The organism is Flavobacterium branchiarum (assembly GCF_030409845.1).
GTDB lineage: Bacteria > Bacteroidota > Bacteroidia > Flavobacteriales > Flavobacteriaceae > Flavobacterium > Flavobacterium branchiarum.
Genome location: NZ_JAUFQQ010000003.1, coordinates 2,304,750 through 2,362,420 on the forward strand (window position 1 = coordinate 2,304,750; position 57,671 = coordinate 2,362,420).

Consider the following 57,671-nt stretch of genomic DNA (forward strand, 5'->3'; position numbering starts at 1 on the left):
AGGTTGCCCCATAAAACGCTGTTCTAACCTAAAACGATGCTGTAAAGAAAGAGGACGATTAACTGCTGTAAATTGTTGGTTAAAGATAAACTGTTCCCATATTCTATGCTCTGGAACCCATCCATCAATATCCATAACAGTTCTATTATTCCCAATATAGGCATAACCAATCGTGGCGATCATATTGCTTTTGATATTATAATTCAATCCTGCTCTGGCGATAAAAGATTGAGTATCTTCTAATTTGTCGGTGCTTCTCACCTGTCCATCAAAATGGATACTAAATTTATTATCCAACTTATAAGTAAAGAAAACGGCATTCCAACCACTAAAAGTATTTTGCGTTTGTGCGCTTAAAGTTGTACTAAACAAAAGAACTATAACACTGAATAAAGTAAAAAAAGGTAATCGTAAAAGCATATTTTATTAAATTAATTAATGGAATCGCTAATTTATAGAATTTATAATTTAATTGTACTTTCCATATTGTTAATTCTTATTTTAATTAAAAAACAGAACAATCCTTGTTAATTTATTACAAAAAACTTAAAAATTACAATACTATTTTTCTACAATTATAAAAACTAAAACTTTTTATATGCCTTAATAATTTACCAAGAAAACAACAGGCGCAATTGTTAAGTCAATTTTTCTTATCTTTAAGAAATTGACTCTGTTTTATAAAATAGTATGATTGAAATTCTTAACCTTGACAAGAAACATTATCCAACCGGATTTAGTGCTCACCAAATTAAATCTCAAGATAACACGCTTTTAAATAAGTCATTCAGAAGTTCCTTTTACCAAATGTTTTGGGTAAGATCGGGGGAGCTTACGCTTAATTTGGATAATAATTTAATCCATCTGAATAAATTCGAATGCAGTTTCGTTGGTATCAACCAAGTGTTTAGCGTAGAAACCTCATCCAGTTTTGAAGTACTACTCGTTTGCTTTGAAGAAGATTTCTTTTGTCGCACTGATATTGACAGACAGTTTTTAGAATCATGCATATTTTTTAATTCCGATCAAGCCGTAAAATATAAATTACACAACTCTTTAAAAAAAGCCATTGTTCAGTATCATCAGTCCCTACTCCACTTATGTAGACAGCCTTACAATGAATTAATGTATCACTTTTCACACAACACTGTAGAGCGACTTCTCCTTTTTACTCAAAAAGGATTATTAGATAAGTCTTATAGTCCTATTGAAACATTTAAAAAATCTGAAGTAAATCTTGCTAGGAATTTCCGAAAATTGGTAAAAGAAAATCTCAAGGAAATGAGGTTTGTAAAGGATTATGCCGATAAACTGAATATATCAATTAAAACTTTAAATGAAGTATGTAATAGTATTTATGGTAAGTCACCTAAAAAAATAATTATCGAAGAAATTGTCATCGAAAGCAAGCGTTTACTTCGATACACTGACTTAAGCATTAAAGAAGTTGCATTTGAACTTCTCTTTATAGATCCTAGCAATTTTATTCGTTTTTTTACAAATGCCACAGGAATGTCTCCCAAACAATACAGAACAGAATTTGAAGAAAAAAGAGTGTACATTCCAAAACCAAAATCAACAACAAACACAACAACAAACACAACAACTAAAGAGTAAAAATAGATCTCCCAAAGAACCACTACAGGAATTATTCAACACTAGATAACCACATCCTATTAGAAACACAACTCATTAATAAAAAGCGACTTAAACTTTAAATCGTTGTGTTTTTCTGTCATAAAATGACACTAAAAACTCCGTTTTTGACTTTGACATCCGTTGTTCACTGAAGTACTTTTGTACTCTCTAAATGATTTAGGTTTCCTGAATGTTTGGAGCGTAAACTTTAAAACAATTATTAAATGAAAAAATTTCTAATAGCTGCATCATTTGCAATTATTGCAATGTCAGCAAATTCTATTTTTGCACAAACTACAAACCTTAATGTAAATGTTGCAAACGTTTATTCACTTGAGGTAACTAATCCAACGGTTACTATCGGAATGAATACTGCTGCAAACTTTACAGGAGGTAATACAACCGGTTCTTTACCGAACCACGTTAAAGTTAGTGCTACAAATGGTTATAAAGTAACAGTTCAGGCTGCTACCGAGCTAACATCACCTGGAAACGATGTTATTCCAGTATCAACCGTAGTTGTATCAACTACTCCTGGAACTTACTCTGGTGCATCTGGTAGTATTGATGCAGGATCAAACGCAACTTTTCCTGGAAATGCTCAAGCACTTAGCGTAACGACTCCAGTTGAGATTATTTCCTCAACTACAGGTGATATTCGTGGATTTAACATGCAGTATACAATTCCTCCAGTGAGTGCTCCTGTATATTTAAATAAGCCTGAAGGTATGTATAGCACTTTGCTTACTTATACTATTGTAGCAAACTAAAATAGTAAAAACTTTTATAAATGGCACTAATCTGATATTTTGGGTTAGTGCTGTTTTATATATTCTATTTTCTTAATTAAAATTTCTTCTGGAGAAGCATGTTGTTTAACCATTAGAAGCATAATTACAATTGAAAACTTTAAAATACATATTATTTTATATTCTGTTATTGCTTAGTCCTATAGCATCTATAGCTCAAAGTATAGGTTCTGCACAAACGCAAGTAAACATTACTATTGCGCAAGTACAAAGCATACAGATAAGCCAGCCAACTGTTAGTATCAGTATGGCTAAGCCTTCGCATTTTCTTTTTGGAAATGACTCAGGACAACAACCCAACCATATTAAGGTAAGTTCTAGTACTCCTTATGAAATAACTGTAAAAACAAATTCTGAATATTTTTCTCATAACGGAAACAATAGTTCATTACCTGTAAATACAATTGCTGTAAAAACCAGCATAGGTAGTCTTGCTAATTCTAATGCTACTCCTCCAGCAGGACTTCAGGTAGCGCCAGAAGTTATGCTTTCTACATCACCTACAACAATTATAAAATCTCCAGCAGGCGAATGGGGTCGCGGCTTTCATGTAAACTATTCAATACCTGAGACAAAATCACCAAGTTACCTCAACCGTAAAGCAGGTACATATAGTACTACAATTATGTATTCGTTAATTCCTCAATAATTGGTATATTTACTATTACTAAACATAAAAAAAATGAGAAATTTCATATTGATTCTAATTGGATTACTCATCGTAAACCAAGCACAAGCTCAGGCTGGTATTTCTGTATCGCCAGGGCGTTTGTATTATAAATTAAATGCAGGAGCATCAGGTTCACAATATATCAACTTAACCAACCCAACTGATAAAGAACTTGAAGTAGGTGTTTCATTTAATGATTGGGAATATGAAGCCTCTGGCAATAATAAAATTGCTGAAGCAAATACACTTCCAACTTCATGTACCGACTGGATTCAAATATTACCTAGCTCCTATTTTGTTGTTAAACCTGGTGAAACCAAACAAGTAGAAGTACTTTTTAAAGTTCCTAACAATGCAGATACAACTATACCCGTTCATACAGGAATGATTTTCTTTACCCAACTAAACCCAGGCACGGCCATTGACCAAAATGGAGCTGCCATACAGGTAACTGTAAGAATGGGAGTTAAAGTATATCATAGTTTTATCAAAGAAAATAAAGTTCTTGTTGATTTTGTAGATTTTACAACCTATGCAGACGATAATAAAAATAAAATTATTGAACTAAAAATAGAAAACCAAGGTGATCTATGGGCAGATGGAAAAGTAAAATGGGAACTTTTTAATACTAGTACTGGTAAAAAAAGCACTTTAAAAGATTCCGAATTCTACACGCTACCTAAAGATATTAGAGTATTAAAGCAACAATTACCAACCGATCTTGCCAAGGGAAATTATACCGTTTCTGCAATTTTAACTTTTGGAGAAAAAGATATTATAAAAATTGCAGAATTAGAATTTAGCCTATGAAACAAATAATAACAATCATCTGTTTTTTCTTTTTTACACATTATACTACCCACGCGCAATATATACTAGGTGGCTATAATGGCGGGCAACCTGTATTTTCTACCTATGCAGAAATGGTATCAGGAAAAACACTAAACAATCAAATTTCTATTCCTTTGCAATATTATGGCCCCCATATAAATGTAAACGAATGGAAACTTACTGCAAGGCTAACACAAGATTTTACTAGTGATGCTAATAATGCCTATACTGTAGGAGCACAATACAGTTCTCTGAAATTTAATAGTCAAGAAAATAGCGGCTCAGAAAATGGAATGCTTGTAAATGTTCCTACTCAAGTATTTCAGTTAAGTAAATACAATGAAGTTACACTTATTCATAGCAATGTAAATTTAAATGGTGCCGTAAATAGAATCTTTCGTTATAATTTAAGTGTTCAGGGAGGTAATCATTTATTGGTAACTCCAAACGGAATGTATAACTCATCCTATGAATTCAAACTTTATAAGATCTCAAATGGAATAGAACAATTGATTGGTATTTATACTTCCCCGATCGGAAGTGCCAGATTTCAGTTGTCTTTTGGTGGAAATTTCGGAAGTCAATCTGTTATGCTCCAAAACGGTGCACAACAATTTAATATAAATTATAGCACTGCAACAGATTATGCAACAGAAAAATCGGTTACAATAGCAAATGCTTTACGTGTTAACACCTATAACTCGCAACTCGCTGTAGAGGCATCAGGAGATTTTATATCACCAGCATCATCCCAAACAATACCACTTTCTATTTTAAAATTGCAGTTAAGCACTAATCAATCCTACAATGGGTTACAGATTATCTCTCCCATAACTCTAGCACCAACAACACAGCCAATAGCTATTAAATCCAGTAATACACCTCAGGATATAACCTATAATGTAAAGTTTTTTATACCCGCAAATAGTCCTGGTCTTAATGTGAGTCCTGGAACCTATAGCACCCGTGTCTACTTTGTAATAATGCCAAATTAATACTCTTTGTTCATGTTTTGTAAATATTATAAAATACTTTTTTTTCTTACTGTCTTGGGATCAAGCATAAACACTTGGGCTCAAAACAATAGCTTTAGTATAGAATTTACAAACCAAAAAATTGAAACAAATAGCAAAGGAGTTATTGATGCTTACGTAAAAATTGTAAACACTAGCTCCCATTCTATAGAAGGATTATTTGATACGCATAGTAGTCATGAGGATCTTTATCTTTCGTTGCGAAAACCAAAAAACATTACTCTCCCTGCCCATGATAGCATCTTTATTCCGATAAAAGCTATTGTGAGTGCAACTGCTAAAGCAGGTAATCGAAGCACTATTGAAGCAGTTTTTACAATTGTTGGAACACAGGAAACCAAAAGCGTGTTTTTACCTGTTTTTATAAGTGAAAGAAAATTAGTTAAAGTGATGCTACTCGAAACAAATTTGATTTATGAAAGAGTTGGCGATAGTCTTTCTATACCAATACGAGTTTCAAACGAAGGAAATACTGCTCAAAAAATTACTATTCTAGCTCGTTATCCAGATTTTATAACGCGAAATGCAATAGAAAATACAGATATCAATGTTCCAGCTTTTACAGATACTATATTGGTACTAAAAAAGTTAGTTAACAAAACAGTATTAAATCAAGAAGACATTACTATTAACATTACCGCTCTATATAACAACGGAGATATTATTAATAATGGGACTGTGCGAGCCAGCTCTATTAGGCAAGACCGAAGATATGCTTCTCCATACAACCCCGATTACAACCTTTCGTTTAACCAAACCAATCAGGTTACAGCGAGCGTACAACACAACAGCGACAATACAAACGCTTATTATATATATGCTAATGCACAAGCAGAAATTAACCAAGGAGTCCTGCAAGCCAATGTAGATGTTAACTGGTGGGAAAACTCAGATCAGGTTTTTTTGAGAAATACTTGGCTTAGCTATAAAGAAAAAAGCTATGGGGCAACAATTGGAAATATATCTAAGTTTTTTGACCTCAATCTAATTGGTAGAGGTGCTGAAGGATTTTACAAACCCAATGAAAAAAACACCATCGAAGCGGGTGCAATTGATAAAACGTATAATTTAATTGATGATTCTAGCTTGTCGTTTGGCAAAGCTGCATGGGCAATGTTTACACACAATAACGGGTGGATGCAAAAAAATGGATATGAAAACACCATTATCTATGATGATGACACTTACTCTGGAACAAAAAACTACTTGGCATCATCGCGCTTTTCATTGTATACATCCGAAAACTTTAATCTTAGAGCTGGTGGCGCAATTAGCAATCTTGCATCTCAATTTGAAACTGACAATAAAATTGGTGGTGCTGGAGAAATTCAGTTTAATGGGAAGTTGAAAAATTTGTTCTATAGCAGTTCCAACTACCTCAGTACGGGTTACTTTTCAGGAATGAGAAAAGGAGTTATTAACCTTAATGAAAGAGTAAATCTTCCGATGGGTAAATTCAATTTATGGGGCGTGTACAATTACCTGTCTGCTAAACCAGAATCATATGCTAATCAGTTTACATCAACACATTTTTCGACAGCACGTTATGATATAGGCGCATCAAGACGATTTTCATCACTAATTGTTTCACTATCTCCTTATTATTACACAGAAAACCGTAAAGAGCAACTCTTTAGCTCCACAAATCCAAAGGAATATTCTATGAAAGCTGCGCGAATGACTTTGGGATTAACCTATTACAATACGCCTACCAATCAAAATGTGTCTTTGTCTATAGAAGGAGGACAATTTACTGCCAATACAATGGCAAAAAATGAATTTCATTATAAAGCGAACTTTATTTACAGTTGGAAAATACTTAATCTTTTAGCTTTTTATCAATACAATAATTTTTACCTAGGAGAAATCATTGCCAACTCACAATTGGGCATAGAAAAAACATATACCAACTTAACCATCTCTCCTACTTTACAACAAAAATTTCTTAATGATAAACTAACTGTTAATCTCGGAATGGTATATTCTAAAAACAGCATAATTAGTGAATCTTTTCAGATTAACGGACGTCTTGACTATGACATAACAAAGGATTTTAGCATTTTTGCTTACAATTATTACAGTGATTTTTCGACTAGTATAAATACATTGAACACAATACAAATAGGATTGACCAAACGTTTTAATCCAATAAAAATTGATAAAACGAAAAGCGAACTAGAAGTTTATGTTTACTATGAAACAGGAGACAAAGACAAAACAACTTCTAAAAATTCACCAGCAACAAATCAGCTTGTAATCATTGATGGAAAGGCTTTTAGAACAGACAGCAAAGGTATTCTGAAGTACAGATCGTTACCCGCAGGCACCTATACTATAAAACCTGTCAATACCAATGAATGGTATGCTAATGCTGTGAAAACAACTATAAATACAGATACAAAAATTGCGATTGGCTTGAATAAAACTGCTTCAATAAAAGGATCTCTGTCTTATATTGCTACTGATAAAAGTTTTGATATAACCAAGAAAAAGGGAGGGCTACCAATAATTGCAATTGATGACAATGGTAGTGTTTTTACAACCAAAACGGATGAAAATGGAAACTTTGTATTGTATGTACCAAAAGGATTATATACTGTGAGCCTTGAAAAAGGAAGTATATCTGATTATGTAGAAGTAGAAAACAACAATATGTTGATAAATGCAACCCCAGAAACTATAAAGGAAGTTAATTTTACTTTAACCATAAAAGAAAAGCGTGTGGAAACAAGAAAATTCAGTTCAAATGGTTTCAAAAAACAATAACCTTTGTTCCTTTTTATTAGCACAAATAATTTTCTCAATTAGATAGTGAATAGCATACAATTTTGGTTTATTCTTTTTCAATCACCAATGGCAAAGTAAACTTAAATGTACTGCCTTTTCCTGGTTCGCTTTCGATCCAAATTTCGCCTTGATGCATTTTTATAAACTGACTACAAAGTAATAAACCAAGTCCGCTACCTCTTTCATTTTCTGTACCTCTTTGAGTTACTTTTTCGTTAATTTTAAATAAATTTTCTTTTATATCATCAGGAATTCCAATACCGTTATCTGTAATGGATATAGCTACTTTTTGATGCTTTTTTTCAAACCTAACAGTAATCTCACCATGCTTATCAGTAAATTTAATTGCATTAGTTAATAAGTTACGTACAATAGTGTCAATCATATTCTTGTCTACTTCGACTTCAATAAGTTCCGATGATTCAAAAGAAAGACTAATGTTTTTATTTAAAGCTGCATTCTTATTGAGTTCGATATTTTCCATAATCAGCGTATTTAGCATGATTTTTTTAGGACTAAACTCGATCATTCCTGTTTGTACCTTCGACCAGTCTAAAAGATTCTCTAATAGCTTGTAAGTATTCTTATTTGACTCATGAAGCATTTCTATGATTTCTTTAATTTCTTCGCGACTGTAGTCTTCTATGTTTTGTGTCAATATTTCCGAAAGTCCTGCAGAAGATCCCAATGGCCCTCTCAAATCATGCGCTATGATAGAAAAGAATTGATTTCTATCATCCAAAAGTTTCTTGATTTTAAGATCTTGCTTTTCTTTTACCAATAGCAAAAAACCAACTGTACCAATTAGCGCCAGTAGAAACAAACTTATACTGTACAAACTGTCAAAAATACTGTAAACAAAAAAGTCTTTTTGCGGATTAAGATAATTGTGTATCATCCTTAAAATAATCAAAACTTCAAAAGCAACGTAACATAGTATGTAAAAAGTACGGAAAAAATTATATCCTTTTTCAGTGAAATAACAAACCGTTACAGGCAAATAAATAGCAAATACTCCAAGTGATACAATTAAAATACGACTGTTAATCGTACTCCCTATTAATACAATTATATTAAAAACTAAAACTACAATAATCGTAATGCTAAGTTGCAACTTATAACACCTATTCGATTTTGTCTTGAGCATAGATAGCATGGCTATAGTTTCATAATAACATGCAAAAAAAATGAGCGTGTTAGCAATATTGATAGAGACAAAATCTGAAATTAAACCTCTTAACAGAATTAAAGTCCAGCCAATAGTAAGCAACAACTTGCCACGACCGAATATTTTTAATGTTTTCTTATTATCAGTTGTCGCATAAGAGAATGAATAACTAAAAATAAGAATACAGATAAACAAGTTTGCCCAAAAATAAAGCAGAAAAACCGTTTTAGGATCTAATAGAAAAAGTTTGTGCATTATTGATTTTAGGGGGATTAAAAAAAGCAATCGCCAAATATACAAATTAAGGTAATAACCGAATGTAATATTATACTGAACTTGTTTTCCCTAATTTATCAATTAGTCCCTTATAAATACAATAAATAACATTATTAAATGTTTATGAAATAGGCATTACTGTATTTAACTTTCAGATTAGTCCCCATTTATGCATTAATAGTTAAGAGAGATGAAAAAGATATTATTTTTAATTTTCATGATTGGTGTTTCCGTTCAAGGATATACACAGGATGAACTCAAATCTAAATTTAAACCGATTCCTCCCAAAGAATCAAAAATAAAAAAAACTATTCCGCCAAAAGAAGTTCCACCAAAAGTTGATCCACCTCCTATTGTAGAAAAACCAGATCCACTAAAAATAAACCCCGAGGAACTTTTTAAAGACACAAATTTGTATAAAAAAGAAGCTAATGTTGAAGGAATATTTTATAGACGTAACCAATATTTAGGAAGTTTTAAAACAAAATCATTAACATCAACAATTCGGTATCGCGATGCGGCTTTTGTAGACGGGGATAAGATAAAAGTGTATTTAAATGATCAGATAATTGTTCCTGAAGTTAGCTTGAATGGCGATTTTCAAGAATTCAAAATAAATTTGGTAGACGGAATTAACAAAATTGATTTTGAAGCACTAAACGAAGGCTTCGCTTCACCAAATACAGCCGAATTTCAGGTTTATGATGACAAAGGCACTGTTATAGAATCTAGCCAATGGAATGTGGGAACTGGCTACAAAGCCACTATTAGATTAATCAAAGAGTAAAAACATAGCCTTCAACATAAAATTAAATAGGAACAGAATTACTACTGTTCCTATTTAACTAATTTTGGATTATAAATCCGATCAACCTTTTTTGAGCTAACGCTCCTGTGCAAAACTAATACAATAATTAGTTTTTATTTTATTCGTTTTATTTCATTAAGTCCGTAAAGTGCACTAATGGCTTCTAAAACTTCATCTTGATTTTGTGGTACATCCCAACCTTTTTTAGATAATTCATTTCTAACTTCAACTTCTGTTTTCTTTTTTAAAAAATGATAAAAAGTAAAATCAATAACATCTACAGGAACTCTTTGCAATTGATACGAAGCAATATTAGAAATTAACTTTGATAAGGCTATATAATAAGTAATCACAAATTGCAAAATCCAACTTATTACCAATCCAATCCAACCTGTATTGATTTTTTTGATAGTTAATCCTTCCTCCAAACGTAGTTTCATAAACTCCAAAAAGCCTATTCGATCTAAATTATATTCTATTAAAATTATTTCATATTGAAAGTATTGATTCAATAAATACGTTAAAACAACCATTCCAATAAGTAGCTTTTTAAGCTTATTAAATTCCGTAAAATTAGAAACTTCTATAAGCCATTTTAATGAAAAACCAATTGCTAAGCCAACTAAAGATTCAAATAAAAAGATAACATAAAAGCCAAATACAGATAATTGAGCTAGAATAAGAGCCAATACAATAGAAACCAAAAAACCACCGATTAATACAATTGTAAAATTTGCATTTTTAATTTTATTTGGTTTCGAAAGGTTTTCAGGAATGACATAATCATCCCAATTATCTTTTCTATCAATTTCAACTTCAAGCTTTTCAATTGATTCTCTATCTAAACTTTTTTCGATCTCTTTAAAAGCATGAATAAATAGTTTTACTCTTTTTGAGTTCTTACCGTTATCCCAAAATTCATTTCCTAAAGATTCACTTTTTACAGTAATTTTTCCATGATTAAAACTAATCGAAATAGCCTCTGTCCATTTGTCAACACCAAAACTGCTTTCTTTTCTTTTAGCTTCTACTAGTTTATCTCCTTTATGCACTAAATCCCAGTGCAGCTTTTCAATAGTTTTTTCAGCAATTGCTGTAAATACTTTCTCGTTTAAGTTGGTTCTAAATTCTTCTTCAAATTTTGGTGACCAACCAAAACCATGTTTTTTATCTATCGTTTTCTCATATGTTTTTAAACTTTCTTCCATCAATTTTTATCGTTTTATTATTTAGATACTATTTTGCAAAGGATTATATTTTTCAAAGATGCGAATTTTAACTAAGTATTTTCTGCTAAATAAAAGTAATATCTTTTTTATATCATTCCTTTAAATAATTTCAAAAACAGTTTTCTAAATCCTATCTCCAGAAAAAACTAAAGAGGAGAAATAAAATAAATCCCAAATAAAGATTGCTTTTTTTGTACTGGCAATCTTTTGTCATAAATTTGCACTTTGTCAAAATCGGCAAATATTTAAGTTTTAAATTTCTCAAGTTAAATTAAATCTGAAGTAGCAAAACGTTACTATCAAACACAGTATCAATTGTATCGACTATTTTTTTTCATATAGAGAGGATTTAAGATCAAGTGAAATATAGAAAAAAGTGAAAAAGGAAGAAACAAGCTGGACTATTTGCCAAGAATGCCAAGGACGAGGTAAAAAAAACCGTGGAATTAGCAAGAAAGCAAAACTGAATTACCAAACAGCATTAGAGCTATTTGAAAAAACAAATGAGGGAGAAGCTCCAGTTCCTCCTAAAGGGCATCTTCATACCTGCATAAACTGTTCCGGATCAGGTTTAATTCCTTCTACTATACATCCTATTGCTGATACAGAAAACTATCCTCACGTTGCTATCATTGGTGGTGGTATTGGTGGTGTAGCGTTAGCTGTGGCATGTTTACACCGCAGAATCCCGTTTACTCTTTATGAACGTGATAACAACTTCGAGGCACGTTCTCAAGGCTACGGACTTACATTGCAACAAGCTAGTAAAGCAATTAGAGGATTAGGAATTCAATCTCTAGAGAATGGAGTAATCTCAACAAAACATGTTGTTCATACTACAGATGGAAAAATTATTGGAGAATGGGGACTCCGAAAATGGATGCAACCAGAAGCAACAACATCTTCCAAACGTTCAAATATACATATTGCAAGGCAAGCTCTACGCCTGGCATTACTCAACCAGCTTGACGGACACGATACGGTACAATGGGGACATCAATTAATCGATTTTAAGCAAAGCGAAAATGAAAGCGCTGAACTAAATTTTCAAGTCAATGGAGAAATAAAAAACTCCAAAGCAAATCTTGTAGTTGGAGCCGATGGTATTCGTAGTTCTGTGAGAAAATTGCTCATTGGCGATGACCATACTCCCTTGCGTTATCTCGATTGTATTGTCATATTAGGAATTTGCCCTTTAAAAGCGCTCGAAGAACATACAAGTACTTTATTAGATTCTGCTACTGTGTTTCAAACTGCCAATGGAAATGAACGAATTTACATAATGCCTTATACAGCAGACTCAGTAATGTGGCAACTTAGTTTTCCAATGTCTGAGGAAGAAGCTAAAAATTTAAGCGCCCGAGGTCCAAAAGCGCTCAAAGAAGAAGCATGTCGCAGAACACAGTGGCATGATCCGATTCCGCAGATAGTAACAGCAACACTAGAAACTCAAATTTCGGGTTATCCTGTTTATGACCGAGAATTACTCAAACCTGAATTATTTAACGAAGCTGGACAAGCAACTCTAATTGGAGACGCTGCGCATCCGATGAGTCCGTTTAAAGGACAAGGTGCAAATCAAGCGCTATTAGATGCACTGATGTTAGCTCGAATAATTTCAAAAAATTGTGGCCCTTTATCAGAATGGAAAAAAAATGGATTAAGAAAAACTGTATTAACTGAATTTGAATCGGAAATGCTAGAACGTAGCGCTACCAAAGTAAAAGATTCAGCTGAAGCAGCACAGTTTCTTCATTCCGAAATTGTACTTCATGAAGGCAATACGCCTAGAGGAACTTTTGCGAAAAAAAAGACGCCTGAATTTTATTGATGCTCTTACTATTCTGTATTTACTTTTAACTGAACTTATTCGTTGCTATGCTATTCAAAATATAACATGTATAAATTACCAAACATGCTACATCTTTAATTTTTAAAGACGAATAATTTAAAACTATTAATTGGCTGATTACCCTATTTTATTAATCTAATTTATGATTGATACGCCATGATTTTATAAATGAAATTTATCTTCTTTCCATTTTAAAGGATTGGCTTCTATATAATTCTGAATAGTATCAAATGCCCTTGAGTTTCTAATAACATGATCGTGAAAACGTGTTTGCCAATTAAAATCTGGATTGATTTTACGCATTTCAAAACTGCACCTTCCCTTGTACCATCGAATAATACGCGAAATATTCTCTTGCAACATTGGGTTTTTATCTCCACAAATTCCCCCAATATTTTCATTTTCACTATTCGTTACCTTCGATTGTGATTGAGGTGTCAAAAATGGTGCTTCTATACTATTATCAGGCATCGTCTGTAATTTATTAATTATCAGAATTCCATGCGTGTGATTGGGCATTATGACAAAATTACCCAATTCGACATACGGAAATTGATCCGGGATTTGTGCCCAAATATTATGCGCAATTTCACCTAATTGATTTAATTCCATTTTAGACATGACAATTTCACCAAAAAAATGTTGCCTTTTATCAGTGCATATCGTTATAAAATATGCCCCATCCGTTCCGTAATCCCAATTTTGTAATCGTGCCGATGCGATACGGTATTTATTTTTAAATTTTTTCATATTTATTAATGTGATTTTATATTATGCCCCATGACGCAACGCAACGCAACGCAACGCAACGCAACGCAACGCAACGCAACGCAACGCAACGCAACGCAACGCAACGCAACGCAACGCAACGCAACGCAACGCAACGCAACGCAACGCAACGCAACGCAACGCAACGCAACGCAACGCAACGCAACGCAACGCAACGCAACGCAACGCAACGCAACGCAACGCAACGCAACGCAACGCAACGCAACGCAACGCAACGCAACGCAACGCAACGCAACGCAACGCAACGCAACGCAACGCAACGCAACGCAGAGACGCGATTAATCGCGTCTCTATCGGTATCGGTATCGGTATAATCATCGATATCATTACCATAATCAAACCGCGTACATAACGCAAACATGCCGCGTACATACCGATATAACCATAATACAAACAAAAAAGACCTTAAAAAGGTCTCTCTTAAAATAATGTATCTTTTATAAAAGGTTATTTCCCTTTTAACAATGTCTCTAAATATTCAACTTTATCTTTTTCGGCTTGAACCAAACGCTCATAAAGTTCAACCACTTTATCTAATGGATTGAAGGTTGGTTGATATTGAAAAGTTGAATTCAATGATGCATTATCATGATTGTTTACTGTATTACCAATAATATTAAATACAGCTTCTTCTGAAAAATTCTTAATTGCTTCTACGCTTACTCCTAAGGCTTTTGCTACTTCGATTAGTTTGTCTTCATCAATAGTTGCACTATTTTCCATAATCGAAACCGCTTGCTGATTTATTCCCATAGCCTGCGCTAATGCTTCTTGTTTCATGTCTTTTAATTCACGAATACGGCTAATTTTTCGCCCTATGTGATTTGGTTTTGTTAGTGTACTCATAGTTCAAAGATAATAATTACAAATAAAAAATAAGTTAAGTATGATACATAATTAGTTATGTATCCTATATGTACGGTATATGTACTGTACAGATTGTGCTCATATTACATAAAATAAGTAATTACTTACTTTGCATACAATGAGCAAAAATACAATTTTTCTGACAAATAACAATTAAAAAGTAAAACTATGAGAACAGAAGAAAAAGAATTATTAGACAACCTTTTTGAACATATCGGTAAAATCAGCTATTTCGAGAAACTCAAAAAAGTTAAAGGAAAACAAGATCATTTTACTGTTTCTATAAACACATTTAATTTTAATGAATTAAACTTAATGGTTTGCGATATATTAAAAGCTTGTGTATTAGCACTAGATAGCGAAAGTCCAAATCTCTCTCGGTTAATTCCTAATCGCGAAATAAATGTTTCAGGACTTCTTGAACTGGCGCTTCAGTTAATGCCAAACGAACTCGAATTACTTGATGAACTTCATGAAACACATCTAAAATTAAAACAGATAAGAAGTGAGGCTGAATTGTCATGACAGTTTTTACTCTTAAAATGGTTAAAAAACAAAAACTCCAAAATCAAATGACTTTGGAGTTTTTAAATTCTGTGATTCTTAGGAAACTATTTTATAGGATTTAAAAGAAGGCTTCAATTAAAAGGCATGAACAATCATCTCAATTCAGCTTAAAAAAGAAGAATAAATTGTAGTAAAAATATTTCCTATATTCGCTCAAAAAAAGCTAATTATTATATAAATTCAGCTAGAAAAAATGTTTTTGTGCTATTTTTGATTGGTATAAAAGAGTTATCCGCAACCCTAGAAATAAGTATAAAATGAAAAACCGAATTAAAATATCTATTCTAAATTTTCTGGTTATTATTTTTTGTAATCAAATGTTTGCTCAAACAACTACAACAAAGGAAATCCTTTGGACAACAGATTGGAGTCCAAATGGCAAATACATTGCAATTGGCGGAAATGTAGACATTTTGAAAATTTATGATTCAAGCAATCTAAAAGTATTCAAATCTCTTCCTATTCAAAACACAATAACTCGTGTAAAATGGCACCCATCGAAAAATATAATTGCTGTAGCTACTCAAATGTCAGGTGATAAATCAAGCATTATAGATTTAGACACGAATAAAAAAATTGAATTAAACGGAATTTCACCTGACGGAGCAAGAGGAATCGATTGGAATTATACCGGTGAATATTTGGCAGTTACAGACAATGACGGAAAGATATTTATTTTCAATAGTAAAGGAGATTTAATTAGACAAATCAATAACGAAAACACAAAAACTTTAACCGCTGTTAATTGGCATCCCAAAAAAAACATTTTTATAACCGTTTCGGACAAAATACGTTTATTTGACATTAGCGGTAATCTGTTGAATTCTATACAAAACAGAGAAGAAGAAGTAATGATATTGAGTGTTGCTTGGCACAATTCGGGTTCTTTCTTTGTAACGGGCGACTATGGAGACGAAAAAACCAAATCTTTACTTCAATATTGGGATGAAAACGGAAAATTATTAAAGTCTATTGATATCAGTAAAGGTGAATACAGGAATTTGGCTTGGAACTCAAAAGGAACCCAGTTAGCATCAGCGAGTGATGCATTGAGAATTTGGGACACTAAAGGCAACCTTGCTTCAGAAGGCAATTCTGAAGATTATTTATGGGGCGTTTCTTGGAATAAACAAGGAGACAAAATTATTACTTCGAGCATGGAACAAAGAATTATACTTTGGAATAATAAAGCCAAAAGAATAATCACAATAGAATAAAAGAAGAAAACTCCAAAATCAAATGACTTTGGAGTTTTTAATTATAATTAAAACTTTCATTTAGCTTAGAGAAATAAATTTTCTTATTCTAATTCAAATAGTACTTCTACATCTCCAGCACCAAGCGCATCATTTAAACCAGTTGTGTCATCAATACGTCCAAGATTGGTGTAACTGTAAGATGTTGTGAAAGATTTATAAAAAAGAACCAATGTATTATTGCCATACAACATCAGGTCTCCATTTTGAATATTTAATAAATTAGAAGTATTAACAGGTAAATTATCCGAGAGATTAAAATATTTCTCATTACCATTTAGCTCTTTCATAATGATTTTCATAGGTAACATTGCTTTAAAAGCAACTCCTGTAGCATTGTCTGAAAGTGTAACACTGAATGTTTTTAAACCAATCTTAATTCTTATTTTACTATTCATTACTTCGTTATTTATTGAATTTGTAGTATGCTTCTCTTCTTCTTTACTGCAAGATGCGAAAACTTTCAAAAAAGAAAACACTATAATAATTATTAAAAAAAAATGTTTCATTATCTTAACATTTTGAATATTAGAAACTTAAAAACAATACTATCCTTTTAAATATTTTGTAAAAAAGTCTTGTAGTTTATCAAACGGAATTAAATCTGTTTTATCATAAAGATCTACGTGACCTGTATTCGGAACATAATATAATTCTTTTGGTTCAGCAGCCCGTTTATAAGCATCTTCACTAAATTCTTTAGAATGCGCTTTATCTCCAGTGATAAAAAGCAACGGACGAGGCGAAATAATCTCTATATCGTTAAATGGATAAAAGTTCATAAACTTAACATTACTACTCAATGTTGGATGAGTTGTTGTTTCTGACGATCCGTTTTTAGGGGTATATTCCCCTCTTGCTGTACGATAGAAATCATAAAACTCACGCTGAATTGGATGTGTGTTTTCATCTAACTTATGTACAGTTCCGCTTGTATATTTTGTTTCCCCTCCAGCAAACTCAACATAACGTTGCTCGGCCGCATCGGCAATAATTTTTTTTCTCTCTGCAAGTGTTTGCGAATGATTCAATGCATTACGATTAGCCGATCCCATATCATACATACTCACAGTCGCAACAGCTTTTAATCTAGGATCGATCTTAGCTGCACTTATTACAAAACTACCGCTACCACAAACTCCAATTACACCAATATTATTTCTATCAACATACTGACGTGTTCCTAAGAAATCTACTGCGGCGCTAAAATCTTCGGCATACATATCAGGAAGAACCGCATTACGATGCTGTCCTTCACTCTCTCCCCAAAAAGATAAATCGATAGCTAAAGCTACAAATCCTCGTTGTGCCATATTTGAAGCATATACATCTGCACTTTGTTCTTTTACAGCTCCCATTGGATGTCCAACAATAATTGCAGGACTTTTTTCATTTTGCTTTATATTTTTTGGAATAAAAAGGTGCCCCGTAATCGCTAATTTATATTGGTTTTTAAAAGTAACCTTGTAAATTGTGACATTATCACTTACTTTAAAAGTTGTGAATTTTGTTGCTGTAATCTCTTCCATTTTTGTTTTATCTTTTTTGCTCTTTTGCGCGTAAGTTTCTCCGAACATTATAAGAGACATAATTATTAAAATTGAAATTCTTCTCATTTTACTTATTAATATTGTTAATAATTTTCAGAAATAGATTTAATAATCTTCGCAGGAATACCTCCTACAATAGTATTATCAGGAACATCTTTAGAAACAACTGAACCTGCAGCAACTATCGAATTTATACCTATTGTTACACCAGGGAGCACCGTAGCACCTACTCCAATCCAAGCTCCCTTTTTAATTACTATAGGTTGAGAAATTGTTGCCCTCCTTTCGGCTGGGTTAATAGGATGATTGGTTGTTATAAGATTTACCTTTGGACCAATAAGAACATCATCTTCAATAGTAATACCGCCCCTATCCATAAAAGTACAGGCGTGATTTACAAATACATTCTTTCCTATGTTAATATTTTCTCCAAAATCAGAATAGAAAGGTGGAATTACAAAAAAAGTTTTGTCTACTTCCTTACCAATTAATTCACTAAAAATAGCATTGATTTCTTGTATATCATCTGTTACAACAGTATTTAACTTTGCAGTAGTACGAATAGCTTTTTGAATGATCTTAAATAATTTAGGATATTCGGGATCATTTGGGTTAATTATTTCGCCAGATTTATCTCTTGTAAAAATTGAATTCGTTTCCATATTTGTTTGCATATATTAAGAATACAAAATTATGAGGAAACTAGATTTATCTAATAATAGGAATCAAACCTATAATTAAGAATTTCAAACCAAAGACAAACGGTAATTTTTAGGATTTGTTCCGGTATTCTTCTTAAAAAAATTATTGAAATAAGATGGATATTCAAATCCCAAAGCATAACCTATTTCGGCAATATTCCAGTCGGTATGCTGTAAAAGTGCTTTAGCTTCACTAATAATACGCTCAGAGATATGTGTTGTAGTTGATTTTCCCGTAACAGCCTTTACTACACGATTTAGATAATTAACATGTAACGATAATACATTTGAATAATCTTGAGCAGTTTTTAATTCAAGTGGTCTTTCGCTGGTTTCAATGGGAAATTGTCTTTCCAATAATTCGAAAAATACTGATGCAATTCGGGATTGCGCATTATTTGTATCAAGATAATTATCTGAAGGTTGCATTTTTAATGCCTCGTGAATTATTAAATTAATATAGTTACGAATCAAATCATCTTTAAAAGTATAATCTGTTTGTTGCTCTGCTATCATTTTCTGAAAGAGTGTATTCAAAAAATCCCTTTGCTCTTCGGTTATTTTTAGTATCGGCGTACCTCCAATCTTAAATAAAGATGAATGTTGCAAACTTTCAGAACGTTCAGATTTTAAAAATTCCTCAGAAAACAAGCATGTATAACCAATGTAGGTAGCCGAAATTGTTTCCCATGAATATGGAATATGCGGGTTGCCAAAAAATAAAACAGTCCCTTCTGCAGTAAAACTTTTATCCGCATAATGAATAATGCTTTGTCCTGTAGTCAAACAAATTTTATAAAAATCTTTACGACTATAATTACGAGTTGCATTACCATCACTTTCTATTTGAAACACATTAAAGCCTTTTAATTTTAGTTCAGTATTGAATTCTGAAATTGGGCGTGTGATTTTGTTTTGCATTTTACAAAGTTATAAAAAACAAACTTCAGTTCTATAATCTTCCTCTAATGAGATTAATTTGATTATAATTCATTCGATTATTACAAACCAAAAAAACTCCAAAATCAAATGACTTTGGAGTTTTAAACTTAACTAAATTTCTACAATCTAATTATAACTTTTAACTAAACAATATCTACTACAATCTTAGTATTTCCAGATCCATCGCTTACTGCAATATGTGCTTCTAATGCATTATCTAAAGTAAATTTTCGAGGATCAACAATAGGCTTAAGCTTACCATCTTCGATATACTGAGTTACTTTTTTAAGAATTTCTCCATGATGTTTTCTTCCTTCCCCAGTCAACATTGGCAGAAGAACAAATATTCCATGTAAGCTATTAGAACGTAGCGAACCAGTGGCCAAATTATGAGTCCCAAATGCGGCGCAACTACTTATATGTCCATAATGACGAATGGCTTTAAAAGAATCATCTAATATTGCTCCTCCTACGGTATCATATATAACATCAAACCCTTTTCCGTTGGTAAATTCAGTAACATAATCCTCAACTTTGGCAGTTGTATAATCGATTCCCTTCGCGCCTAAAGCTTCAACTGTTGCGATTTTAGATGGAGATGCAGTTGCAAATACCTCTGCTCCAAATATCTTAGCCAATTGTACTGCCATATGACCAACACCACCTGCACCACCTTGCACCAATACTTTATCACCTTCTTTTATAGTAAATCGATCAGCCAAACCTTCCCAAGCAGTTAAAACAGTAAGAGGAACAGCGGCGGCTTGTCTCATCGTTAGATTTTTAGGTTTTATTGCCAATAAATCAGCATCTACAGCAGTATATTCAGCAAGTGTACCTTGTAAACCAAGTACGCCTCCCGCCAATCCATATACCTCGTCTCCTACTTTAAATTTAGAAACGTTTTCGCCCACTGCTTCAATAATTCCTGCCAAATCAGTTCCCAAAACAGCCGGAAGCACAGGAGTAGCATAAGGTGCTTTTTCTATTCTGATTTTATTATCTATCGGATTTACTCCGCTTGCTATTATTTTAACCAATACTTCACCTTCTTTTGGAAAAGGCTTATCTATTTGACTGTCTGTAAAATCCGAATTATATGATTTTAATACTAACGCTCTCATTTTTGTTGACATAATAATTTAATTTTTTATTTGTTATTATCTTCGTAATCAGTATATTATTTTGACAGTACAAATATCTGAACAATTATTCAAGTCGAATTTTCTATACAGCTCTTTATTATGTTCTTTTTAGCTCATTATATAAATAAAGCCATTGGGTGTAATTATATTAAAACGTGGCTCACCTAAAAGCTAATTCTAGCTAATTCTAGCATCAGAAGGTGTTATTCCAAAATGTTCTTTAAAAATTCTAGAAAAGTGGGCCGTATTTTCAAATCCTAATGCATAACAGGTATCTGAAACTGAGAGTGAAGTGTTTTGCAAAAGCTCCTTCGCTTTTTCTAGCCTTCTTTTGCGAATCCAATCGGATGGCGGAATATTATAAATTGCTTTAAAGTCTCTTTTAAAGCTTGCAAGACTTCTGCCTGATAAATAAGCTAACTCTGGTAAAGAAATTGGTGAAGCATAATTGTCTTCCATTATACTAGATAAATCAAATTTCACAGGCTGTTTCATCTGTAATAATTGATGTAGAAGATGTTTGTCGGTACTTGAAATATCGTATAAAACTTCTAGAATTTTTAATTTTATTAATCCAGCATCTATATTTTCAATTTCATTAAAATACGGCTTTAGAGAAAACAAAAAACCTTGAATTCTTTCCTTAACAGGCTTTACCATTATTGAAACTTTTTCGGCTGTTTTGCAAGATTTTATCTCAGCCAATTTCATAAAGCTAAGAATACATTCGTCTTTTAGAAAAATCATTAAACTGTCATAGACATTTCCGTCAAGGACATCTCCCCTTTTATCAAACTCAATCAAACTTGCCTTTGGAAATAAAATCATTTCGTTTTTCCCAACAGTAAATTTAGAATTACCATATGTTAACGTGTTTTCTCCCTGAAGTACAAAAAGCAATAAGTGATCCTCCAAAAACATAGCGCCCTTACTTTGAACAGTATGAACGCAAGATTCTATTACAGAACAACCTCCAACTTCTAATACTCTTTTATTAAAAGGAGGTTTAACTAAATCGGTAGGAACTTTAATTGATTTCATAACTGTAAAGATAATTCAATCTTTTTGAAACCGACTTTACTATTTAGCTCAAATCGTTTTACTATTTAGTTCAAAAATTAAATAAACAGTCATAAAACAAAAAACAGTTGCAAGAACGTTCTTGCAACTGTTTAATGAAGATTATTAAGTTCTAGAAAAAGAAATAACCTACAGATAATTGAAATACTCCGTTTTTATTTTTACTAGATGAATTGTCTACATTATTAATATTAGTTAATCCTAGATTATATCTTGCACCAAAATTAAGTCCGTTGTCAAGCTTATAACCTAAGCCAAAATTAACACCAAAATCAAAAGTTTTGAACGAATCTTTTACATTTACACTTTCATTTTTAGCAGAAAATAAAAAACCTAATTGAGGTCCAGCTTCAACACTCAATCCTTTTGTTAAATAGTATTTTCCCATTAAAGGAATGTTCAGATAACTTAAGGCAATTGTATTATCTCCGAAACTATATCCCTGACCAGAATACATTAATTCGGGTTGAAAAGAGAACTTATCCGAAATAGGAATTTCTGACAAAACACCAAGATTAAATGACGTTACTCCGTCAATCCCTTTGGTATCATCTCCGCTGATAGATGCAAAGTTTAAACCTCCTTTTGCTCCAAATTTAATTTTTTGAGCATTAACATTTGTAAATCCTAAAACTGCAACAACAGCTAGTAATAAAAATTTTTTCATAAAAAATGATTTGAATTATTTGAATGCAAATTTGATACAAGCGAAAATAGAAAAGGTTTCAAAAGCTTAAAAATGTATAAAATGGTACTTATTTCTTAGTATTTTTATATTCATTGGGTGTTTGACCAGTAACTTTTTTAAAGGCTTTATAAAAAGTTGTTTTCGAAGTGAATCCAGATTCTAATCCCATCGTCAATAAATTATAGTTTTCATATTCAGAATTTGAAATCATTTCCTTAACAGCTTCAACTCGATATTGACTGATGTAATTAGCAAAGTTGTCTCCCGTTACTGTATTTACAATTTGTGAAACGTATCCAGCGCTTATGCCTAGTTTTTCAGCAACCTTTTCTCTATTTAATGTACTGTCAGTATAAATGTGCTGCTCTTTACATAGGAGTTCCAATTTCTGAAAATAAAGATTATCTACAGTGATAGATTCCCTATTTTCTTCTAGTAGACTATTATCTACAATTTGTAGATTGGCATACGAAATTACTGCATCATCATTTAGAAAACTAAAAATGGCTTCTTTGTTTTTAGCCAGTTTGTATTTGTAAATACCTATATAAGATGTCCAATGAATAATAAATGTTGCAGACAAAGCCAAAATATTCATAGCAGAAGAAATATCATATTCAAGAAATAATCCAGCTAGAGCAGTAATCAGAAAAGCGAAAATCATTGAAGAAACAATGGTCAATAATATAATTATCCATTCTTTTTCCTGTGTGTTTTTTAAATATTTTACCATAAAATAAGAGTAAAACAATAGAAACGGAATAAATGTAACGGCCAAAATAAGATGGATTAGACCTAGTATTCCGATTAAAGCCACGCTCGGCTCAGGTAAAGTATAAATTCCTGCAACAAAATCAAGATCACATATAACATTAAGAGCAACGGAATAAGCAAATGGAATAAAACATAAATATACTTTTTGCTTGCTTTTTACAGTATCATCAATCCGGTTTATGACAAATAAAAACAGGAAAGCTGGTAATAGAAATACCCACTCGATGTGATCTATAAATCGTAGGAAAGGATAGGGAGTAAATGCATCTTGTACCTCGAAAACATGATTCAGTAAAATAATTGAAAGTGTAAATAGTAGATATGCCAGATATTTATTCGAATTACTATTGAATAAGGAAGACTTTAAAATAAGTAAGCCTAAGACTATTCCTTGAAAAATCGCAATATTTAAAAGTGTTATATAAATCAATTTTTTAAAATAAAAGTTGTTTTTAAGATTTCATTTGGGCTATCATGGTAATTCATCACTTATTAAAGCTTAGCTCATTTCACAAGAATTAACAAAACGAAATTATGTTAATACTGTTGATTTTCTTACAAGGATTAAGAAATGATTAACTAAAATGACTTGAAATTTATAAAGAATATTGCAATACTGTTTTTTCATTTCAAACTATTGAAACACTATTATATAATGGAATCCCCTTACTTTAAGAGGTTTAAAACTTAACTACCACAATTTAAAGGATCAATACGAAAACCTGTAGAGTGACAAGGTTTTTTTTGTTTTATTTTTTTTTAACCACAATCTTGTCCTTCTGAGGAACGAAGACCCGAGCCTTGCGAATAGACGAAGTAATCTCCACACGAAACTAACGCAAAGTATTCCTAGATTGTCGAGCTACTAGGGGATAAATACATATGGTTGTGGAAAATATTAAAAAAATGTAATTTTTCGAACCATAAAAAACTCCTTAATTTCTTAAGGAGTTTTCAAATTGTGTGTTCCTTACGAACCTTTTTTTACAAGATCTGAAGAAAATTTATTTAAAATAAAGATTAGTATCTTATTGTTTGGTTTTGCTCATCTTCCCACTATTACTTATAACGTTCCCTTACTACAAGAGGTTTGGGGTTAAATTAAGCCTTATTTTCGGATTTGCCTAAACTTCCCAAATACAAGACTACTTTTTAATTATGCCAATTGCCCAAATCTATTGTAGCAAGTGTTAGTGGCTGGTTCTTTTCAATTTAGTTTCAATAAATGCTTCCAAGTTTTCAAACTTTTCTTCTCCAATTTCTTCTTTACTTAAAATATAGGATAATAGATGATTGTTAATCACATCAAGAAATAAATTTTCTTCAATAATTCTAAAACCACTAAATCCTTCCCATTTAATTTTCAAATCAAATTTATAGTCTTTGTAGCCGAAATAATCTTCGTTAAATTCCCAGATTGAGTTTTCACAGCTTTTTATTTGTTCTTCAACAACTTTATTAATGGCTTCCAAATATTTTCTTTTACTTCTGTTATATGCTACTTTTATTTTGTAAAATTCTAATATTCCATAAGCCCCCATTGCGATAAATACATAGCCAACATTTCCTTTTCCGTAAACAATTAGTGAGCCTAATAATATTCCAATAATCGATATTATTAGATTTCTTTTATAATTCTTTAGAGTTTTTAACCAATATAACTCAAAATTCATATTAAGTTGTTTTCTAGTAATGCTTTCTTTAAAAGGAAGGTCAAATTTCATATGTTTTTCTACGGTTTGGTTTGGAAGTTGCCACTAACGTTCCCTTGCTACAAGAGGTTTGGGGTTAAATTAAGCCTTATTTTCGGATTTGCCTAAACATTCCAAATACAAAACCATTTTCAAATTAAGCCAAATGCCCAAATCCGTTGTAGCAAGTGTTATAGCCAGTGCTTATTACGCTAAATGTCTTTTTAATACTTTTCGTTCTGAATAGGCTTCTTTCCACATTTCTATTTTATAAGAATCGTTTGGGATTTCATCGTAAGCAGATTTTAAATTTGTAGAATAAACACGTATTCTATATTCGCCATTTTCAATTTCAGTTTCTATTTCAATTTCAGAATGTGGGCAGTCCAATATTTGTAAAGTTCTGGAATGAATTTTTATACTTGCTTCTACAACGTGGTCAAATGAACTAAAATCTTTAATTAAACTTTTCGAATCCAAAATTTCAAATTCACATTCTACTTTTCCTTCGTCGTTTGCAATTGCAACACCTATAATTCCATCTTCTACAGCAAGTTTGTCAGCAAAAGCTTGTTCTGCCCAAAAACTTTCGGAGCCAGTATTTCCATTTGCATTTTTGTCATTTATGTAGAACTGTCCGTAATCTGTTGTAAACTTTAAATCAAATTTCATTGCAATCTATTTCTTTGTTCTACTTTTTGCATTGGCTATAACTTATATATAAGTCTGATAAAATCAGACCTATCCACCATAATTAAGATGTATATGTATGAGAAATGTCAGATATTATTTCCTTACGAATATAGAAACAATTTTTAATTTATCTTGATTGTAAATTTTAAAATGTTTGATGCTATAAGTACTTAGGGGAATCCAATAGTTTAATGGTTTGATTAATATTACGATCCTTAAGAACTACGAATCATTTATTTCAGTAAATATAGGAGTTCACAGAATTACAGAAAAAAGTATGATTTTTTAGAACCAAAAAAAACCTCCAAAATCAATGACTTTGGAGGTTTGTTAAAAAGTGGTGGGCGATGAGGGGTTCGAACCCCCGACCCCCTCGGTGTAAACGAGGTGCTCTGAACCAGCTGAGCTAATCGCCCTATTTTACTAGGTTGCTATCATATATGTGATTGCGAGTGCAAATATACAGCTAGAATTCGTATTTGCAAGCCTTTTTTTAAAATAAATTTAAAGTTTTTTTTATTCCACTATTTCACAACACTTTAACAACATCACGAAATAGTATAATTCTTTTGTAATAACTCGCTATAGTCATACATTTGTATTTATATAAATAATACAATGGCAAGATTCAAAGAAAATGATTTACCCAAATCAAAAATAACCGCTACTTCACTCAATAAAGCAACAATAATATTTAAATACGCAGGAAACCACCAATGGAAATTTTATGTTGGCTTGGTTTTTTTACTCTTTACAGGAGCAACTGCATTGGCTTTTCCTAAACTAATGGGAATGCTAATTGATTGTGTTAAAAACAAAGACAACTCCGAGGCTAATATGATTGCACTTGGACTGGTTGTTATCCTATTTTTGCAATCTATCTGTTCTTTTTTCAGACTATCATTATTCGTAAATTTCACCGAAAACACGTTAGCAAATCTTCGTTCAGCACTTTACAGTAATTTGGTAAAACTTCCGATGTCATTCTTCTCTCAAAAACGAGTAGGAGAATTAAATAGCCGTATCAGTGCCGATATTACTCAGATACAAGACACATTAACATCGACAATTGCTGAGTTTCTACGTCAGTTTATATTAATTATAGGAGGAGTTATTTTATTGGCTACCGAAAGTTTAAAACTAACCTTATTAATGCTTTCAGTTGTTCCGCTTGTAGCAGTTGCAGCAGTTATCTTCGGGCGTTTCATTCGTAAATATTCTAAAAAGGTACAAGATCAAGTTGCCGAAAGCCAAGTTATTGTTGAAGAAACAATGCAAGGAATCAGCATAGTAAAAGCTTTCGCAAATGAGTGGTACGAAATTGCACGTTATAACGGAAAAATTAAAGAAGTAGTAAAACTTGCAATCAAAGGCGGTAAATACCGTGGTTACTTTGCTTCATTTATTATCTTCTGTTTGTTTGGAGCAATCGTAGCAGTTGTTTGGTACGGTGTACGTTTAAGTATTGCTGGTGAAATGAGCGTTGGACAATTAATCTCGTTTGTACTCTACTCTACTTTTGTTGGAGCTTCTTTTGGTGGAATCGCCGAATTATACGCTCAAATACAAAAAGCAATTGGAGCTACCGAACGCGTTTTTGAATTGCTAGATGAATCTCCAGAGAAAATAAACTCTCATCAAAAATCGACTCCTATCGAAAAAATACAAGGAAACGTCACTTTCAAGAATGTACAATTCAGCTATCCGTCGAGAAAAGAAATTATGGTTCTAAAAGACGTTAATTTCACTGCCAAATTCGGCCAGAAGATTGCCATTGTAGGACCAAGTGGAGCTGGAAAATCGACTATATCATCTCTCCTATTACGTTTTTATGATATCGATGCAGGAGAAATCATTGTTGACGGAAAAAACATCTACGATTATGATTTAGAAAACCTAAGAGGAAACATGAGTATTGTTCCTCAGGATGTCATTTTATTTGGTGGAACAATCAGAGAAAATATCGCTTATGGTAAACCAGATGCAACCGAAGAAGAAATATTATTAGCAGCCAAACAAGCCAATGCATTTAATTTCATCGAAGGATTCCCAGAGAAATTCGATACATTGGTTGGAGAAAGAGGAATTAAGCTTTCTGGCGGACAACGTCAGCGTATTGCAATTGCTCGTGCATTACTTAAAAACCCAAGTATCTTGATTCTTGATGAAGCAACATCGTCATTAGATAGCGAAAGCGAAAAATTAGTTCAAGAAGCATTAGAAATTTTGATGCAAGGAAGAACAAGTATTATTATCGCACACCGTTTATCAACTATTCGTAGTGCCGATCAAATCCTAGTACTTGACAACGGAATAATCTCTGAACAAGGAACCCACCAAGAATTAATAGCTCTAGAAAACGGAACCTATAAAAACTTAAGTAATCTACAATTTAGTAATATTTAGATCTTAAAACTTAAATTCAAGAAAAAACTCCAATCAAAAAATATTGATTGGAGTTTTTTTATGTTAATTGAGACCACCCTTCGACTTCGCTCAGGATGACATTGCAAACTGAGACTAAAAACTGAATACTTTTCTTCTCAACTCAGGATAACAATACAAACTAAAGAGTCCAAGAAGTCTAAGAATGTCTAAAATCTAACTAGTCTAAGAATGAGAATGAATACTGTAAACTGAGACCGCCCTTCGACTTCGCTCAGCATGACATTACAAACTGAAGAATCTAAGAAGTCTAAGAATGTCTAAAAATCTAACTAGTCTAATTAACCTCTTCTTCTCTTACGTTCCGTTTTTAAAAGCTCTAACTCCCTATTCGTTTGTCCTGCAACCGAAGTATTTTCTTCAGCTCTACGGATAAGGTAAGGCATAACATCTTTAACAGGTCCAAATGGCAAGTATTTAGCAACATTATATCCATTTTCAGCAAGATTGTAACTAATATTGTCACTCATACCGTATAACTGACCAAAACAAATTCTGTGGTCATTATTTTTTATACCTCTTGCTTGCATCAATTCCATTAAAGTATAAGAACTAGTTTCATTATGCGTTCCAGCAAAAATAGACATCGTTTCTAAATGCTCCAACATATACAAAACAGCAGCATCATAATTAACATCAGTCGCTTCTTTAGAAACACAGATTGGAGAAACATAATTTTTCTCTTCCGCTCTTTTGTTTTCTTTCTCCATATAAGCACCACGAACCAATTTCATTCCTATAAAGAAACCTTCGGTTTTAGCTTGTGCATGCAATTTTTTCAAATAATCCAAACGATCCCAACGGTACATTTGTAACGTATTAAATACAATTGCTTTCTCTTTATTATACTTACGCATCATTTCGGTTACCAAATCATCAGCTGCATCCTGCATCCAACTCTCTTCACCATCTACTAGTAAAGCCACATCATTGTTATGTGCTTCTTTACATACTATATCAAAACGTTCAACAACTCTATTCCATTCTGCTTGTTCAGCAGGTGTCAGGGTTTGTTTCTCTCCTAATTTTTCATACAATTCAAAACGACCTAATCCAGTTGGTTTAAAAACTGCAAACGGAATAGCTTCACGTTCTTTAGCAAACTCAATCGTTTTCAAAGTCATTTTTAAAGCAGCATCAAATTGCTCTTCCTCTTCTTTACCCTCAACAGAATAATCCAATACTGAACAAACACCTTTAGTGTACATTTTATCAACAACAGTAATACAGTCATCTTCATTTACACCTCCACAAAAATGATCAAAAACTGTGGCGCGGATTAATTTCTCTACAGGTAAATTTGCTTTTAAAGCAAAGTTGGTTACTGCTGTTCCGATACGAACTAATGGCTGATTGGCAATCATTTTAAAAAGAAAATAAGCTCTTTCAAGTTCTGTATCACTTTTTAACGAAAATGCAACTTGTGTATTATTAAATATTTTTTCCATTATAAGGGATTTTTTTTATGCAAATATAGAGAGAGTTTGAATACTTTTTTTGTTAAAAAATCATTATTTCACATGATTTCTTATCTAAAACAAATAATAAGCAAAATTAAACAGAATTAAACGGAGTTATCTTAAATAAATATCAAAATACCAAGCCATTAAGCTTTGTAAAAATTTTTATTTACACACTATACACAACAACTTCTAAAAGAATGCCTTAGAAACACTTAAAGAATACAAACCATTTACAAATAGAATATTTTACACAAATTTGAGGGTAAATTTGAATATAATATAGCTTAAAATATCTTATTTTTGCGCTTTCAATTAACTACACACAACATGCAATCAATTCAAGCCAATAATTACCCTATTCATTTTAATGAAAATGCATATGAAGCTTTAAATAATCATTTAAAAGAAAACAAATATTCTAATTTATTTATCATTGTAGATACTGATACAAATGAATATTGCTTACCAAAATTTCTACCTTTATTAGAAACAGACCTTACAATAGAGATTATCGAGTTTGAATCGGGTGAAATAAACAAGAACATTGAGACTTGTATCGAAATATGGAAAGTACTAACTGAACTTGGTGCCGACAGAAAAACATTAGTAATTAATCTTGGTGGTGGTGTTGTTACAGATTTAGGTGGATTTGTCGCTTCTACATTTAAACGTGGAGTAGATTTTATACACATACCAACTACATTATTATCTATGGTAGACGCTTCTGTAGGAGGAAAAACTGGGGTTGACTTAGGAAATCTTAAAAATCAGATTGGTGTTATCAATGTTCCTCAAATGGTACTAATTGACACACAATACTTAGAAACTTTATCGCAAAGCGAAATGCGTTCTGGTTTAGCCGAGATGCTGAAACACGGACTAATATATGATGTTGCTTACTGGGAGAAGTTTCTAGATTTAAAAAATATAGATTTTGCCGATCTTGACGAATTAATATATCGTTCAGTAGAGATTAAGAACGAAATTGTAATGCAAGATCCTACCGAAAAACACATCCGTAAGGCTTTAAATTTCGGACATACATTAGGACACGCCATCGAAAGCTATTTTTTAGAAAACGAAAACAAGAAAACATTACTACACGGCGAAGCAATTGCCATAGGTATGATTCTAGAAAGCTATATTTCATTACACAAAAACCTACTAACTAAAGAAGAATATTCTCAGATAAAATCGGCTATAAAATCAATTTATGATGATGTTGTTATTAAAGAAAATGACATAGAGCCAATCTTAGAATTATTAATTCATGACAAGAAAAATGAATATGGCACAATTCAGTTTGCATTAATCGAAGGAATCGGAAAAATAAAGATCAACCAATCAGTTGAAAATGAACTGATTCTTAAGTCCTTTCAAGATTATAAATCTTAACTTATTTTTTAATAAAAAAGCTTTGCTTTACGTATAAAAAATTTTTTACATTTGCAGCGTGAAAAAAAATCAAAAACAAAAACAATTTGGTACTTATAGGAACCATGCCAACACCTCATTATTGAGGGTGTTGAACCGTTTTTACAACTTAATAGGAACCTTTTGTTTTGATATCTTTCAATGTTCAAAAGCGGAGCATGAGAAACTACAGATCGTGTTCGCAAATATTAGGGTTTGAATTCTAGATTATTTTATTGTTTACAACTAATTTAATTTAAAATATCACTATCTCAATGAATACAAAATATTCTGATTTAATAAATCAAACCTATTACTTTCCTCAAGAGGAATTTACTTTAAACAAAGACAACCTTAATTTCCATAACATCGATTTGATGAAATTGGTTGAAAAATATGGTACGCCATTAAAATTCACCTATTTACCTCAAATTTCTAACAACATCAACAAAGCAAAAAGTTGGTTTAGAAAATCGATGGAAAAAAACAAATACGAAGCAAAATACTATTACTGCTATTGTACTAAAAGTTCTCATTTTGAATTCATAATGAATGAAGCTTTCAAGAACAACATTCACATAGAGACATCATCTGCATTTGACATTAATATTGCAGAGAATTTATTGGAAAACGGTAAAATCAATAAAAACACTTACATTATCTGTAACGGTTTCAAAAGAGATCAATACGTTACAAATATTGCAAGATTAATAAACAATGGTCATAAAAACACCATTCCGATAATTGATAACTACGAAGAACTTGATTTACTTCAAGCAGAAATCAAAGGAAAATTCAAAATCGGAATCCGAATTGCTGCTGAAGAAGAACCAAAATTTGAGTTCTATACTTCAAGATTAGGAATAGGATACAAAAATATTGTTCCTTTTTACAAAAAAGAAATCAAAGAAAACAAAAATTTAGAAGTGAAAATGCTACACTTCTTTATTAATACTGGTATCAACGACAATGCATATTACTGGAACGAATTAGTAAAATGTATTAAAGTTTATGTAGCTTTGAAAAAGGAATGCCCTACTCTTGATGGTTTAAATATCGGTGGAGGGTTCCCAATCAAAAACTCATTGGCTTTTGAGTACGATTACCAATATATGATTGATGAAATTATCAATCAAATTAAAATTGCTTGTGATGAAGCTGAAGTAGATGTCCCTAATATCTTTACTGAATTTGGTTCATTTACCGTAGGTGAAAGTGGAGGTGCTATTTATCAGATTTTGTACCAAAAACAACAAAATGACAGAGAAAAATGGAACATGATCGATTCGTCTTTCATTACCACTTTACCTGACACATGGGCAATCAACAAAAGATTTATTATGCTAGCTGTAAACCGCTGGAATGATGCTTACGAACGGGTTCTATTAGGCGGACTTACTTGTGATAGTGACGATTATTACAACTCCGAGCAAAATATGAATGCTATTTATTTACCTAAATACAACAAAGAAAAACCTTTGTACATAGGCTTCTTCAATACAGGAGCGTATCAAGAAACAATTGGAGGTTATGGAGGATTACACCACTGTTTAATTCCACAACCAAAGCATATTTTAATTGATAGAGACGAAAATGGATTTTTGGCTACTGAGGTGTTTTCTCAAGAACAAACATCAGATGAAGTATTAAAGATATTAGGGTACAGTAAAAAACAATAAAAAAATTCGCAAATCACACTAAATTATTATAAAATTTACTAATTTGCATAACAACCTTTAAAGGTTTTAACCTTTAAAAACATAAAAAGAGAAAAAATGAAAGGACCAATTAGTCAGTTTATTGAGAAACATTATTTACACTTTAACTCTGCATCACTAGTAGATGCTGCAAAAGCATACGAACAACAATTGGCTAATGGTGCCAAAATGATGGTAAGTATGGCTGGTGCAATGAGTACTGCCGAAATTGGAAAGATTTTCGCCGAGATCATTCGTCAGGATAAAGTTCAAATTATTTCTTGTACAGGAGCAAATCTTGAAGAAGATATCATGAACCTAGTAGCGCACTCTCACTACGAAAGAGTACCAAACTACCGTGACTTAACTCCTCAAGATGAGTGGGATTTATTAGAAAGAGGATTAAACAGAGTTACAGATACTTGTATTCCTGAGCATGAAGCATTCCGTCGTTTGCAAAAACATATCTACAAAATATGGAAAGATGCAGATGATAAAGGTGAGCGTTATTTCCCACATGAATTCATGTACAAAATGTTACTTTCTGGAGTGTTAGAAGAATACTACGAAATTGACTTAAAAGATAGCTGGATGTATGCTGCAGCTGAGAAAAATTTACCTATTATTGTACCAGGATGGGAAGATAGCACAATGGGTAATATCTTTGCTTCATACGTAATCAAAGGTGAATTAAAAGCATCTACAATGAAATCTGGAATCGAATACATGGTTTTCTTATCAGATTGGTATCCAAAAAACAGTACTAACGGAATTGGATTTTTTCAAATCGGTGGTGGTATTGCTGGAGATTTCCCAATTTGTGTGGTACCAATGCTATACCAAGACATGGAAATGCATGATGTTCCATTTTGGAGCTATTTCTGCCAAATTTCAGATTCAACAACCAGTTACGGTTCTTATTCTGGAGCAGTTCCTAATGAAAAAATTACTTGGGGTAAATTAGATATCAAAACTCCAAAATTCATTATTGAGTCAGACGCTACCATTGTAGCACCATTAATTTTTGCATATTTATTAGATTTATAGAATAACTTTATGAAAAGAGTAATAGTTGATTACGCTAAACTTACCAATGAAATTTTAAACTTATTAGTTGAAAAATTTCCTGATGGTTATGATGATTCGGATGTTATCCGTTTTAGAAATGCTAAAAACGAATTGATAGAAGCTGTTGAAGTACGCACAGAGGACACTATTTATTTAGTGAAAATCAGTACAAAACTTGCTGATAGAATTGAAAATTACGATGAAGATGATGAAATCGACGCAGACGTTGACACAATCGAGCCAATTAAAGGTCTTGATTTAGAAGATGATGCAGACGACGAAGATGAAGACGAGAATCTGGACAAACCAGATCTTGATGGAGATGATGACGACGAAGACAATGACAAAGACATCGCCGATGAGGATGATGACGAAGATGATGAAGATTAATTAATCTGAATATTTCAAAATAAAAAAAGGAACTCGTACATGAGTTCCTTTTTTATTTAGTAAATTACCTACAAAAAAATACCGTTCGATGGATACCGCGTTATTACATACAAAACTAAAAGAAAATTTTGGATTCGAAAAATTCAGACCTAACCAAGAAGATATTATAAACACAATTCTTTCTGGTCAGGACACCTTAGCTATCATGCCTACAGGTGGTGGAAAATCAATCTGCTTTCAATTACCAGCTTTATTGTTACCCGGAATCACAATAGTCATTTCTCCTCTTATTGCTTTAATGAAGGATCAAGTTGACAGTTTAAGAGCAAACGGAATTACTGCCTGCTTTATAAACAGCAGTCAAACCGAGAAAGAACAACAATTTTACATGGAAAGTCTAAAAGACAATACCATAAAATTAGTTTATATTGCTCCAGAGAGTTTATCTTATCTTGACATACTTTTTAATCAACTAACAGTAAGCTTAATAGCAATAGATGAAGCACATTGTATCTCATCTTGGGGTCATGATTTTCGTCCAGCATATACCAATTTAGGGTATTTAAAAAATCGCTTCCCCTCTACTCCTGTTTTAGCATTAACAGCCACTGCAGATAAAGCAACTAGAACTGATATAACAAAACAGCTTAATTTAAACAACCCTAAAACGGTTGTTGCTTCTTTTGATAGAAAAAATTTAAGTCTAGAAGTTCGACCTGCTCTCGACAGAGTAAAACAAATAATAGATTTTATTGAAACTAAACCCAATGAATCTGGAATTGTGTATTGCCTAAGCAGAAAAACTACCGAAGAACTTGCCCAGAAATTAAAGAAGAAAGGAATCAATGCCAAAGCCTATCATGCGGGCTTGGATAGCAAACTGCGCTCAAAAACTCAAGACGATTTTATTAACGATGATTGTCAAATAGTTTGTGCTACAATTGCCTTTGGAATGGGAATCGATAAATCGAATGTTCGTTGGGTAATTCATTACAATTTACCAAAAAACATTGAAGGCTATTATCAAGAAATTGGAAGAGCGGGTCGAGATGGTTTACCATCGGAAACGATTCTATTCGAGAGCTACAGTGATGTCATACAATTGCAAAAATTTGCTTCGGAAGGATTAAACGCCGAAGTACAACTAGCAAAACTAGAACGAATGAAACAATATGCGGATGCTTTGAGCTGCCGTAGAAAAATATTACTTTCTTATTTTGGTGAATTAGTTAATGAAAATTGTGGTAATTGTGACATTTGTAAAAATCCACCTCGCTTTTTTGACGGAACACTCATAGCACAAAAGGCGCTTTCGGCAATTACACGCTTACAAGAAAAAGAGACATTACCAGTAATTGTAGATTTTCTTAAGGGTTCTAAAAATGCGCACATATACGAAAACGATTATCAGAATCTAAAAACTTACGGAATTGGTACCGATATTTCATGGTATGATTGGAATCAATATCTAATTCAACTAATAAATCTAGGCTATTGCGAAATTGCTTTTCATCAGCATAATAAAATTTTACTGACTCCTTTTGCAAAAAAAGTACTATTTGAAGGTGAAAAAGTAAAACTTACAACTGTTGTTAAAAAAGCTACTGAAACCATCGAAATAAAGGAAAAAGCAACCAAAACCAAGCCGAATTCTCTTTTTGAAATACTCCGTCAATTGCGATATAACATTGCAAAAGAGGAAGAAGTTCCCGCTTATGTAATTTTTAGTGATGCCGTTTTAAGACAAATGGAAACATTACGTCCAATGAGCGATGATGAACTTATAGTTATCGACGGAGTTGGAAAAGCTAAACTTGAAAAATACGGTCCTGATTTTGTAAACGCTATAATTGAGTTTCAAAAAAACAAAAAAAAGCCTCTAGCAAAATCGAAGAAAGAAAGCACAACCTATAAAGTAACACTAGAATTATTTCAAGAAGGAATATCTATTGAGGCAATTGCTAAGAAAAGAAAATTAGGTATTTCAACAATTGCATCACACTTAGCAAAGCTATACGTAGATGGACACGACATTGATTTATCTGATTACGTTTCTGATCCTGAAATTTTCAAAATTAGAAACGCACAAGTAAAACTAGAATATCCAGATACGCTAAAACCTTATTATGACTTTCTAGAAGAACAGATTTCTTATGATAAAATAAGATTAGGTCTTGCTATAATTGAGAAGAACTATTAAAAACAATAGCAAATCAGAAGATTACAAATAAGTCTAAATAATAAAAAAGCCTGTGAAATTCTATTTCACAGGCTTTTGACTTTATACTGTAGCGTATTAAAAACTACAAATATCTTTCTTGAAAAACTTTTTGGTGATGCTTTTGGTGACCAATGATAATAAAACCTAAAGCCCTAACCGATATCTGATTGTTAGAAGCTGTACCAACTCTTTTAAGCTGTTCTTCAGACAAGCTTTTATAGAATAATAAATTGGAATGTCTTACAGCAGAAAGCTCTGTCAATAAGTCTTGAAGACCTCTTGCATTTGCATTCGTATTGTCTACATAATCATTTTCTTCAAAACTTGCTAATGCTGTTTTATCATTTCTAGAAAAACGTAAAGCACGATACGCAAAAATTCGTTCCGTATCAATTACATGCTGAATAATTTCTTTGATTGTCCATTTTCCCTCAGCGTAACGATAATCGAATTTATCCATCGGGATATTTTGAACAAACCTTATAAAATCATGCAACGAAATTTCCAACTCTTCAATCAAATTTACATTGCCAGCTTCTTGGACATAAGTTTTAAATCCACCTGAATATTCATTTTCTAATAATTGTGATGCCATCATAATAATTAAATTTAAGCTGAGTTTCTACTAGCATTCGTATTTCCAAAAAGAGAACGTGTTACTATTTTCTCATATACCTTAATCAATTCTTCATCGACTTGATCTTGTTTGTTTAATTCATTAATTCTCAATAAAGCATATTGCTGTATTGTTAACAATGGCAACACAATACGCTCTCTTATTTGAATAGATGCTTTACCATCAGGATAATTCTCCATTAACTCTTTATGTCCTGCTATTTTCAATAACAAACGTTTTGTTTCCGAAAACTCATCAAAGATAATTTGCCAAAACTCTCCAAATTCAGGATCTTTTCTCATGTATGCCGTCAATGGTAAAAATGATTTTGCCAATGACATCATACTATTTTCTAACAAGGTTTTAAAGAACAATGAATTATCATATAAGTCTTGTACTTTCTCCCATTGATTTGTTTCCTCAAAATGCCTCAAAGCAGAACCAACCCCAAAGAATCCTGGTACGTTTTGTTTTAATTGACTCCAAGAACCAACAAACGGTATCGCACGCAAATCAGCAAAATCTAAATTATCTGATTTACTTCTTTTAGATGGTCGACTTCCTATGTTTGTTTTAGAGTAATATTTTAAAGTACTCATCTTCTCTAAATATGGAATGAATTTAGGATGATTCTTAAAGCTTAAATATTTTTGATATCCAAAGTCCGCTAATTGATCTAAAATATCTTTTTCATCTACAGTCAATTCATTTTTAGCCTTACTAAACACCTGATTTGTAACTCCAGCACTCAATAAATTCTCTAGATTATAACGACAAGAATCCAATGTTCCAAAATTAGAACTAATCGTTTGCCCTTGAACTGTAATCTGAATTTCGTTGTTTTCGATTTTTGGACCTAATGAAGCATAGAATTTATGTGTTTTTCCTCCTCCACGAGCAGGTGGTCCACCACGTCCGTCAAAGAAAATAGCATTAATTCCGTATTTTCTTGAAATCTCAGTAAGCGATTCTTTAGCCCTGTAAATACTCCAGTTTGCCATTAAATACCCACCATCTTTTGTACCATCAGAGAAACCTAACATTATAGTTTGTTTATTTCCTCTTTCGGCCAAATGCTTTGCATACTCTGGATTTGTATACAATTGCTCCATAATTTCATGTGCTTTTTGTAAATCATCAACAGATTCAAAAAGCGGAATGATATCAACCGTTGGACTATCCCAATTATTTAATCGGATTAAAGCAAAAGTCTCCATTACATTCAGTGCACTTTCATTATTACTGATTATGTAACGATTTGCCCCAAACTCCCCATTATTCTCCTGAATGACTTTAATAGCTTGTATAGACTCAATTGTTGATTTCGTAATTTCGTTTTCAAAAACATTTGAATCAAGATTCCCTTTTACTTTTGAAAGTACTACTATCTTTTCATTCTCTGACAAATCATAGTAATTAGCAGGAAAAACAGAAGAATCTGACTTAAGGTAATACGTCACAACATCTTTAAAAACAGCATCATGTATTTTACTATTCTGACGAATATCTAATGTTGCAAAGTAAAAACCAAACAAGTTTATTTTGATTAACAAAGCTTCTAACTCATCTAAATACAATGACTGATGTTTCTCAATGATAATCTCTTTAATCTTATTTAACTGCGTCTTAAACTCTTCAAGAGTAATATAAATCTCTCCTTTCGAATAAAAAACAGAACGATATAATTTAAATTCAAGATCAGACACCAAAGTATCAACTCCTGCAAATGTCAATTTCCTTTTTAAGTTTCGTATTTCAACATAGTAACATTTAAGAATCGAAGTTCTCAAACGTTCTGCTACTTTTAATGTAATAGCAGTTGTTACAAATGGATTCCCATCACGATCTCCTCCTGGCCAGAACCCAAGCTTAACTAAAGGATTCTGAATCGATTTACCGTGAAAAATATTTTTTTGAAGGTAATGCACTATTTCTCCCGAAGTTTCATAGAACACATTCTCCAAATACCAAATCAAACTAACTGCTTCATCATAAGGATTAGGCTTTTCGTTTTGTATAAATGGAGTTTTCCCTAATTGAGCTAATAATTTTTTAATTTTAAGCAGATCATTAGAACGAATAGCTTCTGTCAAATCATTAATAATTCCCAATACAGGACCTGGGTAAAACTGTGTAGGATGCGCTGTTAAAACAGTACGAACATTAAAGTTTTCCAAAAACTCAATTAACTCCTCTTCCATCTCTTTAGCATCCGTTTTCTCTTTGATATCACGAAGCGAACCTCTTCCCTCCATGTTATTCACCGTTGGAAAAGCAGCGTCTTCTATAGCATCAAATAACACTATCTGACGTTCGATGTATTGAATAAATCGAAACATCAAGTCGATTTTATCCGTCTCAGAAGCATCGTTTAGGTATTTTCCTGAGAAAAAATCTACAATCTCTTTAGGAGTTTCTTGTTTTTTAAAACCCGTTTCACAAACCTCTGTAAACAAAGGAAGCAAAACCCCAGTATTATCAATAGAGTCAAAAGGCAAAGTAATAAAGACACTATTATAAATATGGTATTTAGAAAGAACGTCTTGATTGAAACGTTCAATTTTTGGAAGCGTATACATAATGCGTTATAGTTGGTTGGTTGTTAGTTAATTTTTCATAAAAAAACCCCAAGAAAAACTTGAGGTTATATTCAATATAGCATTCAAGATCAATTACATATTTTTAAAAATAGTATGCATCAAACGCTTTTTATCATTAATACTTTCTTCTAACGAAATCATAGTTTCAGTTCTATAAACTCCTTCGATATCGTCAATCATAAAAATAACTTCTTTCGCATGTTTAGTATCTTTTGCTCTAATTTTACAGAAAATATTGAATTTACCTGTAGTCACAGAAGCAACAGTTACGAAAGGAATTTGATTGATACGCTCTAAAACGAATTTAGTTTGAGATGTATTATTAAGGAAAACACCCACATAAGCTATAAATGAATACCCTAATTTATCATAATCCAATGCCAACGAAGATCCCATTATAATTCCGGCATCTTCCATTTTTTTCACTCTCACATGCACTGTTCCTGCAGATATCAATAATTTTTTTGCAATGTCAGTAAACGGTACTCTTGTGTTGTCTATCAACATGTCTAATATCTGGTGATCTACTTCATCCAAACGAAATTTACTCATAGTTCTTTAATTAATATTACTAATTACTATTACAAAGTATAAAAATATATATAAAAAATAACAAAACGACAAAAAGACTATGTTTTTATCAGTCCATTAACAAATTTTATGTTTTTATTTAAATAAAAATCTGCTTTCTGACTTGTTTTCGGAAAATTACCAAAATCATCTGTATATTCTGCTCCTTTGGCATCGTACTCAAAATGACCATAATAATTCTCTAATTCACCAACTTCAACAACATAAGCAGTGAAACAAATTTTATTTTCAATCAATTCTTCTTTGTATTGTGCAGCAAAATTCGTGATTATTTCAATACCATCATAATTTATTTTGATGTTTTTATACATAAAATCATAAAAAACGACTTTATTTTGAGAAATATTCAAATATTTATTAATTCCATTGACAACTATATCGTTTTCGCTTAATGCTTTAAACCCTGAAATTAGGGCGAAAAAGATATATTTTCTTGTGATTTCTCTTTCATAATCATTAGGAAAATGACCCGCCTCAAACAAAACTGTAGGCACTCCGAGATATTGAAACGTATCTCCTATACAGTTAATATTAAAAGAATCATCAAAACGACCTACCTGACCTGGAATATATTGTTGCAAAACATCATTCATAGCTACAATTAAATCTATAGCCTTTGCACGAGACTCATTTATCTCCCTTGCATCATTATAAGATGGCGCTAAAAACGATACTGTCGCCGATTTCCCTGTATCTCCAGCTCCGAAAATTGTACGCTGATCGTGTAAATTATAACAATAATGAGGCTTAAACTCCTCAAAAACTGCTCTCAACACCTTACTTTCTGGCTGTGTTAACTCTTGAGAATCACGATTAAGATCAACTTTGTTAGCATTTTCACGAGTATATAATTTCGCTCCATCAGGATTCAACATCGGAATACTATAAAATGTAAACGTTTCTAACAACTTGATTGCAAAATCAGAACCACTATTCAACACATTAATAAAATCAAATAGAGCTTTTGTAGTTGTACTTTCATTTCCATGCATTTGCGACCAAAGGTAAATTCGGGTTTCACCCGTACCTATTTTATAACTATATATAGGTTCTCCCAAAACAGATTTGCCAATAACCTCAACCTGATTATTCGTGTTTAATTTATTCAATAAAGGAGTTATTGCATCTAATGTAAGATACCTTCCTTCTATACTTTGTTCTTTATGTAAGCTAAATAATTCTTCTAAATTCATGTTGCATTGTTTGGTTTACAAAAGTAAACATCTTTATTTTTACAATTGTAAACAGTGAATTATTTTAATAATCTACATTTGTAAACGCTTATTTCTCCCAAATAGCATCGCTTTATATGTTTTTAGATGACATTTGTTATCCTCTTACAAAAACACATTCAAAACAATAATTACTAACTAGTTACACTGAGTCAATTAAAGCTAAAATAACGACTAAATCACCCTAATTAGACTATTTACAATTGTATCATTGGTATTCTACTCTATTTTAATTACATTTGTAAACCATCTTAATTTAAAACACAATTTACAATGGTAAACATCGAGGATTTTATAAAAAGATTGGAAACCATATTAGAATATTATGGCTTAAGCGCGTCTTCATTTGCAGATAAAATTGGAGTACAACGCTCTAGTATGTCTCACCTACTTTCTGGCAGAAACAAACCTAGCTTAGATTTTGTATTAAAAATTATTGAGGTTTTTCCCGATATAGATTTGTATTGGGTTTTAAACGGAAAAGGATCATTCCCTAAAAATGAAAACGATGAAGTTGTTATAAATTCCATTCCACAAGAAATTGAGCAACCCGTTGCTCCCATTTTTCCAAATAACAATTTCATCCCTGAAGATTTATTTTTAGAGATAGAAAAACCGAATGAGAAAAATGAGAAAAAAATAATTGAAGAAAATGCTCCCGAAATAAAAAACACAATTTCCAATACTTCTTCTGGAGAAATAGAGAAAATTGTGCTCTTTTATAAAAACGGAACTTTTAAGGCTTACACCCCTTAATTTTATATTTTGTGTGTGTACTTTTGAAAATTTTAATTTTTTTTCGTTTGCAGAATTCTGAGAATTATTAAAATCTACAACTGAAATCCGTTAGCTGGAATTTTACCCACGACCCCTTTGTAGTGTTGTTTTAAAATTTCTATGTCAGCATCATAATTTCCTGTTGGATAAAATGGCTTTCCTAGATTAACTTCTTTTTTACCCCAATCAAAAGCTACTGGGACAATTGGCACATTTGCTTTTAAAGCGATGTAATAAAACCCAGTTCTAATTTCTGAAACTTTTTTACGAGTTCCCTCTGGAGCAACTGCCAAACGGAAAGTTTCCTTTCTTTCAAAAATAGCCGCAATCGAATCTACTTTATTCAACCCTCCTGATCGATCTAGCGGTTCTCCTCCTACACTTCTAAAATAATACCCAAAAGGGAATTTAAATAATTCTTTCTTTCCTACCCAATTCATTTCTAATCCAGAAATACCTCGAGTGAAAATTCCTAAATAAAAATCATGATTACTTGTATGAGGCATTACCATCAACACGCATTTTTTTACCTCTGCATTTTCAATCCCCACAATTTTCCATCCCATGAGTTTAAAAAAGATGAATTTATATAATTGTTTCTTCATTAATTTTATTTTAATCTGCAAAATAAATAATTTAAATCTTAAATTTGGTAAAAACGCATACCAATGATTAAGAAAATATTCAGCTACATTGTTCCTATAAAAATATTTGAAAAAAAATCCACTCGTAGCAAAGCCATTGAAGTTACCTGGGCAAACGGCGAATTAGTTTTAGATTCCGAAAATACCAATTACTCTTACGGAAGTTTACAACGCATCTTGAGATACGGTTTAAAAAATATTGGCTTCGAAAAAATCCGCTCAATGAAAGAAATCTTACTTCTTGGTGTAGCTGGAGGAAGTGTTATCAAAACACTTGTTGATGAGATAAAATATGAAGGAAAAATAACTGGAGTCGAAATTGATCCCGATATCCTTGAAATCGCTAATAAATATTTCAACCTTAATAAAATTAAGCAACTCGAAATTATCATTGATGATGCATTTGAATTTGTTTTAAAAACTAATAAAAAATACGATCTTATAATAATCGATGTTTTTGAAGACACCACAATGCCTAATTTTTTATTTGAAAGCTTCTTTAGTAATAGAATTTGTGATCTTTTACAAAAAAATGGTTTTGTCCTTTTTAATACTATGATTTTAAACGAAACCCATAATATCAGAAATCAAAAATACATTTCGGAGATAAATAACCATCATGCTGCTAAAATGCTACCACGCATTGAAGAACATAATGAATTAATTATCATCGAAAAATTAGCCTAGTTTGAATTACATTTAAAAAACAATGTATATGCCTTCTTTAGAAACTGTTTTAAAAAGCTTACCTCCAGTAAAAGTAATCGACGCAACAATTGATTACTCACAATACATACCTTTTGACTTATCAATCTCTAATCAGGAATTAGCGAAGTACAAAACTCAAACTGCTCGTGAATTTGAATTTTATATCGAAACCTTATTAGCTCAAGCCAAAGCTAAAGTAGCTTTTGGTGGTTACCTAGAACAGCGAAACATTTACAAACGAAGTGAAAATTTCAATAATTCTACAACAGCTGAGCGTAACATTCATATTGGTCTCGATTTATGGGTTAAAACAGGAACTCCTGTATTGGCAGCGTTTAACGGAACGGTTCATAGTTTTAAAAACAATAACAGTTTGGGCGATTATGGCCCTACAATTATTTTAAAACATACTATCGAAAATCAAAATTTCTATACTTTATATGGGCATCTGTCGTTAGAAAGTATAGCTGACCTTAAAGTTGGAGATGTTTTTTTAAAAGAACAAATTTTGGGCACTTTAGGAAAACCAGGTGTAAATGGAGATTATGCTCCACACTTACATTTTCAGATTATAAAAAATATTGGAGACAATTTTGGCGATTATCCTGGTGTTTGTAGCAAAATCGATTTAGATTATTATACAAACAATTGCCCGAATCCCAATTTAGTATTAAAAATAACATAAATAACAATGAAGAAAGTACTATTTATTCTAAGTTTGCTACTGTTGATTGGTTGCAAATCAAAAACTGGCGGAAATAAAACAGAAGATTTAAAAATAACAAAAGTTTTACCCGCTGAAGTAAATAATAGCCAGCAAAAAAAGGCTTACGATCTTGGAAAACGAGTTTTAATGACTTGCAATACTTCCAAATTTAAACCTTTTAACGAAACCGAAGTTACACCATCGGTGATGGCAAATACAACCGAAGAACGATTAACAAAAACATGCCAGAAATTCAGACAATGGTACGGAGCCTTTAAAGATCTTAAGCTAGATGGAGTTTATAAAACCAAACATGAAACCATTTACAGATTTAGAGCTTTATATGAAAAAAAGGTTGCCAACAAAGAACTTCGCGTGTATGTAAATGAAGACAATTTGGTTTCGGCCATAAAATCCTTAGACTGGGACGAAACATTCGAGTCTAAACTAATTGAAAAATAAAACCCAATGAATTGTAAAACACTACTGATTATCCCCTTTTTTCTTTTTTCTATTTTAGTTAATGCTCAGGAGTCGCTTAGTTTTAAAGGTAAAACCTATGCTGCTACACCTGCTTGGAATTTTATCTGTGAGAACTATGCTTTAACTGGCGAAGCTGATATTCAAATTGCAAAAACAGAAACTGGAGGGCTTTTAAAAATTAGTATTGAAACAACGGATCCTAAATTACAAATTACTGGCACTACATATATTTACCTAGTTGATAATACGATTATTGTTTGTATTGATAAAAAGAATACTGAAACTGTTGCAAACAAAACAGTAAATTACTTTAATCTTTCTGCTATCGAAATGAACAAACTTAAGAAAACGGATATCCAATCTATTAGATTCAATATCTCTGGAACTACTAATAAATTTAGTAGTCAGATTGGGAATTTCACAGCCGTTAATAAGAAGTCGTATTACGCTACTAAATTTGATAAATCTAAAAATAGCTTCAATACTGCAGAAGAAATTACCGCTTTGTAATTTTTAATGTAGTATAAAATCAATAATTCTGTACTTTTATATTCTAAATCACATCGAAGATGAATGCAAATGAATCCACTATTAGTAAATTTTACACTGCTTTCGCCAATGCAGATGCAGTTAAAATGAGCGAATGTTACCATCCAAAAATACAATTTCGTGACCCTGCTTTTGGCCTACTTATAGAAGATCAAGTTTTTAAAATGTGGGAAATGCTTCTTAAAAAAAGCAAAGGGAATATAAAAATAGAATTCTCTGATATAAAAGCAGATGATTTTGTAGGTTCTGCCTCTTGGATTGCGACTTACAATTTCAGCAAAACAAATAGAAATGTTGTAAATCATGTTTTTGCGGAATTTCAATTTCAAGATGGACTAATCATAAAGCACACCGATACTTTTGATGTTTGGAAATGGTCTAAGCAAGCATTTGGCATCACTGGCTACCTATTAGGATGGACAGGTTTTTTTCAGAAAAAAATACAACAACAGGCTTTGTTATCGCTTCAGAAATATCAAAGCAAACAATAATGTCACATTGCGAGACATTGAGAGCGCTTTTTAATCGTGATCTTAATAAATTAAAGCTCGAAATCGAATCCTATAAAAATGAAGCTAAAATTTGGTCTATAGACGAACAAATTTTAAATTCAGCTGGAAACCTGTGTTTGCACTTAATTGGCAATTTAAACACCTATATAGGCGCCACATTGGGTAATTCTGGCTATATAAGATATCGAGAATTAGAATTTTCGTTAAAAAACATTCCAAAAGCCGAATTAATCACAAAAATTGAAGAAACTATCCTTACTGTTGATTTTGCTATAAGTAATTTATCCGAAGATCAACTGGAGCATGAATTCCCAATTGTTGTTTTTGAAGGTAAAGATTCTACAGGATTTATTTTAACGCATCTCACCACTCACCTTGCCTATCATCTAGGACAAATAAACTATCATAGAAGGTTATTGGATTCTTAGTTTTTTAGTATTTAGTCGCAGTATTCAGTATCAGTTTACAGTATCAGTCGTAGTTGAAACTTGAAAGTTCTTATTCCATAAGTTAAAACAAAGCATATTTATGACTAAAAAACTACACTATACATCTGGAGTTACAATAACAGTTTTTATCGGGTTACACTTATTCAATCATGTTTGGAGCATTTTTGGAGCAGAAAAACACATTGAAATGATGAATACTTTACGTCATTTTTATCGAAATATATTTATTGAATCCATTTTGCTATTCGCTGTATTTATCCAAATTTCCTCAGGACTTAAGCTTTTCAAAATAAATCAAAAAATAGCCATAAATAATTTTGAAAAGATTCAGATTTGGTCAGGATTATACCTAGCTGTCTTTTTTATAATTCATTTAACTGCAATTTTTATTGGAAGACTCATCTTAAAACTTGACACCAATTTTTATTATGGTGTGGCTGGATTAAACACTTTTCCTTATAATTTATTTTTCATCCCTTACTACATGCTTGCAATTCTTTCCTTTTTCGGACATATTGCTACCATACATAACAAGAAGATGAAACAAACATTTTTTGGACTTTCCCCTAATAAACAATCAATAGCAATCTTAACTTTTGGAATTATATTAACTCTAGTACTATTTTGTGGACTAACTAATTATTTCAACGGAGTAACTATACCTAAGGAATACAATGTTCTCATTGGAAAATAACAAAACGTATTTCAGATGAGAATACAGCTCAAAAAAAAATGGCTTCTTAAAATTTAAGAAGCCATTTTCTACTTTTATGAAGCAAACCAGCCTGCGACTAATTCATCTTCGAATGAAGTTACATTTTCATGAATAAATTCGTTAGTTTCTTTGTTGTACTCATAATCCTGAGCCCATGTTTTATGGTTTTCGGCTAACTCTTTAATACTATTACACACAAAAGCAATTTCTTCGCTAGTTGTTGTTGGGTGTATTGACATTCTTATCCATCCCGGTTTGCTTATTAAATCTCCAATAGTGATTTGGTCAATCAATTTACTAGATGTTTCTTGGTCAACATGCAGTAAAAAGTGCCCGTATGTTCCTGCACAACTACACCCCCCTCTAGTTTGAATTCCAAATCTATCGTTTAATATTTTCACACCTAGATTAAAATGTAAATCTTCGATAAAAAACGAAACAACTCCTAAACGATCCTGATGTTGTGCTGCTAAGATTTTAATATTCGGAATATCGTTCAATTCATTAAAAACAAAATCAACAATTTCATGTTCGCGTTGCAACATGTTCTCTACTCCCATTTGCTCTTTTAACTCGATTGCTAAAGCCGTTTTTATAACTTGTAAAAAACCTGGGGTTCCTCCATCTTCACGATCTTCAATATTATCGATATATTTATGCTCTCCCCAAGGATTCGTCCAACTTACGGTTCCTCCTCCAGGACAATCTGGAATCATATTCTTGTATAATTTTTTATTAAAAATTAAAACGCCCGAAGTTCCTGGGCCTCCTAAAAATTTATGTGGAGAGAAGAAAATAGCGTCCAAATAAGCCTCTGGATCTTCTGGATGCATGTTTATTTGCACATAAGGCCCTGAGCAAGCAAAATCAACAAAACAAACTCCATTATGTTGGTGCATTAATTTTGCAGCTTCATAATAAGGTGTTTTTATGCCTGTAACATTTGAACAAGATGTAATAGAAGCTATTTTATAAGCTCTGTCTTTATATTTATCTAATAAGATTTCTAATTTTTCAAGACTAAAAAGTCCTTTTTCGCAAGCTGGAATAATTTCAACATCAGCAATAGTTTCCAACCAACTCGTTTGATTTGAGTGGTGCTCCATATGCGATATAAAAACTACAGGCTTTTTATCTGCTGGAATTGTCGTGAAATCTTTTAGATTTTCAGGAATTTTAAGTCCTAAAATACGTTGAAATTTATTCACAACACCCGTCATTCCAGTCCCATCAGTAATTAAAATATCATCTTGATTGGCATTTACATGACGCTTAATGATATTTCTGGCATGATGGTACGCTTTTGTCATGGCAGTACCTGACACAGTTGTTTCTGTGTGCGTATTTGCGACAAAAGGTCCAAATTGGTTTATAATTTTCTCTTCAATTGGTCTATACAAGCGTCCGCTAGCAGTCCAGTCGGTATAAATTATCTGTTTTTTACCATAAGGAGAGGTAAATTCCTGATCGATTCCAATAATATTTTTTCGAAAATCTTGGAAATAAGCTTCTAAAGCCGTGGTATTGTTTTTGATATTCATTATAAACTGATTTGGTTCCAAAGGTATATAATTTTTACATAATTGCGAATTTGTTAACAGGGAAGTTAAAACTATAGTACAATTTCTTTTATTTACAATTAATCACCTCTTTAGCAGGCATCTTTTTAGTAAAAATCACATAATAGAATTAAATTTGAGCAGAAAATATTCATTTTTCCTACTCATAATCGATAAAGAACAATAATTATTTTAAAATTATATAAATGAAAAACTTATCTATAGCAACTTTTGGAGGAGGCTGTTTCTGGTGTATTGAAGCAGTAATTCAACGTTTAAAAGGCATTGTATCAATAAAATCTGGCTATGCCGATGGTCATATAAAAAACCCTGCTTACCGTGAGGTTTGTACCGGAAGAACGGGACATGCCGAAGTCGTTCAGGTAACTTTTGACCCTGAAATCATTTCTTACCATGATTTAATCGCTATTTTTATGACAAGTCATGATCCTACGACTTTAAATCAACAAGGAGCTGACAAAGGGACACAATATCGCTCTATCATTTTATATCATAATGACGAGCAAAAAGCAATCACAGAACAAGTAATAGAAGCTGTAAAACCTCTCTATGCTGATCCAATCGTAACCGAATTAAAACCTTTTGAAGTGTTTTATGAAGCCGAAGAAGATCATCAAAATTATTACAACAATAATCAGGAAGCGGGTTATTGCCGAATGGTAATTGATCCTAAAGTGCAAAAACTAAGAAAAATGTATGCCGATAAACTCGCATAAGCAAGCACAAATTACTGTTATTGAAATTAAATAAAATGAAAAAATTAAATATACATAATCGGTTTACAGCCGAACTTCCTGAAGATCCACTAAACACCAATGAAACCAGGCAGGTTTTAAACACTTGTTTTTCTTATGTTAATCCTAGAATTCCTTCTGAGCCAAAATTAATCCACGCTTCTGAAGCAGTAGCTGAACTAATTGGACTTTTACCTGGAGACACTCAATCGGAATCATTTTTGAATGTTTTTTCTGGAAAAGAAGTATTACCTAATACACATCCTTATGCCATGTGTTATGCTGGACATCAATTTGGAAACTGGGCAGGGCAATTAGGAGACGGTAGAGCTATTAATTTAACTGAGATCGAACACAACGACCAGTTTTATACTTTGCAGTTAAAAGGGGCCGGAAAAACACCTTATTCTAGAACTGCAGATGGTTTGGCTGTGTTACGTTCTTCTATTCGTGAGTATTTATGTAGCGAAGCCATGTTTTACTTAGGAACTCCAACCACTCGCTCCCTTGCTTTATTATTATCTGGAGATGAAGTATTGCGTGATATGTTGTACGATGGCAATCCTGCTTATGAAAAAGGAGCTATTGTATGCCGTGTAGCCCCATCGTTTATTCGTTTTGGAAGTTTTGAGATGTTAACTGCTCGAAATGAACTTACAAATCTGAAATCTTTTGCTGATTATACGATAAAATATTATTATCCTGAAATAAAAGAAGAGGACGATAAAAAAACCTACATTCAGTTTTTTAAAGCTGTTGCTGATAAAACTCGTAAGATGATTCTGGATTGGCAACGCGTAGGTTTTGTTCATGGCGTGATGAATACCGATAACATGTCGATTCATGGACTTACAATTGATTTTGGACCTTACGGATGGCTAGAAGATTACGATCCTAATTGGACACCTAATACTACCGATAGACAACACAAAAGATATCGATACGGAAATCAAGCAAATGTTGCAAAATGGAATTTATTTCAATTAGCAAATGCATTGTATCCTTTGATTAATGAAGCCGAAGGTCTTGAAAGCATATTAGAATCTTTCTCTGATTTGTATGACGAAGAATACAAAGAAATGATGCTTAGCAAACTAGGAATTTCAACTTCTAAGGAAACTGATAATAAAATCATCTCTGATTTAGAGACTAATTTACAATTATCTGAAACAGATATGACCCTCTTTTTTAGAAATTTAAACAAAATAAAAAAAGAAGAGTCTGCGGAACAAGCATTTACATGTATTCAAGATGCTTTTTACAAACCTGAAGAAATTAAAGGCGCTATTTTAACTACCTGGTTACAATGGTTCTCCGATTATTTAAAACGTTTAAGCACAGAAAAAATCTCTGACGATGAACGAGTAGCGATTTTAGACACAGTAAATCCAAAATACGTTTTGCGTAATTATATGGCACAATTAAGCATTGATGCAGCCGATGAAGGCGATTACTCATTAGTTGATGAGTTGCATCAATTACTTAAGAAACCTTACGATGAGCAACCTGAATTTGAAAAATGGTTTACTAAACGACCTGATTGGGCAAGAGATAAAGCAGGTTGCTCTATGCTTTCTTGCAGTTCTTAAATTTATTTAGAAGAAATACAATCTAATATTAAGCTGGCATGAATACGAGAATTCTCTATAAACCATTTATGAGTTTCCATTCCGCCACAAACAACACCTGCCAAAAACAATCCTGCTACATTGGTTTCCATTGTTTCAGGATTGTATGTTGGCACTTTTCTTTCATCATCAGATAATTGAATTCCCATTTTTTCAAGAAACGTTAAGTCTGGTTTATAACCCGTAAGCGCCAAAACAAAATCATTTTCAATTGTCACCTTTCCGTTTGGAGTATCAATTATTACTTCATCCTCTCTAATTTCGGTGATATTTGATTCAAAATAAGCTTTTATACTTCCTTCGGCTATTCTGTTTTCAATATCTGGTTTAACCCAATATTTAACTCGATCATTTATTTCGCTTTTGCGAATAACCATTGTTACTTTAGCTCCTTTTCGCCAGCATTCTAGCGCTGCATCTACAGAAGAATTGTTAGCACCAACTACCACAACATTTCTAAAAGCATATTCATGCGCTTCTTTGTAATAATGGCGTACCTGTGGCAACTCCTCACCTTTTACATTCATATGAATCGGAATATCATAAAAACCTGTCGCAATAACTACATTTTTAGCTTCATACGATCCTTTATTTGTAGCTATTTTAAAAAGTGAATTTTCTTGCTTGATAACTTCTGTTACTTTTTCGAATAAATGAATATTGAATTCAAAATATCGGTGAATATTGCGATAATACTCTAATGCTTCTTGTCGGCCTGGCTTTGGTGCAAGGCAATTAAAAGGAATATTTCCTATTTCTAGTCTTTCTGCTGTAGAAAAGAAAGTCATATACAACGGATAATTGAAAATACTATTTACAATTGCTCCTTTTTCAATAATTAGATACTTTAATCCTTTCTTTTGTGCTTCGATTGCACAAGCTAAACCTATTGGCCCTCCTCCTACAATTATCAAATCATATTGTTCAACTGCCATAAATCTATTTATTTTTCCATTCTGAAAATGGATTCTTACTTAAATAAGCATTATAATACCTTGGGTCATTGGTTACTTCTTCTCCTAACCAATCTGGTTTCTCAAATGCTTCAGTTTCTGATTCTAACTCTATTTCGGCAATTATCAGTCCTTCATTTTCTCCATAAAACTCATCTACTTCAAAAACATGGTTTCCTGATTTTATTTCGAATCTGGTTTTCTCGATTTTACCTTTTTCACATAATTTCAATAATTCTTGTGCTTCTTCTATCGGAATTTCATTTTCCCATTCAAACCGTGACATGCCGCTTTCACTGCCTATTCCTTTTATTGTGATATAGCCTTTTGATCCTTTAATACGAATACGTACTGTACGTTTTGGCTCTGAACATAAATAACCCTGTGCAATTCGATTTTGAGCGTATGCTTGCTCTTTAAAATCGGTTGTTTTAACTAAAAACTTTCTTTCTATTTCGATCATCTTTTCCATAACTAGATTCAGTTAGCAAGTTACTCATTTTAATTAATTAGCGAATCAAGATTTTTTTAAGCATCTCTTTTTTTTCTCTCTTCTTTTTTCTAAAAAAGCAGGTTATTTCTAAAAACTAAAGTTCATGTTTTTTGAAAAACAAAACTAAATTACCTGATTAATAATGATTTGCATTTATTTTTTCGTTAAATTTGAGAGAATTTAACTCATAAATATTATGTCTAAAAAAACACTTTATCTATTAGGCATTGTAGTCACAATTATTTTAGGTACTTTTTTGTATTTAAAATTCTGCTGCAATTGCTGTATGAAAGAACCTGCAGACGATATCGAAAAAGTTGTTATTGTAAAAGAAACCGTCATCGAGATTGTTCCTTTTGTAATTAATGGTGATGGTATTGACTACCGCAGTAGCGACAATATCAAATTCCTGAAGAACAGTGCTTCAGTTATCCTGCCTGTAAAAGATTCTGTTACAATTGGCATTGAGAAACTAAAAACGTTCTTAAGTGGCAATCCTAAACAGAAAGTAACCATTACCGGCTATGCGACAACTGAGGAAAAAAACACTACAACTTATCCTAATCTTGGATTAGCGAGAGCAAATGACGTTAAGAACTTTTTTGTATCAAAAGGTTTACCAGCTGGAAATTTCGACACCAAAGGAGAAATAATCGATAAATGGAAGACAAATGCAGATACACTTATAGGACCTGTTTCATTCCAAATAAACACTACAACTGATACCACAGCAACCAAGACAGCTGGTGAGGATTTTACAGCTTTAAAAGCTAAAATAAATGCAGATCCTTTGGTATTGCATTTTAATACCAATAAATCCAATGACAATCTAAACAATGCAGAACGTCAGAAGATTAAAGACATTACTCATTATATTCTTAATGTAGGTGACGGAACCTTATTGGTTGTTGGACATTCTGATAATGTTGGAAAACGAGAATCAAATATTGTTTTAGGTCAAAAACGTGCTGATTTTACTAAGAACTATTTATCTAAAAATGGTATTGATGGCAGTAAAATCGAAACTCAATCAAAAGGCCCTGATGAACCTGTAAGTGATAATTCAACTCCAGAGGGCAAAGCAAACAATCGTAGAACTGTAGTTACAATAAAATAATTAATCCAAAAAAATAACATTATGAATATACCTTGTATCTTAATACCAGCACTTGTTGGGTTAATCTGTGGAATTTTAGGTTACTTGATAGGAAAAATGGCTTCAAAAGGAAACGAATCTGATTTGCTTTCTTTACAAGCTGATTTAGACGCTTGCAGAGCTAACACAAAGAATTTGAATGCAAAAATAACATCTCTAGAAGCTGATTTAGCTGCTAAATTAAATTCATCTGCATCTGCACAATCATTTGTTAGCAAAACCTCGCCAGAAATTGCATTTGATGCCGCATTGGCTGCTACTGTATTTGGCAAAAAAATTAAGAAAGACGACTTGAAAATAATTGAAGGAATTGGTCCTAAAATTGAAGAACTATATCATAAAGCTGGAATCAAAACTTGGCTGGCTCTATCAGAAACACCAACGGCTAAATCGCAAGCTATCTTAGATGAAGCTGGTGAAAACTATATTATCCATAATCCTGGAACTTGGGCTAGACAAGCTAAACTAGCTTACGAAGGAAAATGGCAGGAATTAAAAGAATGGCAAGATGTCTTAGATGGCGGAAAAGAATAATTTTTATTCTCTAAACTTTAAAAACTGGCTTAAAGCCAGTTTTTTTTATAACTACACGGAAAGAATTTCCGCGCCATCCGCGTTAGATATTTTTCTCGCAAAGGCGCAAAGATGCAAAGTTTTTATAAATTGTTTTTTTTTCGTTTTTAAAAGCAATGAAGTAATATAAACTGCTTTATAAAATATCACTAACAAGTTATAAGCTATCTAAATCAATTGCCCAGTTTAAATCTGGATTGTACCATAATTGCCCTTGATTAACTTCTAGTGGGCAATCAAAATTATTAGTATATAATCCTCCTGTTCCTAATCCTTGTGGCATGGTACTATTTTGTAAAAAAGTCCACTGTGCAATTGCATTAAGTCCAATATTGCTTTCTAAAGCTGATGTAATCCACCAACCGATACTATACTTATCTGCCAATGAAATCCACTCTTGTGTCCCCCTAAAACCTCCTATAAAGCTAGGTTTTAAAATGATATATTGTGGTTTTATCTCTTGTAGTATTTTTTCTTTTTCTTCTAATGTGAACACTCCAATAAGCTCTTCGTCTAATGCTATCGAAAATGGGGTCGTTTGACATAAATCAGCCATAGCTTTAATATTCTTTTGCTTAATAGGTTGTTCTATGCTATGTAATTTATATTTATTCAGTTGACTTAACTTATCTAAAGCTGAATCTAAACTAAAAGCCCCATTGGCATCTACTCTTATTTCGACTTGTTCTGGGCTAAAATGACTGCGAATGAAACCCAATAATTCCAATTCTTTTTCAAAATCGATAGCACCAATTTTAAGTTTTATACATCGAAAACCAGTAGCTAGTTTCTCTTCTATTTGTTGCTTCATAAAGGCAGGTTCTCCCATCCAAACCAAGCCATTTATTGTTATAGATTTCTCTCCTGTTGTAAAACTTGAAGGAAATAGTAAAAATGGATTTTCACTATGCAAAGATTGGAAAGCCATTTCTATACCAAATTGTATTGAAGGAAACGCTAATAAAGCTTCCCAGAGGGCTGTTTCTCCAAGATCTATATTATCACACGCCCATTGTAGTTTTTCTTCGTAATCATCGCGATCATCTGCGCTTAATCCTCTAAGAATTCCACACTCACCTATCCCTTTTTTATTATTTTCTTCGATTATAATAAACCAAGTTTCTTTTTCGTTCATTACGCCTCGTGAAGTTCCTGATGGGCGTTTGAAATCGAGTATATATTTATGATAGGTAGCTTTCAATGCAATTTATTTTTTTATTAAACGTGTGAGTTATATGCGATGAGTGCAATTATTTTAACACATAGATGCATAGATTTTTAAAGCATTCATAAAGACGTTCCACTTAAAATAAATCACATAAATCTATGCGAAAAAAATACATTTTTCTTGAATCTCCTTTGATTACCAAACCTATTCGAAACTATGTCTCTATGTGTTGAATTCCATTTTTAATAACTATCGCAACAGGCTAAATTATCTAAATTTGTATAAAGATGCTTAATGCAACAATTTATATTTTCTGATAACCTATATGCTTAGACAATTAATTAAATAGAGCTAAAACTCTATCGAAATTTTCTGAAGGTAGATTTGCTTTCTTAAAAACTGCAAAATCAAGTTTTACTTTTTGAACCCAGCTTAAACTATCTGTTACGTTTTGCGTTTGGTATTTTTTATAAATCGCTTTTGCCTCTTTATAATTATCATTTACCAAATAAGCATGAGCTAAATTAAGTTTTAACTGCAACTCTGTTTCATCTAGTTTCTCTCCTTCTTTTAAGAACTTTATTGCTTTCCCGTATTGCTTAGTAACGATGTAACAATATCCAATCGAACTATAATCTAGCGCAGTTGCTTTTTTATCTGCAATTATTGTATTAAGCAAAGCTATTGCTTCGCCATACTTCTGGCTTTTAATGAGTTTAGTTGCTTGACTTCTTAAATCACTATAGATGTTTTTTGAAATATTAGTATCGCTGTAACAGGTGCTTCCGTAATCTTTATAGGCTTTAATTTTTTCCATTGCCAATAGTTTACCGAATTCATTATAGCGATATTGTTTTTGGATTTTTTCGAGAATACAAACACAGAAGTCATCTGAATTTGCCATTTTCTGAGCCAAATTTGAAGTTTTACATTGGCTGATAATTTCTTTTTTATTCTCCTTATTCCAACCACGGCTTAACTTTGTATCAACCCAAGGCACAACTTCTAGCACAACTTTTTGCTTTAAAAGCCAATTCTTGCTTTCAAATCCAAACCAAATTGTATTTACATTTGGTTGTAAACAGCTTGATTTATCAACTGACAAGCGCTTTGCGTCTTTACTTAATGGCTCTTCTTGTGCAAAACATGCTTTGTCTGTTTTACCACTTTGAAGATAGCTTTTGGCTGTTGCCTGATCGGTAAAAAGTGCATATTTACATTTATCATCACCTGATATTTTTGACATTAAAAATACTGCTCCTGCTGAACCTTGACTGATTCCTGTAGGATCTGGAATCGATTTTAACACCGATACTAAACTACTTGTCAATTGTTGGTTTTCATCCAATAGCGTGATTCTATAGACCACTTCGGTTGTTCCTAATGGCAGCTCTTCGGTTGAAATGATTATTCTGTCGCGAGCAGGAACGATTATTTCTTTGGTGGTTGATCGTTCTTTATCCCAATATCCTTCTTTTTGTGCAAAAGCGGAATAAAATGAGCTTATTAAAAGTACTAAAACTAGATTTCTAGATTTCATTCTTACTGTAATTATTAATACTATATTACTTATTTAATATGTTTTCTGTAAATTTAATCCAATCATAATCTGGAATAGTTTTATCGATGTAATAATCCGGTTGAATACCTTTTCCATCAATTTGCATATCAGGGATTCTAAGACTTTTAGTGAGAGAGTAACCGAGCTTTAAATCTTTACAGGGAGAATCGATAGAATACATATTAGATATATCTAACACTCCTTCTGTTGTCGTTCCAAAAAGCTTTACTTTTTTACTTTGTTTTGCTATCAATAAAAATTCTTCCGCTGTACTTGCATTCTTTTCATTAATGATGATTGCAACATTCTTTGGATTATTGTAAATGCTATCTAATTTACTTTCTCCAACTGAATTATCCTCCAAATTGACAAACTTGCCAATGTTAGCATTCAGTTTTTCTAATCCTTTCTTTGCCCATTCCTTCTCTTTATCTGACCAATCCGGATCTTGTATGAAATCTGTCATACGCTTGTTATTATACTCAGTTGACAAATATTCAACACCAACTGTTCTAATAGGATTTGTATATAAATACGGAATTATTCCTTGAAAACTAGCATCAGAACCACCACCATTATTTCTTAAATCAATTATTAAATTCTCTTTTGAAAGAATTAATTTTTTATTTGCTAAAAGTATGCTGTCGATATCTTTTTTATGAGAATAATGAAATGTTGGGATTCGCAATAGAACAGTTTTA

General features: G+C 32.2%; 55 protein-coding genes and 1 tRNA gene (2 of these 56 cut by a window edge). 28 read left to right on the forward strand and 28 right to left on the reverse strand.

Going from position 1 to position 57,671, the window contains the following annotated elements:
• Positions 1–420: the 5' portion of a DUF2490 domain-containing protein gene (locus tag QWY99_RS10640; protein ID WP_290264709.1), read on the reverse strand. Its footprint begins 324 nt before the window's first position; 420 of the gene's 744 nt are visible here — the first part of the coding sequence; the start codon lies at positions 418–420; its stop codon lies beyond the left edge, outside the window.
• A gap of 270 nt (positions 421–690) precedes the next feature.
• On the opposite strand from QWY99_RS10640, the gene QWY99_RS10645 reads away from it, so the two are divergent.
• From QWY99_RS10645 to QWY99_RS10670, 6 genes are all read left to right on the forward strand, one after another.
• Positions 691–1,617, forward strand: a complete 927-nt coding sequence (locus QWY99_RS10645) for a helix-turn-helix domain-containing protein (protein ID WP_290264713.1) — start codon at positions 691–693, stop codon at positions 1,615–1,617.
• 245 nt (positions 1,618–1,862) lie between these two features.
• Positions 1,863–2,408 (forward strand): hypothetical protein, encoded by a 546-nt coding sequence (locus tag QWY99_RS10650; RefSeq protein WP_290264715.1) that lies wholly within the window; start codon positions 1,863–1,865, stop codon positions 2,406–2,408.
• A gap of 130 nt (positions 2,409–2,538) precedes the next feature.
• Complete coding sequence (locus QWY99_RS10655) at positions 2,539–3,096, forward strand: hypothetical protein (RefSeq protein ID WP_290264717.1); 558 nt, start codon at positions 2,539–2,541, stop codon at positions 3,094–3,096.
• A gap of 33 nt (positions 3,097–3,129) precedes the next feature.
• Positions 3,130–3,927 (forward strand): fimbrial biogenesis chaperone, encoded by a 798-nt coding sequence (locus QWY99_RS10660; protein WP_290264719.1) that lies wholly within the window; start codon positions 3,130–3,132, stop codon positions 3,925–3,927.
• Positions 3,924–4,943, forward strand: coding sequence for a hypothetical protein (locus QWY99_RS10665; RefSeq protein ID WP_290264720.1), 1,020 nt, complete (start codon positions 3,924–3,926; stop codon positions 4,941–4,943). Before QWY99_RS10660 ends, QWY99_RS10665 begins: the two co-directional genes overlap by 4 nt.
• Before the next feature lie 12 nt (positions 4,944–4,955).
• A complete protein-coding gene (locus QWY99_RS10670) occupies positions 4,956–7,748 on the forward strand; it encodes a hypothetical protein (RefSeq protein ID WP_290264722.1) in 2,793 nt (930 codons plus the stop codon).
• A 67-nt stretch (positions 7,749–7,815) separates the two neighbouring features.
• On the opposite strand, the gene QWY99_RS10675 is transcribed toward QWY99_RS10670, so the two are convergent.
• Entirely contained in the window at positions 7,816–9,192 is a 1,377-nt protein-coding gene (locus QWY99_RS10675; RefSeq protein ID WP_290264724.1) for a sensor histidine kinase, read from the reverse strand.
• 211 nt (positions 9,193–9,403) lie between these two features.
• Between QWY99_RS10675 and QWY99_RS10680 the strand changes: the two genes are divergently transcribed.
• Positions 9,404–10,000 (forward strand): hypothetical protein, encoded by a 597-nt coding sequence (locus QWY99_RS10680; RefSeq protein WP_290264726.1) that lies wholly within the window; start codon positions 9,404–9,406, stop codon positions 9,998–10,000.
• 134 nt (positions 10,001–10,134) lie between these two features.
• Here QWY99_RS10680 and QWY99_RS10685 read toward each other — a convergent pair whose 3' ends face one another.
• Positions 10,135–11,229 (reverse strand): hypothetical protein, encoded by a 1,095-nt coding sequence (locus tag QWY99_RS10685; protein ID WP_290264728.1) that lies wholly within the window; start codon positions 11,227–11,229, stop codon positions 10,135–10,137.
• A gap of 397 nt (positions 11,230–11,626) precedes the next feature.
• Here QWY99_RS10685 and QWY99_RS10690 point away from each other — a divergent pair, with 397 nt between their 5' ends.
• Positions 11,627–13,081, forward strand: coding sequence for an FAD-dependent oxidoreductase (locus QWY99_RS10690; protein WP_290264730.1), 1,455 nt, complete (start codon positions 11,627–11,629; stop codon positions 13,079–13,081).
• 183 nt (positions 13,082–13,264) lie between these two features.
• Here the strand turns inward: QWY99_RS10690 and QWY99_RS10695 are convergent, their stop codons facing one another.
• Together QWY99_RS10695 and QWY99_RS10700 are read right to left on the reverse strand one after the other, a co-directional pair.
• Positions 13,265–13,852, reverse strand: coding sequence for a transposase (locus tag QWY99_RS10695; RefSeq protein WP_290264732.1), 588 nt, complete (start codon positions 13,850–13,852; stop codon positions 13,265–13,267).
• 486 nt (positions 13,853–14,338) lie between these two features.
• A complete protein-coding gene (locus QWY99_RS10700) occupies positions 14,339–14,737 on the reverse strand; it encodes a helix-turn-helix domain-containing protein (RefSeq protein ID WP_290264734.1) in 399 nt (132 codons plus the stop codon).
• 189 nt (positions 14,738–14,926) lie between these two features.
• Between QWY99_RS10700 and QWY99_RS10705 the strand changes: the two genes are divergently transcribed.
• Both QWY99_RS10705 and QWY99_RS10710 read left to right on the forward strand, forming a co-directional pair.
• Positions 14,927–15,283 (forward strand): hypothetical protein, encoded by a 357-nt coding sequence (locus QWY99_RS10705; RefSeq protein WP_290264736.1) that lies wholly within the window; start codon positions 14,927–14,929, stop codon positions 15,281–15,283.
• 299 nt (positions 15,284–15,582) lie between these two features.
• The gene (locus QWY99_RS10710) at positions 15,583–16,542 is read left to right on the forward strand and encodes a WD40 repeat domain-containing protein (protein WP_290264739.1); all 960 of its coding nucleotides are present in this window, start codon (positions 15,583–15,585) and stop codon (positions 16,540–16,542) included.
• 83 nt (positions 16,543–16,625) lie between these two features.
• On the opposite strand, the gene QWY99_RS10715 is transcribed toward QWY99_RS10710, so the two are convergent.
• From QWY99_RS10715 to QWY99_RS10765, 11 genes are all read right to left on the reverse strand, one after another.
• On the reverse strand, positions 16,626–17,090 hold the full coding sequence (locus tag QWY99_RS10715) for a cyclophilin-like fold protein (RefSeq protein ID WP_290264741.1): 465 nt from the start codon (positions 17,088–17,090) through the stop codon (positions 16,626–16,628).
• A gap of 39 nt (positions 17,091–17,129) precedes the next feature.
• Positions 17,130–18,110 (reverse strand): alpha/beta hydrolase, encoded by a 981-nt coding sequence (locus QWY99_RS10720; RefSeq protein ID WP_290264744.1) that lies wholly within the window; start codon positions 18,108–18,110, stop codon positions 17,130–17,132.
• 104 nt (positions 18,111–18,214) lie between these two features.
• Entirely contained in the window at positions 18,215–18,793 is a 579-nt protein-coding gene (locus QWY99_RS10725; protein ID WP_290264746.1) for a sugar O-acetyltransferase, read from the reverse strand.
• An 84-nt stretch (positions 18,794–18,877) separates the two neighbouring features.
• Positions 18,878–19,753: a helix-turn-helix domain-containing protein gene (locus QWY99_RS10730; protein WP_290264748.1), complete on the reverse strand. Its 876-nt coding sequence runs from the start codon at positions 19,751–19,753 to the stop codon at positions 18,878–18,880.
• 164 nt (positions 19,754–19,917) lie between these two features.
• Positions 19,918–20,910, reverse strand: coding sequence for a zinc-dependent alcohol dehydrogenase family protein (locus QWY99_RS10735; RefSeq protein ID WP_290264751.1), 993 nt, complete (start codon positions 20,908–20,910; stop codon positions 19,918–19,920).
• Between the two features lie 186 nt (positions 20,911–21,096).
• Complete coding sequence (locus QWY99_RS10740) at positions 21,097–21,960, reverse strand: helix-turn-helix domain-containing protein (RefSeq protein WP_290264753.1); 864 nt, start codon at positions 21,958–21,960, stop codon at positions 21,097–21,099.
• Between the two features lie 151 nt (positions 21,961–22,111).
• Positions 22,112–22,666 carry a porin family protein gene (locus QWY99_RS10745; protein WP_290264756.1) on the reverse strand — a complete coding sequence of 185 codons (555 nt, stop codon included), beginning with the start codon at positions 22,664–22,666 and terminating at the stop codon, positions 22,112–22,114.
• 88 nt (positions 22,667–22,754) lie between these two features.
• Positions 22,755–23,891, reverse strand: a complete 1,137-nt coding sequence (locus QWY99_RS10750) for a helix-turn-helix domain-containing protein (protein WP_290264759.1) — start codon at positions 23,889–23,891, stop codon at positions 22,755–22,757.
• A 760-nt stretch (positions 23,892–24,651) separates the two neighbouring features.
• Positions 24,652–25,185 carry a hypothetical protein gene (locus QWY99_RS10755; protein ID WP_290264762.1) on the reverse strand — a complete coding sequence of 178 codons (534 nt, stop codon included), beginning with the start codon at positions 25,183–25,185 and terminating at the stop codon, positions 24,652–24,654.
• Positions 25,186–25,359: 174 nt separating this feature from the next.
• Positions 25,360–25,824, reverse strand: coding sequence for a hypothetical protein (locus tag QWY99_RS10760; RefSeq protein WP_290264764.1), 465 nt, complete (start codon positions 25,822–25,824; stop codon positions 25,360–25,362).
• Between the two features lie 359 nt (positions 25,825–26,183).
• Positions 26,184–26,261: transfer RNA gene (locus tag QWY99_RS10765), tRNA-Val, on the reverse strand.
• Positions 26,262–26,463: 202 nt separating this feature from the next.
• Between QWY99_RS10765 and QWY99_RS10770 the strand changes: the two genes are divergently transcribed.
• Complete coding sequence (locus tag QWY99_RS10770; protein WP_290264767.1) at positions 26,464–28,251, forward strand: ABC transporter ATP-binding protein; 1,788 nt, start codon at positions 26,464–26,466, stop codon at positions 28,249–28,251.
• Positions 28,252–28,571: 320 nt separating this feature from the next.
• Here QWY99_RS10770 and QWY99_RS10775 read toward each other — a convergent pair whose 3' ends face one another.
• Entirely contained in the window at positions 28,572–29,738 is a 1,167-nt protein-coding gene (locus tag QWY99_RS10775; protein ID WP_290264770.1) for a proline dehydrogenase family protein, read from the reverse strand.
• A 342-nt stretch (positions 29,739–30,080) separates the two neighbouring features.
• On the opposite strand from QWY99_RS10775, the gene aroB reads away from it, so the two are divergent.
• The 5 genes from aroB to recQ all read left to right on the forward strand — a co-directional run bounded on the left by aroB (position 30,081) and on the right by recQ (position 36,521).
• On the forward strand, positions 30,081–31,148 hold the full coding sequence (aroB, locus tag QWY99_RS10780) for a 3-dehydroquinate synthase (protein WP_290264774.1): 1,068 nt from the start codon (positions 30,081–30,083) through the stop codon (positions 31,146–31,148).
• Between the two features lie 293 nt (positions 31,149–31,441).
• Positions 31,442–32,845 carry a type III PLP-dependent enzyme domain-containing protein gene (locus tag QWY99_RS10785; protein ID WP_290264777.1) on the forward strand — a complete coding sequence of 468 codons (1,404 nt, stop codon included), beginning with the start codon at positions 31,442–31,444 and terminating at the stop codon, positions 32,843–32,845.
• 96 nt (positions 32,846–32,941) lie between these two features.
• The gene (locus QWY99_RS10790; RefSeq protein WP_039114211.1) at positions 32,942–33,910 is read left to right on the forward strand and encodes a deoxyhypusine synthase family protein; all 969 of its coding nucleotides are present in this window, start codon (positions 32,942–32,944) and stop codon (positions 33,908–33,910) included.
• Between the two features lie 9 nt (positions 33,911–33,919).
• Positions 33,920–34,321 carry a DNA primase gene (locus QWY99_RS10795; protein ID WP_164998656.1) on the forward strand — a complete coding sequence of 134 codons (402 nt, stop codon included), beginning with the start codon at positions 33,920–33,922 and terminating at the stop codon, positions 34,319–34,321.
• Positions 34,322–34,409: 88 nt separating this feature from the next.
• Positions 34,410–36,521, forward strand: coding sequence for a DNA helicase RecQ (gene recQ, locus QWY99_RS10800; protein WP_290264789.1), 2,112 nt, complete (start codon positions 34,410–34,412; stop codon positions 36,519–36,521).
• Between the two features lie 103 nt (positions 36,522–36,624).
• Here the strand turns inward: recQ and QWY99_RS10805 are convergent, their stop codons facing one another.
• From QWY99_RS10805 to QWY99_RS10820, 4 genes are all read right to left on the reverse strand, one after another.
• Complete coding sequence (locus tag QWY99_RS10805; RefSeq protein ID WP_290264791.1) at positions 36,625–37,140, reverse strand: DinB family protein; 516 nt, start codon at positions 37,138–37,140, stop codon at positions 36,625–36,627.
• A gap of 11 nt (positions 37,141–37,151) precedes the next feature.
• A complete protein-coding gene (locus tag QWY99_RS10810; RefSeq protein ID WP_290264794.1) occupies positions 37,152–39,737 on the reverse strand; it encodes a phosphoenolpyruvate carboxylase in 2,586 nt (861 codons plus the stop codon).
• A 93-nt stretch (positions 39,738–39,830) separates the two neighbouring features.
• A complete protein-coding gene (locus tag QWY99_RS10815; RefSeq protein ID WP_007805990.1) occupies positions 39,831–40,310 on the reverse strand; it encodes an Lrp/AsnC family transcriptional regulator in 480 nt (159 codons plus the stop codon).
• 77 nt (positions 40,311–40,387) lie between these two features.
• Entirely contained in the window at positions 40,388–41,542 is a 1,155-nt protein-coding gene (locus QWY99_RS10820) for a M14 family metallopeptidase (protein ID WP_290264859.1), read from the reverse strand.
• A gap of 312 nt (positions 41,543–41,854) precedes the next feature.
• On the opposite strand from QWY99_RS10820, the gene QWY99_RS10825 reads away from it, so the two are divergent.
• Positions 41,855–42,337: a helix-turn-helix domain-containing protein gene (locus tag QWY99_RS10825; RefSeq protein ID WP_290264861.1), complete on the forward strand. Its 483-nt coding sequence runs from the start codon at positions 41,855–41,857 to the stop codon at positions 42,335–42,337.
• A gap of 74 nt (positions 42,338–42,411) precedes the next feature.
• On the opposite strand, the gene QWY99_RS10830 is transcribed toward QWY99_RS10825, so the two are convergent.
• Entirely contained in the window at positions 42,412–42,963 is a 552-nt protein-coding gene (locus QWY99_RS10830; protein ID WP_290264863.1) for a 1-acyl-sn-glycerol-3-phosphate acyltransferase, read from the reverse strand.
• 63 nt (positions 42,964–43,026) lie between these two features.
• On the opposite strand from QWY99_RS10830, the gene QWY99_RS10835 reads away from it, so the two are divergent.
• The 7 genes from QWY99_RS10835 to QWY99_RS10865 all read left to right on the forward strand — a co-directional run bounded on the left by QWY99_RS10835 (position 43,027) and on the right by QWY99_RS10865 (position 47,103).
• On the forward strand, positions 43,027–43,689 hold the full coding sequence (locus tag QWY99_RS10835) for a spermidine synthase (RefSeq protein ID WP_290264865.1): 663 nt from the start codon (positions 43,027–43,029) through the stop codon (positions 43,687–43,689).
• A 28-nt stretch (positions 43,690–43,717) separates the two neighbouring features.
• Positions 43,718–44,395, forward strand: a complete 678-nt coding sequence (locus tag QWY99_RS10840; protein ID WP_290264867.1) for a peptidoglycan DD-metalloendopeptidase family protein — start codon at positions 43,718–43,720, stop codon at positions 44,393–44,395.
• A gap of 6 nt (positions 44,396–44,401) precedes the next feature.
• Entirely contained in the window at positions 44,402–44,878 is a 477-nt protein-coding gene (locus QWY99_RS10845; RefSeq protein WP_290264869.1) for a hypothetical protein, read from the forward strand.
• Between the two features lie 6 nt (positions 44,879–44,884).
• A complete protein-coding gene (locus QWY99_RS10850; RefSeq protein ID WP_290264871.1) occupies positions 44,885–45,409 on the forward strand; it encodes a hypothetical protein in 525 nt (174 codons plus the stop codon).
• A 59-nt stretch (positions 45,410–45,468) separates the two neighbouring features.
• Positions 45,469–45,939 carry a nuclear transport factor 2 family protein gene (locus QWY99_RS10855; protein WP_290264873.1) on the forward strand — a complete coding sequence of 157 codons (471 nt, stop codon included), beginning with the start codon at positions 45,469–45,471 and terminating at the stop codon, positions 45,937–45,939.
• Positions 45,939–46,388 carry a DinB family protein gene (locus tag QWY99_RS10860; protein ID WP_290264876.1) on the forward strand — a complete coding sequence of 150 codons (450 nt, stop codon included), beginning with the start codon at positions 45,939–45,941 and terminating at the stop codon, positions 46,386–46,388. The genes QWY99_RS10855 and QWY99_RS10860 overlap by 1 nt, the downstream gene beginning before the upstream one ends.
• A 100-nt stretch (positions 46,389–46,488) precedes the next feature.
• The gene (locus tag QWY99_RS10865; RefSeq protein WP_290264878.1) at positions 46,489–47,103 is read left to right on the forward strand and encodes a hypothetical protein; all 615 of its coding nucleotides are present in this window, start codon (positions 46,489–46,491) and stop codon (positions 47,101–47,103) included.
• Between the two features lie 74 nt (positions 47,104–47,177).
• Here QWY99_RS10865 and QWY99_RS10870 read toward each other — a convergent pair whose 3' ends face one another.
• On the reverse strand, positions 47,178–48,665 hold the full coding sequence (locus QWY99_RS10870; RefSeq protein ID WP_290264880.1) for an aminotransferase class V-fold PLP-dependent enzyme: 1,488 nt from the start codon (positions 48,663–48,665) through the stop codon (positions 47,178–47,180).
• A 224-nt stretch (positions 48,666–48,889) separates the two neighbouring features.
• On the opposite strand from QWY99_RS10870, the gene msrA reads away from it, so the two are divergent.
• The gene (gene msrA / locus QWY99_RS10875) at positions 48,890–49,420 is read left to right on the forward strand and encodes a peptide-methionine (S)-S-oxide reductase MsrA (RefSeq protein ID WP_290264882.1); all 531 of its coding nucleotides are present in this window, start codon (positions 48,890–48,892) and stop codon (positions 49,418–49,420) included.
• Between the two features lie 35 nt (positions 49,421–49,455).
• Positions 49,456–51,027, forward strand: a complete 1,572-nt coding sequence (locus QWY99_RS10880) for a protein adenylyltransferase SelO (protein WP_290264884.1) — start codon at positions 49,456–49,458, stop codon at positions 51,025–51,027.
• Between the two features lie 2 nt (positions 51,028–51,029).
• Here the strand turns inward: QWY99_RS10880 and QWY99_RS10885 are convergent, their stop codons facing one another.
• Positions 51,030–52,001 (reverse strand): YpdA family putative bacillithiol disulfide reductase, encoded by a 972-nt coding sequence (locus tag QWY99_RS10885; RefSeq protein WP_290264886.1) that lies wholly within the window; start codon positions 51,999–52,001, stop codon positions 51,030–51,032.
• Between the two features lie 4 nt (positions 52,002–52,005).
• On the reverse strand, positions 52,006–52,482 hold the full coding sequence (locus tag QWY99_RS10890; protein ID WP_290265387.1) for a CYTH domain-containing protein: 477 nt from the start codon (positions 52,480–52,482) through the stop codon (positions 52,006–52,008).
• Between the two features lie 316 nt (positions 52,483–52,798).
• Here QWY99_RS10890 and QWY99_RS10895 point away from each other — a divergent pair, with 316 nt between their 5' ends.
• Positions 52,799–53,629: an OmpA family protein gene (locus QWY99_RS10895; RefSeq protein ID WP_290264888.1), complete on the forward strand. Its 831-nt coding sequence runs from the start codon at positions 52,799–52,801 to the stop codon at positions 53,627–53,629.
• 21 nt (positions 53,630–53,650) lie between these two features.
• A complete protein-coding gene (locus tag QWY99_RS10900) occupies positions 53,651–54,202 on the forward strand; it encodes a hypothetical protein (protein ID WP_290264890.1) in 552 nt (183 codons plus the stop codon).
• A gap of 196 nt (positions 54,203–54,398) precedes the next feature.
• Here QWY99_RS10900 and QWY99_RS10905 read toward each other — a convergent pair whose 3' ends face one another.
• The 3 genes from QWY99_RS10905 to QWY99_RS10915 form a co-directional block, all read right to left on the reverse strand.
• On the reverse strand, positions 54,399–55,442 hold the full coding sequence (locus QWY99_RS10905; RefSeq protein ID WP_290264892.1) for an o-succinylbenzoate synthase: 1,044 nt from the start codon (positions 55,440–55,442) through the stop codon (positions 54,399–54,401).
• Positions 55,443–55,746: 304 nt separating this feature from the next.
• The gene (locus QWY99_RS10910) at positions 55,747–56,949 is read right to left on the reverse strand and encodes a tetratricopeptide repeat protein (protein WP_290264895.1); all 1,203 of its coding nucleotides are present in this window, start codon (positions 56,947–56,949) and stop codon (positions 55,747–55,749) included.
• Positions 56,950–56,974: 25 nt separating this feature from the next.
• Positions 56,975–57,671 carry the final stretch of a S41 family peptidase gene (locus QWY99_RS10915; protein ID WP_290264897.1) on the reverse strand. It continues 752 nt past the right edge of the window, so 697 of the gene's 1,449 nt are visible here — the last part of the coding sequence; its start codon lies off the right edge, out of view; the stop codon is at positions 56,975–56,977.

Excerpts from the sequence above, each read along its gene's own strand:
- QWY99_RS10850 (WP_290264871.1), top strand. The coding sequence starts at position 44,885 with ATGAATTGTAAAACACTACTGATTATCCCCTTTTTTCTTTTTTCTATT.
- QWY99_RS10770 (WP_290264767.1), top strand. The coding sequence starts at position 26,464 with ATGGCAAGATTCAAAGAAAATGATTTACCCAAATCAAAAATAACCGCT.
- QWY99_RS10885 (WP_290264886.1), bottom strand. The coding sequence starts at position 52,001 with ATGGCAGTTGAACAATATGATTTGATAATTGTAGGAGGAGGGCCAATA.
- QWY99_RS10715 (WP_290264741.1), bottom strand. The coding sequence starts at position 17,090 with ATGAAACATTTTTTTTTAATAATTATTATAGTGTTTTCTTTTTTGAAA.
- QWY99_RS10870 (WP_290264880.1), bottom strand. The coding sequence starts at position 48,665 with ATGAATATCAAAAACAATACCACGGCTTTAGAAGCTTATTTCCAAGAT.
- QWY99_RS10830 (WP_290264863.1), bottom strand. The coding sequence starts at position 42,963 with ATGAAGAAACAATTATATAAATTCATCTTTTTTAAACTCATGGGATGG.
- QWY99_RS10730 (WP_290264748.1), bottom strand. The coding sequence starts at position 19,753 with ATGCAAAACAAAATCACACGCCCAATTTCAGAATTCAATACTGAACTA.
- QWY99_RS10825 (WP_290264861.1), top strand. The coding sequence starts at position 41,855 with ATGGTAAACATCGAGGATTTTATAAAAAGATTGGAAACCATATTAGAA.
- msrA (WP_290264882.1), top strand. The coding sequence starts at position 48,890 with ATGAAAAACTTATCTATAGCAACTTTTGGAGGAGGCTGTTTCTGGTGT.
- QWY99_RS10720 (WP_290264744.1), bottom strand. The coding sequence starts at position 18,110 with ATGGAAGAGATTACAGCAACAAAATTCACAACTTTTAAAGTAAGTGAT.
- QWY99_RS10815 (WP_007805990.1), bottom strand. The coding sequence starts at position 40,310 with ATGAGTAAATTTCGTTTGGATGAAGTAGATCACCAGATATTAGACATG.
- QWY99_RS10695 (WP_290264732.1), bottom strand. The coding sequence starts at position 13,852 with ATGAAAAAATTTAAAAATAAATACCGTATCGCATCGGCACGATTACAA.
- QWY99_RS10725 (WP_290264746.1), bottom strand. The coding sequence starts at position 18,793 with ATGGAAACGAATTCAATTTTTACAAGAGATAAATCTGGCGAAATAATT.
- QWY99_RS10755 (WP_290264762.1), bottom strand. The coding sequence starts at position 25,185 with ATGAAATTTGACCTTCCTTTTAAAGAAAGCATTACTAGAAAACAACTT.
- QWY99_RS10860 (WP_290264876.1), top strand. The coding sequence starts at position 45,939 with ATGTCACATTGCGAGACATTGAGAGCGCTTTTTAATCGTGATCTTAAT.
- QWY99_RS10660 (WP_290264719.1), top strand. The coding sequence starts at position 3,130 with ATGAGAAATTTCATATTGATTCTAATTGGATTACTCATCGTAAACCAA.
- recQ (WP_290264789.1), top strand. The coding sequence starts at position 34,410 with ATGGATACCGCGTTATTACATACAAAACTAAAAGAAAATTTTGGATTC.
- QWY99_RS10735 (WP_290264751.1), bottom strand. The coding sequence starts at position 20,910 with ATGTCAACAAAAATGAGAGCGTTAGTATTAAAATCATATAATTCGGAT.
- QWY99_RS10845 (WP_290264869.1), top strand. The coding sequence starts at position 44,402 with ATGAAGAAAGTACTATTTATTCTAAGTTTGCTACTGTTGATTGGTTGC.
- QWY99_RS10835 (WP_290264865.1), top strand. The coding sequence starts at position 43,027 with ATGATTAAGAAAATATTCAGCTACATTGTTCCTATAAAAATATTTGAA.
- QWY99_RS10910 (WP_290264895.1), bottom strand. The coding sequence starts at position 56,949 with ATGAAATCTAGAAATCTAGTTTTAGTACTTTTAATAAGCTCATTTTAT.
- QWY99_RS10890 (WP_290265387.1), bottom strand. The coding sequence starts at position 52,482 with ATGATCGAAATAGAAAGAAAGTTTTTAGTTAAAACAACCGATTTTAAA.
- QWY99_RS10790 (WP_039114211.1), top strand. The coding sequence starts at position 32,942 with ATGAAAGGACCAATTAGTCAGTTTATTGAGAAACATTATTTACACTTT.
- QWY99_RS10680 (WP_290264726.1), top strand. The coding sequence starts at position 9,404 with ATGAAAAAGATATTATTTTTAATTTTCATGATTGGTGTTTCCGTTCAA.
- QWY99_RS10740 (WP_290264753.1), bottom strand. The coding sequence starts at position 21,960 with ATGAAATCAATTAAAGTTCCTACCGATTTAGTTAAACCTCCTTTTAAT.
- QWY99_RS10900 (WP_290264890.1), top strand. The coding sequence starts at position 53,651 with ATGAATATACCTTGTATCTTAATACCAGCACTTGTTGGGTTAATCTGT.
- QWY99_RS10820 (WP_290264859.1), bottom strand. The coding sequence starts at position 41,542 with ATGAATTTAGAAGAATTATTTAGCTTACATAAAGAACAAAGTATAGAA.
- QWY99_RS10795 (WP_164998656.1), top strand. The coding sequence starts at position 33,920 with ATGAAAAGAGTAATAGTTGATTACGCTAAACTTACCAATGAAATTTTA.
- QWY99_RS10895 (WP_290264888.1), top strand. The coding sequence starts at position 52,799 with ATGAAAGAACCTGCAGACGATATCGAAAAAGTTGTTATTGTAAAAGAA.
- QWY99_RS10705 (WP_290264736.1), top strand. The coding sequence starts at position 14,927 with ATGAGAACAGAAGAAAAAGAATTATTAGACAACCTTTTTGAACATATC.
- QWY99_RS10645 (WP_290264713.1), top strand. The coding sequence starts at position 691 with ATGATTGAAATTCTTAACCTTGACAAGAAACATTATCCAACCGGATTT.
- QWY99_RS10865 (WP_290264878.1), top strand. The coding sequence starts at position 46,489 with ATGACTAAAAAACTACACTATACATCTGGAGTTACAATAACAGTTTTT.
- QWY99_RS10745 (WP_290264756.1), bottom strand. The coding sequence starts at position 22,666 with ATGAAAAAATTTTTATTACTAGCTGTTGTTGCAGTTTTAGGATTTACA.
- QWY99_RS10665 (WP_290264720.1), top strand. The coding sequence starts at position 3,924 with ATGAAACAAATAATAACAATCATCTGTTTTTTCTTTTTTACACATTAT.
- QWY99_RS10785 (WP_290264777.1), top strand. The coding sequence starts at position 31,442 with ATGAATACAAAATATTCTGATTTAATAAATCAAACCTATTACTTTCCT.
- aroB (WP_290264774.1), top strand. The coding sequence starts at position 30,081 with ATGCAATCAATTCAAGCCAATAATTACCCTATTCATTTTAATGAAAAT.
- QWY99_RS10670 (WP_290264722.1), top strand. The coding sequence starts at position 4,956 with ATGTTTTGTAAATATTATAAAATACTTTTTTTTCTTACTGTCTTGGGA.
- QWY99_RS10855 (WP_290264873.1), top strand. The coding sequence starts at position 45,469 with ATGAATGCAAATGAATCCACTATTAGTAAATTTTACACTGCTTTCGCC.
- QWY99_RS10805 (WP_290264791.1), bottom strand. The coding sequence starts at position 37,140 with ATGATGGCATCACAATTATTAGAAAATGAATATTCAGGTGGATTTAAA.
- QWY99_RS10710 (WP_290264739.1), top strand. The coding sequence starts at position 15,583 with ATGAAAAACCGAATTAAAATATCTATTCTAAATTTTCTGGTTATTATT.
- QWY99_RS10840 (WP_290264867.1), top strand. The coding sequence starts at position 43,718 with ATGCCTTCTTTAGAAACTGTTTTAAAAAGCTTACCTCCAGTAAAAGTA.
- QWY99_RS10675 (WP_290264724.1), bottom strand. The coding sequence starts at position 9,192 with ATGCACAAACTTTTTCTATTAGATCCTAAAACGGTTTTTCTGCTTTAT.
- QWY99_RS10775 (WP_290264770.1), bottom strand. The coding sequence starts at position 29,738 with ATGGAAAAAATATTTAATAATACACAAGTTGCATTTTCGTTAAAAAGT.
- QWY99_RS10700 (WP_290264734.1), bottom strand. The coding sequence starts at position 14,737 with ATGAGTACACTAACAAAACCAAATCACATAGGGCGAAAAATTAGCCGT.
- QWY99_RS10880 (WP_290264884.1), top strand. The coding sequence starts at position 49,456 with ATGAAAAAATTAAATATACATAATCGGTTTACAGCCGAACTTCCTGAA.
- QWY99_RS10685 (WP_290264728.1), bottom strand. The coding sequence starts at position 11,229 with ATGGAAGAAAGTTTAAAAACATATGAGAAAACGATAGATAAAAAACAT.
- QWY99_RS10760 (WP_290264764.1), bottom strand. The coding sequence starts at position 25,824 with ATGAAATTTGATTTAAAGTTTACAACAGATTACGGACAGTTCTACATA.
- QWY99_RS10650 (WP_290264715.1), top strand. The coding sequence starts at position 1,863 with ATGAAAAAATTTCTAATAGCTGCATCATTTGCAATTATTGCAATGTCA.
- QWY99_RS10810 (WP_290264794.1), bottom strand. The coding sequence starts at position 39,737 with ATGTATACGCTTCCAAAAATTGAACGTTTCAATCAAGACGTTCTTTCT.